Annotated in this window: 50 protein-coding genes (1 of these 50 running past the window's edge); 30 read left to right on the plus strand and 20 right to left on the minus strand. The window is 70.9% G+C overall.

What is annotated here, in order from left to right:
* The first annotated feature begins 17 nt into the window (after window positions 1-17).
* Genes E1286_RS08520 through E1286_RS08530 form a run of 3 tightly spaced genes read left to right on the plus strand, consistent with a single transcriptional unit; the run spans window position 18 to window position 3,363 of the window.
* Window positions 18-701 (plus strand): DUF998 domain-containing protein, encoded by a 684-nt coding sequence (locus tag E1286_RS08520; protein WP_132610448.1) that lies wholly within the window; start codon window positions 18-20, stop codon window positions 699-701.
* A gap of 56 nt (window positions 702-757) precedes the next feature.
* Window positions 758-2,992, plus strand: coding sequence for a sensor histidine kinase (locus tag E1286_RS08525; RefSeq protein ID WP_132610450.1), 2,235 nt, complete (start codon window positions 758-760; stop codon window positions 2,990-2,992).
* Window positions 2,989-3,363, plus strand: a complete 375-nt coding sequence (locus tag E1286_RS08530; RefSeq protein ID WP_132610452.1) for a DUF742 domain-containing protein — start codon at window positions 2,989-2,991, stop codon at window positions 3,361-3,363. Before E1286_RS08525 ends, E1286_RS08530 begins: the two co-directional genes overlap by 4 nt.
* On the opposite strand, the gene E1286_RS08535 is transcribed toward E1286_RS08530, so the two are convergent.
* The 6 genes from E1286_RS08535 to E1286_RS08560 form a co-directional block, all read right to left on the minus strand.
* The gene (locus E1286_RS08535; protein WP_132610454.1) at window positions 3,360-3,932 is read right to left on the minus strand and encodes a GTP-binding protein; all 573 of its coding nucleotides are present in this window, start codon (window positions 3,930-3,932) and stop codon (window positions 3,360-3,362) included. The genes E1286_RS08530 and E1286_RS08535 overlap by 4 nt on opposite strands.
* Window positions 3,913-4,275 (minus strand): DUF742 domain-containing protein, encoded by a 363-nt coding sequence (locus E1286_RS08540; RefSeq protein WP_132610456.1) that lies wholly within the window; start codon window positions 4,273-4,275, stop codon window positions 3,913-3,915. The genes E1286_RS08535 and E1286_RS08540 overlap by 20 nt, the downstream gene beginning before the upstream one ends.
* Window positions 4,272-4,679, minus strand: coding sequence for a roadblock/LC7 domain-containing protein (locus E1286_RS08545; RefSeq protein WP_132610458.1), 408 nt, complete (start codon window positions 4,677-4,679; stop codon window positions 4,272-4,274). Before E1286_RS08545 ends, E1286_RS08540 begins: the two co-directional genes overlap by 4 nt.
* Complete coding sequence (locus tag E1286_RS08550) at window positions 4,676-6,829, minus strand: sensor histidine kinase (protein WP_165969643.1); 2,154 nt, start codon at window positions 6,827-6,829, stop codon at window positions 4,676-4,678. Before E1286_RS08550 ends, E1286_RS08545 begins: the two co-directional genes overlap by 4 nt.
* Window positions 6,830-6,993: 164 nt before the next feature.
* Window positions 6,994-7,863: a PrsW family intramembrane metalloprotease gene (locus E1286_RS08555; protein WP_132610462.1), complete on the minus strand. Its 870-nt coding sequence runs from the start codon at window positions 7,861-7,863 to the stop codon at window positions 6,994-6,996.
* A gap of 32 nt (window positions 7,864-7,895) precedes the next feature.
* Window positions 7,896-9,422, minus strand: a complete 1,527-nt coding sequence (locus E1286_RS08560) for a hypothetical protein (protein ID WP_132610464.1) — start codon at window positions 9,420-9,422, stop codon at window positions 7,896-7,898.
* Between the two features lie 369 nt (window positions 9,423-9,791).
* Between E1286_RS08560 and E1286_RS08565 the strand changes: the two genes are divergently transcribed.
* Window positions 9,792-10,466, plus strand: a complete 675-nt coding sequence (locus tag E1286_RS08565) for a hypothetical protein (RefSeq protein WP_132610466.1) — start codon at window positions 9,792-9,794, stop codon at window positions 10,464-10,466.
* 6 nt (window positions 10,467-10,472) lie between these two features.
* Here the strand turns inward: E1286_RS08565 and E1286_RS08570 are convergent, their stop codons facing one another.
* Window positions 10,473-12,509: a glycosyltransferase family protein gene (locus E1286_RS08570; protein WP_132610468.1), complete on the minus strand. Its 2,037-nt coding sequence runs from the start codon at window positions 12,507-12,509 to the stop codon at window positions 10,473-10,475.
* A gap of 176 nt (window positions 12,510-12,685) precedes the next feature.
* Between E1286_RS08570 and E1286_RS08575 the strand changes: the two genes are divergently transcribed.
* A complete protein-coding gene (locus tag E1286_RS08575; protein ID WP_281282640.1) occupies window positions 12,686-13,870 on the plus strand; it encodes an RNA-guided endonuclease InsQ/TnpB family protein in 1,185 nt (394 codons plus the stop codon).
* 93 nt (window positions 13,871-13,963) lie between these two features.
* On the opposite strand, the gene wecB is transcribed toward E1286_RS08575, so the two are convergent.
* On the minus strand, window positions 13,964-15,094 hold the full coding sequence (wecB, locus tag E1286_RS08580) for a non-hydrolyzing UDP-N-acetylglucosamine 2-epimerase (RefSeq protein WP_132610472.1): 1,131 nt from the start codon (window positions 15,092-15,094) through the stop codon (window positions 13,964-13,966).
* Between the two features lie 56 nt (window positions 15,095-15,150).
* Between wecB and E1286_RS08585 the strand changes: the two genes are divergently transcribed.
* From E1286_RS08585 to E1286_RS08615, 7 genes are all read left to right on the plus strand, one after another.
* Window positions 15,151-16,836, plus strand: coding sequence for a glycosyltransferase family 4 protein (locus tag E1286_RS08585; protein ID WP_132610474.1), 1,686 nt, complete (start codon window positions 15,151-15,153; stop codon window positions 16,834-16,836).
* A gap of 130 nt (window positions 16,837-16,966) precedes the next feature.
* A complete protein-coding gene (locus tag E1286_RS08590; RefSeq protein ID WP_281282641.1) occupies window positions 16,967-18,217 on the plus strand; it encodes a nucleotide sugar dehydrogenase in 1,251 nt (416 codons plus the stop codon).
* Between the two features lie 19 nt (window positions 18,218-18,236).
* Entirely contained in the window at window positions 18,237-19,325 is a 1,089-nt protein-coding gene (locus E1286_RS08595; protein WP_132610478.1) for a glycosyltransferase, read from the plus strand.
* Window positions 19,326-19,340: 15 nt separating this feature from the next.
* Window positions 19,341-21,155, plus strand: coding sequence for a DUF4434 domain-containing protein (locus E1286_RS08600; RefSeq protein WP_246074596.1), 1,815 nt, complete (start codon window positions 19,341-19,343; stop codon window positions 21,153-21,155).
* Between the two features lie 54 nt (window positions 21,156-21,209).
* Window positions 21,210-21,875, plus strand: a complete 666-nt coding sequence (locus tag E1286_RS08605) for an NUDIX hydrolase (RefSeq protein WP_132610480.1) — start codon at window positions 21,210-21,212, stop codon at window positions 21,873-21,875.
* Window positions 21,876-21,936: 61 nt separating this feature from the next.
* Window positions 21,937-23,007 (plus strand): histidinol-phosphate transaminase, encoded by a 1,071-nt coding sequence (gene hisC, locus E1286_RS08610; RefSeq protein ID WP_187368139.1) that lies wholly within the window; start codon window positions 21,937-21,939, stop codon window positions 23,005-23,007.
* Window positions 23,008-23,029: 22 nt separating this feature from the next.
* A complete protein-coding gene (locus tag E1286_RS08615; RefSeq protein ID WP_132610482.1) occupies window positions 23,030-24,343 on the plus strand; it encodes a transcriptional regulator in 1,314 nt (437 codons plus the stop codon).
* 19 nt (window positions 24,344-24,362) lie between these two features.
* On the opposite strand, the gene E1286_RS08620 is transcribed toward E1286_RS08615, so the two are convergent.
* Genes E1286_RS08620 through E1286_RS08630 form a run of 3 tightly spaced genes read right to left on the minus strand, consistent with a single transcriptional unit; the run spans window position 24,363 to window position 27,606 of the window.
* Window positions 24,363-25,874, minus strand: coding sequence for a hypothetical protein (locus tag E1286_RS08620; RefSeq protein WP_132610484.1), 1,512 nt, complete (start codon window positions 25,872-25,874; stop codon window positions 24,363-24,365).
* A gap of 26 nt (window positions 25,875-25,900) precedes the next feature.
* Complete coding sequence (locus E1286_RS08625) at window positions 25,901-26,716, minus strand: carbohydrate ABC transporter permease (RefSeq protein WP_132610486.1); 816 nt, start codon at window positions 26,714-26,716, stop codon at window positions 25,901-25,903.
* Window positions 26,713-27,606, minus strand: a complete 894-nt coding sequence (locus E1286_RS08630) for a carbohydrate ABC transporter permease (RefSeq protein WP_132610488.1) — start codon at window positions 27,604-27,606, stop codon at window positions 26,713-26,715. Before E1286_RS08630 ends, E1286_RS08625 begins: the two co-directional genes overlap by 4 nt.
* A 230-nt stretch (window positions 27,607-27,836) precedes the next feature.
* Here E1286_RS08630 and E1286_RS08635 point away from each other — a divergent pair, with 230 nt between their 5' ends.
* Genes E1286_RS08635 through E1286_RS08660 form a run of 6 tightly spaced genes read left to right on the plus strand, consistent with a single transcriptional unit; the run spans window position 27,837 to window position 34,572 of the window.
* Window positions 27,837-29,066, plus strand: coding sequence for an extracellular solute-binding protein (locus tag E1286_RS08635; RefSeq protein WP_165969645.1), 1,230 nt, complete (start codon window positions 27,837-27,839; stop codon window positions 29,064-29,066).
* A complete protein-coding gene (locus E1286_RS08640) occupies window positions 29,056-30,039 on the plus strand; it encodes a Gfo/Idh/MocA family protein (protein WP_246074597.1) in 984 nt (327 codons plus the stop codon). Before E1286_RS08635 ends, E1286_RS08640 begins: the two co-directional genes overlap by 11 nt.
* On the plus strand, window positions 30,036-31,718 hold the full coding sequence (locus E1286_RS08645) for a heparinase II/III family protein (protein ID WP_132610494.1): 1,683 nt from the start codon (window positions 30,036-30,038) through the stop codon (window positions 31,716-31,718). Before E1286_RS08640 ends, E1286_RS08645 begins: the two co-directional genes overlap by 4 nt.
* Window positions 31,711-32,466 carry an amidohydrolase family protein gene (locus E1286_RS08650; RefSeq protein WP_132610496.1) on the plus strand — a complete coding sequence of 252 codons (756 nt, stop codon included), beginning with the start codon at window positions 31,711-31,713 and terminating at the stop codon, window positions 32,464-32,466. Before E1286_RS08645 ends, E1286_RS08650 begins: the two co-directional genes overlap by 8 nt.
* On the plus strand, window positions 32,463-33,263 hold the full coding sequence (locus E1286_RS08655; RefSeq protein ID WP_132610498.1) for an amidohydrolase family protein: 801 nt from the start codon (window positions 32,463-32,465) through the stop codon (window positions 33,261-33,263). The genes E1286_RS08650 and E1286_RS08655 overlap by 4 nt, the downstream gene beginning before the upstream one ends.
* A 1-nt stretch (window position 33,264) precedes the next feature.
* Entirely contained in the window at window positions 33,265-34,572 is a 1,308-nt protein-coding gene (locus tag E1286_RS08660) for a GTP cyclohydrolase IIa (protein WP_132610500.1), read from the plus strand.
* Window positions 34,573-34,590: 18 nt separating this feature from the next.
* Here the strand turns inward: E1286_RS08660 and E1286_RS08665 are convergent, their stop codons facing one another.
* The gene (locus E1286_RS08665) at window positions 34,591-35,208 is read right to left on the minus strand and encodes a GNAT family N-acetyltransferase (protein ID WP_246074598.1); all 618 of its coding nucleotides are present in this window, start codon (window positions 35,206-35,208) and stop codon (window positions 34,591-34,593) included.
* Between the two features lie 139 nt (window positions 35,209-35,347).
* Between E1286_RS08665 and E1286_RS08670 the strand changes: the two genes are divergently transcribed.
* A complete protein-coding gene (locus E1286_RS08670; protein WP_132610502.1) occupies window positions 35,348-36,253 on the plus strand; it encodes a glycerophosphodiester phosphodiesterase family protein in 906 nt (301 codons plus the stop codon).
* A gap of 3 nt (window positions 36,254-36,256) precedes the next feature.
* On the opposite strand, the gene corA is transcribed toward E1286_RS08670, so the two are convergent.
* Window positions 36,257-37,318: a magnesium/cobalt transporter CorA gene (corA, locus tag E1286_RS08675; RefSeq protein WP_342776174.1), complete on the minus strand. Its 1,062-nt coding sequence runs from the start codon at window positions 37,316-37,318 to the stop codon at window positions 36,257-36,259.
* Window positions 37,319-37,723: 405 nt separating this feature from the next.
* Between corA and purD the strand changes: the two genes are divergently transcribed.
* The 5 genes from purD (at window position 37,724) to E1286_RS08700 (ending at window position 43,982) form a co-directional block, all read left to right on the plus strand.
* Entirely contained in the window at window positions 37,724-38,938 is a 1,215-nt protein-coding gene (gene purD / locus E1286_RS08680; protein ID WP_132610506.1) for a phosphoribosylamine--glycine ligase, read from the plus strand.
* Window positions 38,935-39,771, plus strand: coding sequence for a phosphoribosylaminoimidazolesuccinocarboxamide synthase (locus tag E1286_RS08685; protein WP_132610508.1), 837 nt, complete (start codon window positions 38,935-38,937; stop codon window positions 39,769-39,771). Before purD ends, E1286_RS08685 begins: the two co-directional genes overlap by 4 nt.
* 79 nt (window positions 39,772-39,850) lie before the next feature.
* Window positions 39,851-41,116, plus strand: coding sequence for a UDP-N-acetylglucosamine 1-carboxyvinyltransferase (gene murA, locus E1286_RS08690; protein ID WP_132610510.1), 1,266 nt, complete (start codon window positions 39,851-39,853; stop codon window positions 41,114-41,116).
* Window positions 41,117-41,317: 201 nt separating this feature from the next.
* Window positions 41,318-42,607: a GTP cyclohydrolase IIa gene (locus E1286_RS08695; protein WP_132610512.1), complete on the plus strand. Its 1,290-nt coding sequence runs from the start codon at window positions 41,318-41,320 to the stop codon at window positions 42,605-42,607.
* 364 nt (window positions 42,608-42,971) lie between these two features.
* The gene (locus E1286_RS08700) at window positions 42,972-43,982 is read left to right on the plus strand and encodes an EamA family transporter (RefSeq protein ID WP_132610514.1); all 1,011 of its coding nucleotides are present in this window, start codon (window positions 42,972-42,974) and stop codon (window positions 43,980-43,982) included.
* Here the strand turns inward: E1286_RS08700 and E1286_RS08705 are convergent.
* Window positions 43,863-45,164: an aspartate aminotransferase family protein gene (locus tag E1286_RS08705; RefSeq protein WP_165969646.1), complete on the minus strand. Its 1,302-nt coding sequence runs from the start codon at window positions 45,162-45,164 to the stop codon at window positions 43,863-43,865. The two genes, E1286_RS08700 and E1286_RS08705, sit on opposite strands and share 120 nt — an antisense overlap.
* Window positions 45,165-45,291: 127 nt before the next feature.
* Here E1286_RS08705 and E1286_RS08710 point away from each other — a divergent pair, with 127 nt between their 5' ends.
* Complete coding sequence (locus tag E1286_RS08710; protein ID WP_246074601.1) at window positions 45,292-46,152, plus strand: fumarylacetoacetate hydrolase family protein; 861 nt, start codon at window positions 45,292-45,294, stop codon at window positions 46,150-46,152.
* A gap of 21 nt (window positions 46,153-46,173) precedes the next feature.
* Entirely contained in the window at window positions 46,174-47,244 is a 1,071-nt protein-coding gene (locus E1286_RS08715) for a helix-turn-helix domain-containing protein (RefSeq protein ID WP_132610517.1), read from the plus strand.
* Here E1286_RS08715 and E1286_RS08720 read toward each other — a convergent pair.
* The 3 genes from E1286_RS08720 to fbaA all read right to left on the minus strand — a co-directional run bounded on the left by E1286_RS08720 (window position 47,214) and on the right by fbaA (window position 50,058).
* Window positions 47,214-48,497, minus strand: a complete 1,284-nt coding sequence (locus E1286_RS08720) for an adenylosuccinate synthase (protein WP_132610519.1) — start codon at window positions 48,495-48,497, stop codon at window positions 47,214-47,216. The genes E1286_RS08715 and E1286_RS08720 overlap by 31 nt on opposite strands.
* 93 nt (window positions 48,498-48,590) lie before the next feature.
* On the minus strand, window positions 48,591-49,001 hold the full coding sequence (locus E1286_RS08725) for a DUF3151 domain-containing protein (protein WP_223189723.1): 411 nt from the start codon (window positions 48,999-49,001) through the stop codon (window positions 48,591-48,593).
* Window positions 49,002-49,035: 34 nt separating this feature from the next.
* Window positions 49,036-50,058 (minus strand): class II fructose-bisphosphate aldolase, encoded by a 1,023-nt coding sequence (gene fbaA, locus E1286_RS08730; RefSeq protein ID WP_132610523.1) that lies wholly within the window; start codon window positions 50,056-50,058, stop codon window positions 49,036-49,038.
* 129 nt (window positions 50,059-50,187) lie between these two features.
* On the opposite strand from fbaA, the gene E1286_RS08735 reads away from it, so the two are divergent.
* The gene (locus E1286_RS08735) at window positions 50,188-50,877 is read left to right on the plus strand and encodes a DedA family protein (RefSeq protein WP_246074602.1); all 690 of its coding nucleotides are present in this window, start codon (window positions 50,188-50,190) and stop codon (window positions 50,875-50,877) included.
* Window positions 50,878-50,974: 97 nt separating this feature from the next.
* Window positions 50,975-51,358: a hypothetical protein gene (locus tag E1286_RS08740; protein ID WP_132610525.1), complete on the plus strand. Its 384-nt coding sequence runs from the start codon at window positions 50,975-50,977 to the stop codon at window positions 51,356-51,358.
* A gap of 8 nt (window positions 51,359-51,366) precedes the next feature.
* Here E1286_RS08740 and E1286_RS08745 read toward each other — a convergent pair whose 3' ends face one another.
* The gene (locus tag E1286_RS08745; RefSeq protein WP_132610527.1) at window positions 51,367-51,900 is read right to left on the minus strand and encodes an orotate phosphoribosyltransferase; all 534 of its coding nucleotides are present in this window, start codon (window positions 51,898-51,900) and stop codon (window positions 51,367-51,369) included.
* Window positions 51,901-52,022: 122 nt separating this feature from the next.
* Between E1286_RS08745 and E1286_RS08750 the strand changes: the two genes are divergently transcribed.
* Together E1286_RS08750 and E1286_RS08755 are read left to right on the plus strand one after the other, a co-directional pair.
* A complete protein-coding gene (locus E1286_RS08750; protein WP_132610529.1) occupies window positions 52,023-54,368 on the plus strand; it encodes a sigma-70 family RNA polymerase sigma factor in 2,346 nt (781 codons plus the stop codon).
* Between the two features lie 187 nt (window positions 54,369-54,555).
* Window positions 54,556-56,127 carry an NYN domain-containing protein gene (locus E1286_RS08755; RefSeq protein WP_132610531.1) on the plus strand — a complete coding sequence of 524 codons (1,572 nt, stop codon included), beginning with the start codon at window positions 54,556-54,558 and terminating at the stop codon, window positions 56,125-56,127.
* Window positions 56,128-56,432: 305 nt separating this feature from the next.
* Here the strand turns inward: E1286_RS08755 and E1286_RS08760 are convergent, their stop codons facing one another.
* The gene (locus E1286_RS08760; RefSeq protein ID WP_132610533.1) at window positions 56,433-57,062 is read right to left on the minus strand and encodes a response regulator; all 630 of its coding nucleotides are present in this window, start codon (window positions 57,060-57,062) and stop codon (window positions 56,433-56,435) included.
* A gap of 3 nt (window positions 57,063-57,065) precedes the next feature.
* Window positions 57,066-57,671, minus strand: partial view of a HAMP domain-containing protein gene (locus E1286_RS08765; protein ID WP_132610535.1) — the 3' end only. Its footprint extends 3,579 nt past the window's final position; only the last 606 of its 4,185 coding nucleotides appear in the window; its start codon lies off the right edge, out of view; the stop codon is at window positions 57,066-57,068.

The raw sequence follows: 57,671 nt of genomic DNA on the forward strand, positions 1-57,671 counted from the left end.
GGGGACAGAGTGGGCGCATGACCGCAGTGAAGAGGCTCTTCCCCCTGATCGCCTGCGCCTCGATCCTGTTCTCGGTGGTCGGCGTGCTGGTCGGGCAGTTCGATCCCGACCCCTACCTCGACCCCATGAACGTCACCATCAGCGAGTACGCCGTGGCCGACCGCGGGGGCGTCACGGAGGTGGCGATGGCGGTGCTCGGGATCGGGTCGCTGGTGTTGCTGGCGGGGCTGCGGGCCGCGGGGGCGCCCGTACGGGGGATGCCGGAGCGGTTGCTGATGGTGTGGTCGGGCGCCCTGGTGGTGGCCGCGGTGGTCCCGACCACACCCATCGGCCACGATCTCGACCTGGCCGCGCAGATCCACCGGTACGTCTCCGTCGCCGCCTTCGTGAGCCTGCCGGCCGCCGGCGCGCTGCTGGTGCCGAGGCTGGGCGCGGACGCCGTGTGGAAGCCGGTGGCGCGGGTCGTGGAGTGGGTGGCGCTGGCGGGCGGGTTCGGCCTGCTGGCGATCACGTACGTGGCCCTGCCGGGCGACCGGGTGCTGATCGGGCTGGTCGAGCGGCTGCTCCTCGGCGCCGAGGTGGCCCTGCTCGTCGTGCTGGCCGCGTGGCTGGTCAGAGTCACGTGGCGACAGAGCATCGCAAGCACCACGACAACCGCAAATTTCCCGACATATCACGGATTTATCGCTAGTCGATCTTAAAACCAGTAGTTTGGGTGCTATTCTCTCCCGCGATCTTCTATCCGGGAGCAGGTGTCATGGCATCGGGCAGATCCATCAGATTCAAGATCTCGACGCTGCTCGTCATCCCTTTGGTCTCCCTGATCGGTCTCTGGGGCTTCGCCGCGAGCACCACGTTGGGGGACGCGCTCAACCTGTTCAAGGTGGACGCGATCTGGACCGGTGTGATCGACCCCTCGGAAGACCTCGTCACCAACCTGCAGGCCGAGCGCCTGGCCTCGGCCGAACAGATCGCCGGCGCCCCGGACGAAGCCGAGACGCTCGCCCGGACCAGGGCCTCGGTGGACGCCACCGGCAAGACGCTGCGGCAGCACGCGGAGTCGGAGGACACCCGTGCGGCCCTCACCCCCGACATGCGGAAACAGCTCCAGACCGTGCTGGAGGCGGTCGACCGGCTGCCCGACATCAGGGCCAAGGTGGACGACCGGGAGTTCACCCCCGGCGACCTGGTCACCGAGTACGCCAAGATCACCGATGAGATCCACCTGCTGTACTCCCGGCTGACCATGAGCACCGACCTGGAGCTGTCGCTGCAGGCGCAGGGCCTGATCGCCGCCGACGAGGTACGCGAGCTGCTCGCCCGCGAGCACGCCCTGGTCATCGCCTCCAACGGCCGGGCCGGCATGCGCGACGTCCACCTGCTGGCCGGCATCGACGGCACCAGGACGTACCTCTTCCCCAAGGCCCTGGCCAACCTCGACGCCGAGCTGCGCACCCCCTTCGAGAAGCTGTACTACTCCCCCCGCTACGTCACCATGGAGAACCTCCTGGAGGGCTACATCGGCGGCCGGCCGATGGACGTCGACCTGTGGCGGGGCATCGCCGATCAGGTGCAGACGGAGCTGCGCGAAGCCGTCCACGGCACCGGCGACAAGCTGCTGGCCAGGATGGAGCCGGCCGGCACGGGCATCGTGGTGCGGGCCGTCCTGGCAGGGGTGATCGGCCTGTTCGCGGTGACGTTCTCTGTCGTCGTCTCCATCCGCGTCGGCCGGCGGCTCGCCGAGGAGCTGGCGGCGCTGCGGCGCAGCGCGCTGGAGCTGGCGGAGGTCCGGCTGCCGGACGTCGTGACGAAGCTGCGCCAGGGCGAGACCGTGGACATCGCGGCCGAGGCCCCGCCCATCCAGGTCGGCGAGAAGCCGACCAGCGAGGTCGCGGACCTGGCGGCGGCGTTCGACAGCGTGCAGAGCACGGCCGTGGACGCGGCCGTCGAGCAGGCCAGGCTCCGCGAGGGCGTCTCCGAGGCGCTGCGCAACCTGGCCCGGCGCAGCCAGTCGCTGCTGCAGCGCCAGCTCAGGCTGCTGGACGAGATGCAGCACCAGACGGAGGAGCCTGAGGCGCTGGAGCGGCTGTTCAAGCTCGACCACCTGACCACGCGCATGCGCCGCCACGCCGAGGGGCTGGTGCTGCTGTCGGGCGGCTCCGCGGGCCGCAGATGGCGCGGCGTCATCCCCGTCGAGGACGTGCTCAGCGGCGCCGCCGCCCAGGTGGAGGAGTACACCCGGGTCAGGGTCTACCCGATGCCCGAGGTCGGCGTGCCCGGCAGCGCGGTGGCCGACCTCATGCACCTGTTCGCCGAGCTGATCGAGAACGCCGCGTCGTTCTCGTCCCCGGAGAACGAGGTCTCCGTGCGCGGCGAGATGGTCGGCAGGGGCTTCGCGGTCGAGATCGAGGACCGCGGCCTGGGCATGGACGAGGCCACGTTCAAGGCCGTCAACGCCCGCCTGGCCAGCCCGCCGGAGTTCGACCCGGCGCAGACCGAGCGGCTGGGCTTCGCGGTGGTCGGCATGCTGGCCGCCCGGCACGGCGTCAAGGTGACGCTCAAGCCGTCCCCGTACGCGGGCACCACGGCGATCGTGCTCGTCCCGGCCGAGCTGGTGGAGCTGATGGCGCCGCCGACGCAGCCGATGGACCTGACGCCCATCTCCGTGTCGGTCGTCCACGCCGAGACCACCGGACCGGGCGACCTGCCCCGCCGCATCCGTACCAGCAGGCGGGCCGCCGCGCAGGTCCAGAACCTCGTGGACAACGAGGCCCAGTACGAGGCTCAGGGACAGGCCGTGCCGCAGCAGGCCGGCCTGCCCCGCCGCGAACGGCAGACGGGGCTGTCGCAGCGGCTCAAGCAGGCGCCGACGCCCGCGGTGCCGGCCGAGGAACGTACGCCCGAGGAGGCCAGGGCACTGCTCTCCTCGCTCCAATCAGGCTGGCAACGCGGGCGGCAGGACAGCGACCAGGATGGGGGATCTGAACAGTGAGCCGCGAGCACGAGTGGGTTGACGAGGAGGCGGGGCCCGTCGTGCGGCCGTACGCGGTCGCACGCGGGCGTACGAGGTCCGCCTCCGCCGAGGTCGACCTGCTGGCGACCGTCGTCTCGACGGGCTGGCCCGTCTCCGCCAAGGCCGAGCTGAGCGTTCAGCACCGCCGGCTGCTGAACCTGGTCGCGGGCAAGGCCAGGCCCGTGGTCGAGGTCGCCTCGGATCTGGCCCTGCCCGTCGGCGTCGTACGGGTGTTGCTGGGGGACGTGCTGGAGCACGGCCTGGTGACGGTGCGCCCGCCGCGGGACAAGGCCGCCGCCCCGTCGGAGAGCCTGCTCCGCGAGGTCATCAACGGCCTGCGCGCGCTCTAGTTGGCCGAGGTCAGCGTCCGCAGGGAGTGCTCCACCAGCGCGATCATGACCTCCTTGGCCGAGGTCCGCCGGCGCACGTCGCAGAGCATGACCGGGACGTCGTCGTCGAGGTCGAGCGCGATGCGGACGTCCTCGACGCTGTGCTGGTCGGCGCCGTCGAAGCAGTTGACGGCCACGACGAACGGCGTGCCGCGCTGCTCGAAGTAGTCGACCGACGGGAAGCAGTCGGTGAGCCGCCGGGTGTCGGCGATCACGACCGCGCCGAGCGCGCCGTAGGACAGCTCGTCCCACATGAACCAGAACCGCTCCTGGCCGGGCGTGCCGAACAGGTAGACGACCAGCCCGTCGCGGATGGTGATGCGGCCGAAGTCCATCGCCACGGTCGTCGTGGTCTTGGACTCCACGCCGTCGAGGTCGTCGATCCCGATCCCGCGGTCGGAGAGCACCTCCTCCGTGCGCAGCGGCCTGATCTCGCTGATCGATCCGACCAGGGTGGTCTTGCCGACGCCGAACCCGCCCGCGATCAGGATCTTGAGCGCGACGGGGTCCTCAGAGAGCACGGAGTCCATTGATCACTTCCTTGAGAATGCGCTCATTCGACCGCGCCCCTCCTGCCGTGGGCGACGTCACCGAGATGAGACCGTGGTCACGCATGTCGCCGAGCAGCACCCGGACGACGCCGACGGGCAGGTCGAGCTCGACGGCCAGGTCGGCCAGCGAGATCGGGCTCTGGGCTGCCCGCAGGATGTGTCGTTGTTCGGGACCGAGGTCGTCCGGCGGGTCGCCGATCGCGCGCACGGTCGCCACGAGGTCGAACGCGTCTCCGGAAGAGCGCGTGCGTCCGCGGATGAGAGCATAGGGCCGGACGACCGGTCCCGCCTCCTCATCGAACCACTGCGGGCGATCGCTCATGACGCCCCGGCGCGTGGATTGGTGGTGATGTGCTGGCCCACGCGCTTGACCAGCATCGCCATCTCGTACGCGATGTGGCCGACGTCCACGGTGGCGTCGGCGACCACGGCCAGACAGGTGCCCTGGCCGGCCGCGGTGACGAACAGGAACGCCGACTCCATCTCCACGATGGTCTGGCGCACGTCGCCGCCGCCGAAATGGCGGCCGGTGCCGCGGGCCAGGCTCTGGAAACCGGCCGCCACCGCTGACAGGTGCTCGGCGTCCTCGCGGGACAGTCCTTTCGAATATCCGACGGCCAGGCCGTCGGTCGACAGGATGGCCGCTTGGCGCACGGCGGCGACCCGGGTGACCAGGTCGTCCAGCAGCCAGTTCAGCTCGCCGCTGTTCGTGGTCGGCACACTCATGCGTCCCCCTTACTCATGGGCCCCTCCTCGGAGGCTTCTTCTCTGGCGCGTTGGGTTCCCCGCTGGAACGCGGAGAACAGGTCGCGTACCTCGTCAGGAGAGCGTTCGGCCTGCTCCTGCTCCGGCTCGGGCTGCTGTTCCCTGAGCTGAGGCGCCAGGTGGGCCTGTCGCACCCGTTTGGGCAGCCCGGCATGGGTGCCCGAGGTCACGACCGCGAGCGCCTTCTTCCGCGTACGGCTCGGCAGCACCGCCTTGCCGTCGCCGTTCTGGGTCGTCCTGCCCGGCTCGCGGGTCTGCGCGGGCTCTCCGGGCTCGGCGGTTTCTGTGGTCTCGGCCATGAGGGCGCGCGGCACCAGCACGATGGCCAGCGTCCCGCCGAAGGGCGAGCGGCGCAGCTGCACCTTGACGCCGTGCCGCCCGGCCAGCGTGGCGACCACGAACAGGCCGAGCCGGTCGCTGTCGGCCAGGTCGAACTCGGGCGGGGCGGCCAGCAGCGCGTTGACCTGGCCGTATTCGGCGGCCGACAGGCCGAGGCCCTTGTCCTCGACCTCGATGGCGTAGCCGTTGCTCACCCGGTCGCCGCGCACCTGCACCATGGTGTCGGGCGGCGAGTAGATGGTGGCGTTCTCGACCAGCTCGGCCACCAGGTGGGTCACGTCGGCCGCGGCGGCGCCGTCGATCGCGCCGTCCGGCATGGACGTGACGGCGATCCTGGTGTAGTCCTCCACCTCGGCGACCGCGGCCCGGACGACGTCGATCATGGGCACCGGCCGGCGCCAGGCCCGCCCCGGCGCGGCGCCCGACAACACGATCAGGCTCTCGGCGTGCCGCCGCATGCGGGTGGTCAGGTGGTCCAGGCGGAAGAGCTCTTCCAGCCGGTCGGGGTCGTGGGTGCGCCGCTGCATGCGGTCGAGCAGCCCGAGCTGGCGGTGCAGCAGGCCCTGCTTGCGCCGGGCGAGGTTGAGGAAGACCTGGCCGACCCCGCGGCGCAGCGCGGCCTGGCCGACCGCCGCCTTCACGGCGGTGCGCTGCACGGAGCCGAAGGCCCTGGCCACGTCGGTGATCTCAGCGGAACCGCGCACCTTGATCGCCTTGGCCTCCTTCCGCACGTCGACGTCCTCGCCCCTGCGCAGCCGCGCCACGATGTCGGGCAGCCGCCGCTGCGCCAGCTCCACCGCCGCGGAACGCAGCCCGGCCAGCTCTCCGGCCAGGCGTCGACCGAAGCGTACCGAGATGATGATCGACGCGAGAACCGCGATCAAACCGAGGCCGCCGGCGACGGCGATCTTGACCATGGTGCCGGTGGCGGCCTCCGACGTACGGTCGGCCAGGGTCCCGGCGGTGTCGGCGCCGAGGTCGTCGAGGCGGGAGGTGAGGTCGTCGAGGGTCTGCTGCCAGGCGTCGGCGGCGGGCGTCGTGCCGGTCCTGACGATGCGCGTCTCCATGGCGGTGAACACGATGAACGGCTCGCTCGCGAAGACCTCCTCGTACGGCCTGCGCAGCGGCACGTCGAGCCCGGCCAGGCCGCGGGCGTGCAGGAACTTCCTGGAGGCGGCGTACTCGGCGAAGGCGGTGGTCTCGGCCTCGCTCAGTCGCCGGTCGGCCAGCGCGCCGACGACGAGGGCGTGCTCCCTGGCGATGTACTCCCTGGCCAGGCCCATGGTGTGCAGTGACGACGCCTGCTGGAAGATCGCCAGGTCGGAGACGGGGACCAGGTCGTCGGACAGGAGGAACAGCGCGTCGAGGAGGCGGTTGTAGGCGTGCAGGCCGGACAGGCGCGAGCCGCCGCCCGTGTCGATGTCGTCCCTGATCGACGCGAGGCGGTCGAGGGAGGTGCGGAGGTTGTCCAGCGGGGCGCGCAGGTCGTCGCCGACGGCGTCGCCGGCCGCGGAGACGGCGTGCTCGAACTCGGCGACGGACTGGTCGGTGCGGGCGCGCTGGCTGCCGAGCACCTCGGTGAGCTCACGCGTGGCGAGCGTCTCGGCGGAGCGGACCCTTTCCGCCTGCAGCTGCAATCCCAGGTCGGTGGAGGCGACACCGAGTGTCTCGTAGAGGGTGTTCGCGCGGAGCAGGGACCGGGCGTCGTCCATGGTGAGGTTCAGGACGAAACCCCACAGCGCGCTCAGAGACAGGAGGGGTAGCAGCAGCAATAAGAAGATCTTGAACCGAATTGACCGGTTTCGCGAGCCCATGTCCCAACCTCGAGTCGGGGGCATTTCCACACCTTGTGTAAATACACCTCCGGAAGATCGCACAGGAGACTAGCACCGATTAAGTGTCCGGCGCAGTGGGAGCAAGGCGTTCATTACCGTGATTATTGGGACGACATCTGCCGTCGGCGGCGATCCCGGACAAGGGTCCCCCAGAGCCATGCCAGCGCGACCAGCGAGATCACCACGAACCCCGACCAGGTCACCACGGTGTAGACGTGCACCTGCCAGGCGGTCACGTCCGGCACCCGGCCGATCCGCAGCTGCGCGAACTGCCACGGCCGCCCGGTCAGCACCAGCGTGATCGCGATCGCGATGGCGCTCATCGAGTCCCACAGCGCGTGCAGCACCGAGACGCCGAGGTAGGCGAGCAGCACGGGCCCGGTGAGCCGTCCGCCCGCGGCGAACAGCGCGCCGCCCGCGATCGCCGTCCACAGGCCGTGCCCCACCGGCGTCAGGATGCCGCGCAGCACCTCGGTCTCGACGAGCTGGCCCAGCGACAGGCCGTGGGAGGTGAACAGGGCGTTGAAGGCGTACCCGGCGCTCTCGAAGGCGGCGAAGCCGAAGCCGACGGTGGCGCCGAGCACCACGCCGTCGCGGATCGAGCGCTTGACCGCGTGCCGGGTGACGACCATCAGCGCGGCCAGCTTGGCGGCCTCCTCGATGAGGCCGACCAGCAGGAACATCACGATCGACGGCCGCACCAGCCAGCTCTCCAGCAGCGAGGCGCCGAGCACGCCCAGCACGCCGCCCACCACGAACGCGACGAACATCCGCTCCACCGTCACGGTGGGGGAGCGGCCCTGCCCGTACGCCCAGGCCACGAACGTCACGGGGACCAGGAAGCTGCCGAGCAGCACCACGGTCGGCACCAGGTTCGGGTTGAGCGTCCAGGACGTGACGACCACGCTGGCCACCCACAGGACGAGCCCGGTCAGGAAGATCCGCAACCACGGCCGTCGCACGGTGCGCACGGTGCCCTCCGTGCTTCCCGGGCTCCCCGTGCTCACCGGGCGAGCTCCGCGACCGCCCTGTGCGCGGCCAGCACGGCGGCGTCGGCGCGGGCCGCCGGCACCGAGTCCGAGCCGCCGATGGCGATCCTGCCGAACGGCCCGCGCGCCGCGTCCGCCGGGAACGGCCCGTCGGGGTGGTAGGCGTGCCAGGGCCGGCAGTGCTCGGGCGGGTACGCGTGCCCCCGCCGGTTCACGGTGATCTCCAGGATGTCCCCGGCCGGGTCGAAGCCGACCGGCCCGAGCAGCCGGGCCAGCTGGTCGCGGATCGTCCGCTCCAGCACGTCGTACGGCGTCCTGATCAGTTCCCGCCGGCCGGCCGCGGAGCCCGCGTCGGGCCCCAGCTCCGACCTGCACGGCGTGGCCACCAGCCGTACGGAGTCGGGCGGCGCGAACTCCGTGGCGCACCAGTACGCGCCCGTCCAGCGCACCCGCTCGACGCCGAGCCGCCGCCAGGCCCCCGGGTCGCGCAGCCGTACGGTGGCGTGCAGCGCCGGCACCCTGACGACCTGCCGCAGCGCCCGCCGCCGCTCCTCGGGCAGCTCCGGCACGAGGTACGGCACGACCGCGCTCCAGCACGCCAGGATCACCGCCCCGGCCTCGACGGTGCCGACCCGGTCGCCGTCGAAGTAGCCGACGGTGGCGGCGCTGACGCCGTCGCGTACCGAGACGACCGGGCTCGACAGGCGCAGGAGCGCCCGGCCGTCGAGGGCGGGAGCGGCGGCGGGAGCGGCGCCGTGCCAGTCGCGCCGCACGGTGGGCGAGTTGTAGCGGGACGGCTTGTCCCGGTCGAGCCCCAGCCCGGCGAACCCCGGGTAACCGGTGCCCCAGGCGTCGATCGCCCCGAACGCCCGGGCGTCGTAGGCCCAGTCGCGGCTCGGCATGGTCCGGCAGAACCGCTCCACGTCGGGGTGCGCCCCGCACACCTCCCGCAGGAACCGCGAGTACGTCAGCTCCGCCAGCCGCTCCTGCTTGGCCTCCGCGCTCAGCCCGGGGAACCAGTCGGGCGGTTCGTCGTGCAGCCTGAGCAGGTCCCGCCGGGCGGCCTCGGCGATCGGCAGCCTGCCGATCCAGCCGGGCGAGGCCGTCGTGACCAGGGTGTCGGCGCCGAAGCTCTCCGCGTCGCACATCACGGCGTCGGGCCCCGCGGCCCGCACCGGCGGGCGCGGATCACCCAGCTCGTCGTGGTTGTCGAGCACGAGCACGCGCGCCGACGGGTGGCGCAGCAGCCACCCGTTGGCCGCGCTCACCCCGGCGCGCCCGCCGCCCACCACCACGAGGTCGTAGCGTTCCCCGGTGGGCTCGGGCGCGCCCGCGTGCTCCCAGAAACGGCCGTCCCGCAGCGCGTGCGGCACGCTGAGCGCCTCGGCGGTGTCCCCTCGTACGGCGAACGGCGTGGACGCGGCCCTCGCCGCCGGCACGGGCCCAAGGGCGCTCCCCAGGGAGGCCAGGGCGATCCCGTCGAAGAGATCCCGGCGAGAAATGGGGCGATCCAGCCCGAGATCGCGCGGAGTCAAGCTCATGGCGCGATCATCAGCAGCCCGGGCGAAAAGCCGCGCATGGACGCGCAGCGGTTCGACGACATTTTGCGTGACCTGTTACGAGGAATGCCCTGTCGTTTCTGACATCCGCCTTTACAGTCCGCCGCGCAGAACGCCCCGACAAGCCGTTCTGTCGCACGGGGTGGAGGGAGAGCGGCAGGAGAGCGGGGACGGCTTCGAGCAGGCGAGTCGCCGCGTGGAGTGCGGCAATAAGCACGCCAAAACGGAAATCGTTCGTGAAGCCGTTGAATTACGCGAATAGCGGCGTTGTCCAGCCCGTTACTCGGCGTGTCCTCTAGCGTTTTCCACAATGCCGCAAGAGTGAGCCGCCAGAGTCGAATTGGAGAAGCCATGCGCAAGGCTGTTTCCGGCGTGTTTCTGACCACCCTCGTCCTCGCCGGATGCTCCTCGGGAGAAGCTCCCGAACCCGCCGCCTCGGCCACCCCGGCCCAGCCGTCGGCCGCCGAGACCGCGAAGCTGCGCGCCGCCCTGCTGCCGGTGCCCAAGGGCATGAGCATCGCGTACGGCCCCGAGGTGGGCGCGTTCGGCACGCTCAAGTCGACGCAGCAGGGCATGGAGGCGCTGCGCCACGCCAAGGCCGAGCGCCCGGAGTGCGCCGGCGCCGCCCAGCTCGACGCCGCCAGGCCCGAGGTCGCGAAGTCGCCCGCCGCGGTGGTCGCGTTCTCCGCCGACCGGGGCTCGATCACGCAGGCCGTGGTGTCGCTCCCGGCGCCGGCCTTCCCCGCGCCGCTGCCGAAGCAGTGCGCCAGCTACACCGCCGACGTCGGCGGCACGAAGGTCACCTACCGGACGCGCACCCTGAAGATGCCGGTCAAGGGCGACGAGTCGCAGGCCTACCTCACGACGGCCGCGGGCGAGAAGAACAACGCCCAGATCGGCTCGGTCATGATCAGGCGCGGCGCGGTGGTCATGAGCATGCTCGTGGTCGGACAGCAGGTCAAGCCGCAGGGCCTGTACGAGCTGGCCCGCCTCGCCGACCAGAGCCTGGCGAAGGCGACCGCCTAGCGCTCGTCAGATGAGCACGTGGTCGTCGGGGCGGCCGACGAAGGCGAACTGAGCGTTCCTGGTCAGCTTGATGTGGTCGGCCTGCCAGGTGTGCATCGAGGCGTCGGCGCTGCGCCAGTAGACGAAGTTGAAGCGGTCCGCCGAGTAGATCTTGACGCGGTCCTCCTTCAGCCGCCGTACGAGGTGGGTGTCCTCGCCCCGGGTGATGTCGGCGAAGCGGTACGAGCGGAACAGGTCGGCCTTGCCGAGGAACGTGCCGCCCTGCACGAGCCAGGAGTAGCGGTGCTCCAGGCCGGGCAGGCGCAGCATCGTGGTGTTGCTGCCCTCGAAGTACGCGTAGTGCGCGCCCTTGCCGGCCAGCTCGGCGTCGGAGTAGTCGAACGCCCTGACCAGGTCCGACAGGTAGTGCTCGCCGTAGAGGTTGTCGTCGTCCATCTTGGCGATCAGCTCGCCCTCGGCGGCGGCGATGCCCAGGTTCATGCAGGCGCCCAGCGACAGCGAGGCGTCGGCGGGCAGCACGACGACGTCGGTGATGCCCGCCATGCGGGCCTTGTCGGCGACCACGACCGGGTCGATGTCGAGGCCGTGCAGCACCATGACGAGCTGGAGCGGGCGGTGGAGCTGCTTGGCCACCGAGGAGATCGCGTGCTCGATCTGCGCGGCCCGGTTGGTGGGCAGCACGACCGAGATCGACCGTGAGCGCGGCTCGACCCGGTGGCCGAGGTCCTGCAGGATCTGGTCCACCCGGTGGGAGAACAGGTGCTTGTCGAACACCTCGCGCATCGCCAGGTGGCCCATCCTGGCCCGCAGCTCGGGGCTGTTGAGCAGGTGCAGCACCTGGTTGTACGACTCGATCGGCTCGCGCGCGATCGGGAGCAGCTCGCCGAACGTCTCCTCGATGGCCCGCGACCACCCCGACACGACGGGGGTCGCGCAGGCCGACAGCTCGAAGACGCGCCGCGCGCACATGGTCGGCGAGTCGAGCACGGAGTTGACGTTCAGGAAGACCTTGTACATCCGGTACGCGGCCAGCATCTGGTCGTAGGGCAACTCGCCCACGATGTGCGGCCGGTACTTCTCCGGCCAGGCGTACTTCTCGTCGACCTCGCCGTTGCGGGCGAAGATGTGCAGGCCGAGCTCCCTGACGGGGTCGAGCACGGTCTCCATCTGCTCGCGGCGCTCGGGGTGCTTGTCGCGGAAGTACATTCCGGCGAAGACCACGTCGTGCAGGCGGCCCTTGTTCTGCTGGATCGGGTTGTGCACGCGGGGCTGGGCGGCGAACTGCAACACGTCCACCCGGTCGTGTCCCAAAATTTCCCGATATTTCGGCAGCATGTCACCGTCGCAGGTGAACACGTAGTCGAACAGCTTGGCCGTGTCGATGAAGAAGTCGAAGTTCGGCGGGTCCTCCTTGTTCCAGAAGACCGTCGGGATGCCCTCCTGCCTGCACCAGGCCACCAGGTCGCGCAGCGGCTCCTTCGGGGCGTTGGTGCCGGTCATCTGGTAGCGCCAGCGGCCCTGGTTGCCGTGCCAGGCCGACTCGCAGAACAGCAGGTCGGGACGCTTCTCCGCGAAGATCTCCGGCCAGTCCTTCAGCCCGAACTCGATCTGGTCCCACTCGTAGCGGAAGGCCATCCTGGAGAAGTCGTCCAGGATCACCGCGACCTTCAGGTCGGGCCGGTTGACCGGCCCCGCCGGCCACTTCACCGGCGGCACCTCGACCAGCGGCGGCCGGTTGTTCGCCAGCTCGGTCGCCTCGCTGACCGGCATGGGCGGCTTGGGCGCCTTCTGCTTCGACCGGACCGCCTCGACGATCTTCCCCGGACTCTTCGAGCCGAGGGCCTCGCCCAGCTTGTACGTCCGCTTGGCCTGCGTGGCCTCCAGCTTCCAGCTCGCGTACGCGGCCTTGGCCTCGGCGATCTCCAGCCGCCGCCGCAGCTCCCGCAGCTCCGCCTCGTACCGCTCGACGAGCTTGCGATCCTCGGGCAGCCAGTTGACGGGGCCGAGCCGCTGGAAAGTGGGCTCTTCGGGGGTTTCGGCCATCAGAACCTCCCGAGGGGACCGGCGGCTTTAGCCGTCAGGGGAATCGGGAGCGGGAAGGCCGTCAAGGCCCGAGCGTGCCGTGACCTGCCAGGTCCACGCATCACAGATGTCCTTCCGGGTTTTGTCGGTGCCAGCCGGTGCCGTGGTCGTCTCGTTACCGAACGTGGGAGGTGGGTGTGCGTAGGTCGTTCAAATTCCTGTTGCGCCCCACCAGCAAGCAGGCGGCCGCGCTCACGCAGTGCCTGGAGGATCACCGGCAGTTGTACAACGCGGCCCTCGAACACCGCCGCATCGCCTACCGCAAAGCCGGGGTGACCGTCCGGTACGGCGACCAGGCGGGCGAGTTGAAGCACATCCGCGCCGACGATCCCGAAGGTCAGAGCCGGTGGTCGTTCTCTTCCCAGCAGGCCACCCTGCGACGCCTGGACAAGGCGTTCGCCGCGTTCTTCGCACGCGTCAAGGCCGGGCGCACTCCGGGCTTCCCGAGGTTCAAGGGGCGGGGCTGGTTCGACACGGTGGAGTGGCCCAAGGACGGCGACGGCTGTCGGTGGGACTCCCAGCCCCAGCACCCGACCGCGACCTACGTGCGGTTGCAGGGCGTCGGGCATGTGCGGGTGCACCAGCACCGGCCCGTGCTCGGCACGGTGAAGACGGTCAGCGTGAAGCGGGAAGGCTCCCGCTGGTACGTCGTGCTGTCGTGCGACGACGTACCAGCCGAGCCGCTCCCGGCGACCGGCGCGGTCGTTGGGATCGACATGGGTGTTGCTTCGCTGGTCACCACCTCCGACAACGTCCACCGGGAAAACCCGCGCTACCTGGCCGTGGCCGCTGACCGCCTCGCCGCCGCGCAACGCGACCTCGCCCGGAAGAAGCCCGGCTCCAAGCGCCGCCGCAAAGAGGTGGCACGTATCGCCGCGCTGCATGGCAAGGTCCGTCGGCAGCGGCTCGACTACGCACACAAGGCCGCGAACGCCCTCGTTCGCGACTACGACGTGATCGTGCACGAAGACCTGCGGATCAGCAACATGACCCGCTCGGCGTCCGGCACGATCGAAGCTCCCGGCCGGAACGTCGCCCAGAAATCCGGGCTCAACCGAAGCATCTTGGACGCGGGGTGGGGGGTGTTCCTGCAGATTCTCGCGCACAAGGCTGAAAGCGCCGGTCGAGAGCTGATCGCAGTGAACCCCGCCAGCACCTCCCGCACGTGCTCGTGCTGCGGGCACTGCGCCAAGGAGAACCGCGCCACCCAGGCCGAGTTCCGATGCACGGCGTGCGGGCATGCTGCGCACGCCGACGTGAACGCGGCGATCAACATTTTGAGGGCAGGGCTTGCCCTTCGCCGGGCTGCGGAAGCGGCTTAGCGAGAAGCCGTTCCCTTCAGGGAGCGGAGGAGTCACGGTGATACGCCTATCGCTCGCGCGCGGAGGTTTGTCATAGTACGGCGGTTTGAGCCGCTATTCCTGGCGTTCGGCCTGAGAGGCAGGGGCGAGGTTGTCGCCCTCCAGCCAGGCGGAGATCACCTTGGCGATGCGCGGCCCGGCCTTGCCGTCCCAGAGCACCGGCAGCTCGCCGGCCGGCGTGACGGCTCCGTCGGCCAGCGCCTTGTCCGCCGCTGCGGGCAGCAGGGCGGGCGTGACCAGGCGGTTGGTGCCGTGCGTGACCGTGATCGGCCGCTCGGTGTTGGGCCGGACGGTCAGGCACGGGACGCCCAGCATGGTCGTCTCCTCCTGCACGCCGCCGGAGTCGGTGACCACCAGGGCGGCGCCGCGCACGAGGGAGAGGAAGTCCACATAGCCGAGCGGGTCGACGACCTTGACCGTCTCGCCGTCGACGAGCCCGGCCGCGGCCAGCCGCGCCTTGCCGCGCGGGTGGATCGGCACGACGACGGGGACCTTGCGCGAGACCTCCAGCACCGCCTCCACCAGTTCCTTGGCGGCCTCGGCGGTGTCGACGTTGGCGGGGCGGTGCAGCGTCGCGACGGCGTAGCGGGCCGGCAGGCCGAGCCGCTCGACCACGGGCGCCGGGTCGAGCGACGGCAGCGCCGCGAAGAGGCTGTCGATCATGGGGTTTCCCACGAGGTGCATCTTGGAGGCGGGCACGCCCTCTGCGGCCAGGTACGCGAGGGCCTCCGGTGAGGTCGCGAACAGCAGGTCGGCCAGGGCGTCGGTGACGACCCGGTTGACCTCCTCCGGCATCCCCCGGTCGTACGAGCGCAGACCGGCCTCGACGTGCGCGGTCGGGACGCCGAGCTTGGCGCAGACGAGGATGGCGGCCAGCGTGGAGTTGACGTCGCCGTAGACCACGACGAGGTCGGGCTCGTGCTCCTGGACGACCTCCTCCAGGCCGACGAGGAGGGCCGCGGTCTGCTTGGCGTGGCTGCCGGAGCCGACGCCGAGGTTCGCGATCGGCTCGGGCAGGCCGAGGTCGGCGAAGAACACGTCGGACATCAGCGCGTCGTAGTGCTGACCGGTGTGGATGATGCCCTGCCGCACGCCGAGTTCACCGAGTGCTCGCACCACCGGGGCCGCTTTCACGAAATTGGGACGAGCTCCCAGAACGTGCAGGACCAGGGGGTTCTCCCTCATTGACCTCGCCTTTCATAGCGGAAGGGGAAAAACGTTGCCTATGGTACGGTCACGGCGTGGCATCCGACGCCAGTCGTCAAGACTCCCCCCGCGCCGCCGGCAGGGTTTCCGCGAAGTCCGCCCGCGCCGGTGTCGCCGGGCTCCTCAAGGGCTTCGCCCGGCACCCGATCATCGTCTCCCGCGTGGTCGCGACGAAGGTGAAGTCCGACCCGGTCCGCGTGGCCCAGGCAGCGGCCGAGGCGCTCCCGCCCCGGCTGCGTCCCGTCGTGGGCAGCGTCGCCTGGCCGACCGCCCGCCGGGCGCGGCGCATTGTCCGCAAGCTCGGCATGCGCGTGGTCAAGGGCCCGTGGAACGACGCCAAGACCGCCTGGGACGCCGGTCGCGTCAGCGAGGCCGCCGAGCTGTTGGAGGCGCACACCAAATACCCGTTCGTCAAGCGCAGGGCGGCCTACTACCGCGGTGAGCTGGCCGCGATCAGCCCTGACCCGATCCCGCCCGCGCCCAAGGTCGCCATCCTCAGCCGGGTCAAGGACCGCGTCCTGCACGTGGTCACGAACGCGCTGCCGTACACGCAGGCCGGCTACACCGTGCGCACCCACCGCATCGTCACCTCGCAGAAGGCCGCGGGCATCGACCCGCACGTGGTGACCAGCTGGGGCTGGCCGATGCTGCAGGGGCACGCCGACGCGGCGCCGTACGAGGAGATCGACGGCATCCCCTACCACCGGCTGCTGCCGGACGGGCACGGCGAGATGCCGTTCGAGACCCAGGGGCGCATCATCAGGGGCGCCGACGCGGTCACCAGGATCGTGACCGAGCTGCGCCCGCAGATCCTGCACGCCGCCACCGACCACCGCAACGGCTCCATCGCCCACGCCGTGCGCGACCGCACGGGCACCCCGTTCGTCTACGAGGTGCGCGGCTTCCTGGAGGAGACCTGGGCCTCGCGTGACCCGATCAGGGTCGGCAGCCAGCGTCATCTGCTCCAGCGCGAGCGCGAGGCGTTCCTGATGCGCGAGGCCGACGCGGTCGTCACGCTGGCAGAGACCATGGCGACCGAGATCGTCGAGCGCGGCGTGCCCAGGGAGAAGATCCACCTGGCGCCCAACGCCGTCGACGACTCCCTGCTCACGGCCGACTACGACGGAGCGTCGTTCCGGCGCGCGTACGGGATCGGCGACGACGAGCTCGTGGTCGGGTCGGTGTCGAGCATCGTGGCCTACGAGGGGTTCGCCACCCTGCTGCGGGCGGCGGCGCTGCTGCGCGACGACCACACGCCTGTGCGGGTGCTCATCGTGGGCGACGGCACCGAGCGCGAGAACCTGCTGGAGCTGGTCGACGAGCTGGGCCTGCGCGATGCGATCCTGCCCGGCCGGGTCGGCCCCGACGAGGCCCTGCAGGCCCAGGACGCGATCGACGTCTTCGCCTGCCCGCGCGAGGATCTGCGCGTATGCCGACTCGTTACGCCATTGAAACCCGTCGAGGCGATGGCGCTCGGCAAGCCCGTCGTGCTCAGCGATCTGCCCGCCCTGTCCGAGCTCGTCGGCTCGGACGGCGCCGGTCTGCTGGTGCCGCCGGGCGATCCGGCCGCGCTCGCCAAGGCGCTCGCCGGACTCCGGGAGGACCCCGCCAGGCGCGCTGAGATGGGCGAGGCCGGGCGCGCGGAGGTCGCGGCGAAGCGCACGTGGAGCCGCGTCGCCGAAACCTACCAAGCTCTCTACCGATCGCTTACGGATCGTTGACCTCCATGTTGTCTGTCTCTCATGACGGGTTCGGTCGCATTAGGCGTGAGCTAGGTGGACTTGAGATAACCTTTGCGACCATGAAGTGTTGTTTCCGGCTCCCAAAGGCACAGCTGTGACAGAAATCGACTTGGCTGTCATCGGCTTGGGCTACGTCGGCATGCCGCTCGCCAAGGAGGCGGTGGCTGCCGGTCTGCGGGTCGTCGGCGTGGAGGTCGACCCCGTCAAGGTCGAGGCACTCAACGCCGGGCAGTCCTACATCGATGACCTGACCGACGCCGACCTCGATCACATGCTGGCCAACGGGTTCAGCGCCACGCTCGACGAGTCCGTGCTGAGCAGGAGCAACACGATCGTCATCTGCGTGCCCACCCCGCTCGACGAGGACCACCGTCCCGATCTGTCGGCCGTGGAGGGCGCCACCCGCACCGTGGCGCGCAACCTCACCAAGGGCACGCTCGTCGTGCTGGAGTCGACCACCTGGCCCGGCACCACCGACGAGGTGGTCAGGCCGGCGCTGGAGAGCGACTCGGGTCTCGTCGCCGGCGAGGACTTCCACCTGGCCTTCTCGCCCGAGCGCATCGACCCGGGCAACCCCAAGTTCGGCCTGAGCAACACGCCCAAGGTCGTCGGCGGCTACACCGCGACCTGCCGCGACCGCGCGAAGGCGTTCTACGGGCAGTTCATCGAGCAGGTGGTGCCGGTCAGCGGCACCCGCGAGGCCGAGATGGCCAAGCTGCTGGAGAACACCTACCGGCACGTCAACATCGCCCTCGTCAACGAGATGGCGATCTTCTGCGACGAGCTCGGCATAGACCTGTGGGAGTCGATCGAGGCCGCGGCGACCAAGCCGTTCGGCTTCCAGAAGTTCCTGCCGGGGCCGGGCGTCGGAGGCCACTGCATCCCCGTCGACCCGTCGTACCTGTCGTACACGGTGCGCAAGCTGGGCTACCCGTTCCGGTTCGTGGAGCTGGCCCAGGAGATCAACGAGCGGATGCCCTCGTACGTGGTCAACCGAGTGCAGCGGCTGCTGAACCGGCATAAGAAGCCCGTGAACGGCGCAAAGGTCGTTATGCTCGGCGTCACTTACAAACCGGACATCGCCGACGAGCGTGAGACCCCGGCGCTTCCCGTGGCGCGTGCGCTGCTGGAGCTGGGCGCCGAGCTCTCGTTCGCGGATCCGTACGTCAAGGAGTGGTCGGTGGACGGCACCCCGGTGCCGCGTGAGGAGGATCTGGCCGAGGCCGTGATCAACGCGGACGTGACGCTGCTCCTGCAGCAGCACGCCGCTTTCGACCTCGACATGGTCGAGGCGAAGGCCAGGCTCGTGCTCGACACCCGCGGCGTCCTCGCCGAGGGTGAACGCGTCGAGCGGCTGTAGCGACGGAGGGCTGCGCGCAGTGCACGTGCTCGTCATGACGGTGGTGCATAACCCCGAGGACGCGAGGATTCTGCACAGGCAGATCCGTGCCCTCGTGGATGCCGGTCATGAGGTCACGTACGCCGCGTCCTACACGGCTCACGGCGTCGTCCCCCGGCCGTGGGTGACCGGGGTCGATCTCCCGCGGGCCGCCCAGCGTAAGCGGATCGCCGCGGTGTGGGCCGCGCGCCGGCTGTTCAAGCGCATGCGCGACAAGGTGGACCTCGTCCTCATCCACGACCCCGAGCTGCTGTTCGCGGTGTGGGGCGTGCGTAACAGGCCGCCCGTGGTGTGGGACGTCCACGAGGACACCCCGGCCACGCTGTCGCTGAAGCCGTGGCTGCCGGCGCCGCTGCGGCCGCCCGTGCGCTTCCTCGCCCGGCTGCTGGAGGGCACCGCCGAGCGCCACATGCACCTGCTGCTGGCCGAGACCGCGTACGCGGGCCGGTTCAAGCACGCCCACCTCATCGTGCCGAACGAGACCTGGGTGCCCGACTCGGTGACGCCCCCGGGCGACGACCGCGTGGTCTACCTGGGCTGGCTGTCGAGGGCCAGGGGCGTGTACGAGGCGGTCGAGGTGGCCCGGCTGCTGCAGCCGTACCGCGTGACGGTGGAGCTGATCGGCTACGCCGACCAGCAGAGCCGTCCGATGCTCAACCAGGCCGTGCACGACGGCCTGCTGGAGTGGCGCGACTTCATGCCCAACGACGAGGCGCTCAAGCGGCTCGACGGGGCGCTGGCGGGGCTGTCGCTGCTGCACGACGAGCCGAACTACCGGCACTCCATGCCCACGAAGATCGTGGAGTACATGGCTCACGGCATCCCCGTCATCACCACGCCGTCGCCCCGCGCGGTCGAGCTGATCGAGCGCTACGAGAGCGGCGTCGTGGTGCCCTGGCAGGACCCGAAGGCGGTGGCGCAGGCCGTGCTGACGCTCCGCGACGACGTACGCGAGCGGCAGGCCCAGGGCGCGCGCGGCTACGCGGCCGCCCGCGCCAACCATCACTGGCCCAACTCCGCGAAGCGGTTCGTCTCCCAGCTGGAGGCCTGGGCCGGGGTCAAGCACTGAATCACACGAGGGCGGTTGGGTTTCCTGAACGTGCGCTGGCTCTTCCTGGTCGTGGGCGCGGTCGTGGCGGCCGTGGTGGCCGCCGTGATGATCGTGCTGCCGGACTCGTCCGACGAGCCCGCGAAGGAGGCCGGCTCCAAGGCGGCGCCGACGCCGTCGAGGACGTTCCCGACCCCTCGGGTGAGCGAGTTCACCGACCCCTGTGGAACGTTCGACACCGGTGAGGCCGCCCCCTACGCCGTCACCGGCTACTGGATCACCCCGACGTCCAACCCGTGCACCTGGCGCAAGCAGCTCCAGGAGATCCACCGCGTCGGCGGCGACACGATCATCCGGATCGGCTGGGGCCTGCAGTACCGCACGGTCTCCGACGACGGGGAGGTGCTGGCCAAGGACGGCACCGTCGACCCCCTCTACGAGGCGTGCGAGGAGGACGGCCTGACCTGCCACGACGCCGCCATGCGTGATCTGAAGGAGGCCAATCCGAAGAACCGGATCGGCCGCATGTACGTCTACAGGACCGACGAGTCGTTCGGCCCCGAGGTGTTCCGCTGCCCCGAGATGGAGCACGCCATCCCGATCGGCAAGCGGATCTACTACCGCCTGCTCACCCAGCCCGACGGCTCCGACGACGCCACCTGCGACTTCACCGGCAAGCCCGACTCGTACGACATGATCCTCATAGCGGGCTCGCCCAACGACAGCCTGGGCGAACTGCTCGACCTGGGCGACCAGTTCGGGATGCGGGTCTTCCCCGCGCTGCCGCTGGCCCCCCGCGACTCCAGGACGCCGACCAAGGCCGAGCCGCGCCACCTCGGCACGCTGACCACGCTGACGCGGCGCATCCTGCAGGACTACGGCGTGCGCTTCGCCGACCGCCCCTCGCTCGGCGGGGTCTACCAGCCGTTCGAGGTGCAGATGTCGGAGACGCTGGCGGACAATCCGACGCTGGACGTCTACTCCGACCAGCACACGATCGTCGAGCAGGAGCTGCCCGGCAAGCCCATCCTGATCAGCCCCTACCTCGACGCGCGCAAACGGGTGGCCTTCGGCCGGACGCCCCGGCAGGTCGCCGAGGGGTTCAAGGCCCTGGTGAAGACCGGGGTCGGCATCATCGCGCCGCAGGACAGCCGGGGCACCGGCAAGGTCGGCCTGTTCTGGCCCGACGAGCGCGACCAGGAGGTGGACGAGCGGCTGCGGCCGGTGGTGGGCGAGGCGACGTACGACACCGCCTACCACGGGTCCACGCGCGACTACTACCGCGAGATGGCCGCGGCCCGGCTGGAGCTGCTCGACGCCGGATACCAGGTGCAGCTGTGGGCGAACGTGGAGGCGTTCGAGCCGTCCGGCGACCGGCCGTGCGCCCCGACGGGCACGCGCGGCAAGACCGACAAGAAGCGCCTGGACCAGGCGGTGACGATGGCCGGGCGATACGTCCAGAAGATCGTCTCCTACATGTGGAGCGACTTCATGACCTGCGGCGAGCCGTCGCTGGAGACGGAGATCCTCCGGGACTGGCAGCGGCCGATCGCCGTCGACGCCATCCGCACGCCGCGCGACGTCCAGGACGGCGTCGAGGTGCGCGGCTACAACCTCAAGGACAGCACCGTCACCCTGCAGTGGTCGGGCGGCACGAAGGAGCTGGTGGTCTCGTCCGTCGGCTGGCTGGACGAGAACCCGATCGAGGGCGAGCTGCCCGAGGGCATGGCGACCGCGTGGGTGCCGTTCGACTGGAGTCAGGTGCAGACCGGGGAGTGGGTGCGGATCAGCGTGCGCCTGCCGTCCGGCCAGGAGAGCACCGAGCCGTTACACGTCCGCATCCTCACCTGAGCCGCCTGATCGCGCGGTTCGCCGGTGGTGGGAGGTCCGTGTAACGTGCCGTCCATGGTCCCGAGCGTCCCGGTCAGCGTCGACCTGGTCGTGCTCACCGTCCGTAACCAGGCACTGAGCGCCCTGGTGTGGCGGCGCGACAGCCCGCCGTTCCTGCGCCGCTGGTCGTTGCCCGGCGGCTTCATCCAGCTCGACGAGGACCTCCCGGCCGCCGCCCACCGCATCCTCGCCGAGCGCGCCGGCCTCCCGGGCGCGCCGGTGCACCTGGAGCAGCTCCAGACGTACGGCTACCCCGACCGCGACCCCCGCCAGCGCGTGCTCAGCGTCGCCTACCTCGGTCTCGCCCCCGACCTGCCGGCCTCGGAGAAGGCCCACATGAGCTGGCAGCCGGTCGACGCCCTGACCGTCATGGCCTTCGACCACCGCCGCATCATGCTCGACGGCGTCGAACGCGCCCGGGCCAAGCTGGAGTACACCTCGCTGGGGGCGGCGTTCTGCCCGCCCGAGTTCACGGTGGCCGATTTGCGCCGGGTCTACGAGATCGTCTGGGGCCGCCGGCTCGACCCGCGCAACTTCCACCGCAAGGTCACCAAGGCCGAGGGCTTCCTGGTGGAGACCGGCGAGACGACGACCCGCGACGGCGGCCGGCCCGCCAAGCTCTACCGCCGCGGCCCCGCCGAGCTGCTCCACCCGCCGATGCTGCGCAGCCTCAGAGACTGACCCGGTCCCCGCGGCCCACCTGGGTGATGCCGCACCGAGCCGCTCCTTTTATGGTTAGGCCATGCCTCGTTTCCGCAAGATCCTCGACACCGTGGCCCCTTACAAGCCGGGCAAGTCCGTGGCCGCGCCGGCCGGCGGGCGGTCGTACAAGCTGTCCTCCAACGAGTCGCCCTACGAGCCCCTGCCCTCCGTGGTCGAGGTGATCGCCAAAGCGGCGCGCGAGGTCAACCGCTATCCCGACCCCACGAGCATGCGGCTGATGGAGGCCATCGCGGAGCGCCACGACGTCCCGACCGGCCACGTCACGCTCGGCCCCGGGTCCGTCACGATCGTGCAGCAGCTGCTCACGTCGGTCGCCGATCCCGGCACCGAGTCGGTGTACGCCTGGCGGTCGTTCGAGTCCTACCCGCTGCTGTCGGACCTGGCGGGCATGACGTCGGTCAGGGTGCCGCTGGCGGGCGAGGAGCACGACCTCGGCGCGATGGCCGAGGCGATCACCGACCGCACCCGCATCGTGTTCGTCTGCACCCCGAACAACCCCACCGGCGTCGCCGCGCGCCGGTCGCAGCTGGAGGAGTTCCTCGACCGGGTGCCCGAGCACGCGCTGGTGGTGCTCGACGAGGCCTACCACGAGTACGTGCGCGACGCCGACGTCCCCGACGGCCTGACCCTCTACCGCGACCGGCCCAACGTGGTCGTGCTGCGCACCTTCTCCAAGGCGTACGGGCTGGCCGGGCTGCGCGTCGGCTACATGATCGCGCAGGAGCCGGTGGCGGCGGCCGTCCGCAAGACGATCGTGCCGTTCGCCGTCAACCACCTCGCCCAGGCCGCCGCCATCGCCTCGCTGAAGGCGGAGGACGAGCTGCTGGAGCGGGTCGAGCAGGTGGTCAAGGAGCGCACGCGGGTGCGCGAGGCGCTGGTCGAGCAGGGCTGGACGGTCCCGCCGACCGAGGCGAACTTCGTCTGGCTGCGCTTCGACGACGAGCAGCGCACGCTCGCCTTCACCGACGCGTGCGCCGCCGCGGGCGTCGCCGTGCGGCCGTACCCGCCCGACGGTGTCCGCGTCTCGATCGGCACCCCGGAGGCGAACGACGTCCTGCTCCGGGCGGCGGACGCGTTCCGCAACGGCTGAGGAACGGTCTCGGGGGCGTGCCGTGGAGCGGCTGCGATCGAGGATCGCCATCGGGGTGGTCGGCCCGCACGATCTGGTGGAGCGGATCGTGCACGTCGGTGCGGGCCTGCCGACGGCGGCGACGTTCCGGCTGGTGAGCGCCTCCCAGGACGAGAAACTCAGCAAGATCACCGGCAGCGTCGACGCGGTGCTGTTCACCGGCCCGCTCCAGTACGACCTGGCCACGCAGGCGGGTGAGCTCGACGTCCCGGCCACGTACGTGCCGGTGAGCGGGGCCGGGCTCTACGCGGCGCTGCTGCGCGGCGCGCTGGGGCAGGGCGTCGACCCGGCCCGGGTCAGCATCGACTCCATCGCGCCCGCCGAGGTCGCCGAGGCGTACGACGAGATCGGCCTGCCCACGGCGGGCGTGCACGTCCGCGAATACCTGGGGCCCGACTCGGTGCGCGGCTTCGCCGGCTTTCACGAGCGTCTCCACCGCGAGGGCGCCACCACGGCGGCCCTCACCACCGTCCGCACCGTCGCCACCAGACTGACGGCCGACGGGGTGCCGGTGCTGCGCATGACCCCCGCCGCGAGCACGGTGCGCCGGGCCATCGACACCGCCGCGCTGCTCGGTGCGGGCAACCGGGCGCAGGAGTCGCAGATCGCGATCGCGCTGGTGTCGCCCGTGGCCAGGCCGGGCACCGCCGATCCCGGCGACTACCGGCAGCAGGAGCTCAGGCTGCTGCTGCACCGGTCGCTGCTGGCCGACGCGCGGCTGATGGGCGCCACGGTCGTGCCGCGCGAGGAGCACGCCTACGCGCTGATCACCACTGCGGGGGCGCTGTCGCGGGTCACCGACGGCTTCCGGACGGCGCCGTTCGTCGACCGGGTGCGCGCCGACGTGGGTCTCGACGTGGTGTGCGGCCTCGGTCTCGGCGGCACGGCCAGGGACGCCGACGCCCACGCCGCGACCGCGCTCGACCGGGCCCGCGCCGTGGGGGCGGCGGCGTTCCTGGTGGACGGCGACGGCGTGGCGCTGCCGCTGCCCGCGCACGGGCGCGCCGGCACCCGCACGGGCGGCAGCCCCGGCACGGTCACGGAGCCGGGCTCCCGGGCGGTCACGGAGCCCGGCTCGCGGGCGGTGAGGATCCGCGACCGGCTGGTCGAGCGGCTCGGCCCCGGCTGCGTGGTGGTCGACGCCGAGACCGTCGCCGAGATCCTCGGCCTCGCGCCCAGGAGCGCCAGGAGGGTGCTGCAACACCTGGTGGAGGAGGGCCTGGCCTGGGCACTGCCCCCGGTACGGCCGACGCAGGCGGGTCGCCCCCGTCAGCCGTACCGCCTCATCACGCGCTGAACGCCCGGGCCCGCCGGCGTCAGCGGCGCGCGCCCCAGTTGAGATAGGCCACGCCCAGCAGGTGGGAGCCCTGGTCGACCTGCAGCTCACGGCCGACGTAGACGGACAGGGCGTGCGGGTGCAGCGCCTCGTCCCAGGGAGTCAGGGCCATCCAGCGGGGCGCCTGCAGATACTGGCCGGCCGCCGCGAAGCCGCCGGTGCCGTCCACGCGCAGCGTCGTGGTCGGCACCCCCTGCGGGTCGGTGGTGGCCATGTTCCTGGTGTAGGCGCGGGCGAGCCGGACCATGTCGGCGCCGTTGAAGCCGAGCTGGTTGCGGAAGGCCAGGACGGCGAACTCCACGTCGATGGCGCCGTGGCTGAGGTCCTCGATCTGCCGGGCGCCGTTGCCCGACGGGGTGAACTCGGAGATCTCCTGGCTCTTGGTGAAGCCGCGGTAGGTGTGGCCGAACGTCGGCCAGTACGACCAGGTGGAGGCGTCGTTCGGGCCGGGCTTGAGCTCGCGGGCGAACGTGCGCGCCAGCGCCCGCACCCGGTCGCCGTAGAAGCGGTCGCCGGTCGCGGCGTAGATCTCGGCGTAGGTCTGGCCGAGCGCGAGGAACTGGTTGGTCGGCTGCTCGGTGCCGTCGTAGGCGAGGGGGGTGCCCTTGTTCCAGACGAAGTAGCCGTACCCGTCGTCGGTCTGGCGCCACTCGTCGTCGTGCGCGGCGGCGGCGTCGCGCACCGCCTGAAGGTATTCCTCCGCTTTCGCACGATATTTCGGGACAGAATGCAGCGTCGGCGTGCCGAGCACCACCCGCGCGAACGACGCCATGCCCCACGTGATCATCCCGGTGTGCACCGTGAAGACCACCGGCTGGGAGACCAGCGGCGTGCTGCCCGCGGCCGGCACCCCGTCCCCCAGCGCCTTGGCCGTGACCAGCATGGACGACGGATACGCGGCCAGGATGCGGTCGGGGGCGAAGTCGGGCGAGGCCGGGTCCATGGTCAGGTCGGCGAAGGTCGACGTGGTGCCGGTCCTGCCGCGTACCTCCAGCGTGAACCGCCCCTCGGACGTGCCCGAGCGCACGGTCACGGTGGTCAGGTCGGCGTAACTCACCGCGCTGCGCACCTCCAACGCCGGCCGCCCGTCGGCGTCGTTCAGCGTGACCTTGCCCAGCGTGTACGGATGCATGGCGCGCCAGGCCGGCAGCGATCGCCCCTTGTAGTCGGTGACGCCGCGCTCGGAGTCGCGGTTGGCCAGCATCTGGTCGACGGTCTCGATCACCCGGTCCAGGTAGTGGGTGTCCTTGTAGGTCTCGTACATCCTGACGAAACCGGCCAGGGCGTAGGACTGGCCCCACGCCAGCCCGCCGTGCTCGTTGGTGCCCGCCGCCTGCTCCCCGCCGGTGCCGGCGTACCAGGTGCGGTCGAAATGGTCGAAGGTCTCGCGGGAGGTGTAGTCGTATCCGTCGGCGAGGGCCCGGGTGGCCGGCGCCAGGGCGAGCGCGCCGGCGGCGAGCGCTCCTAAGCCGAACTGCCTGCGTGTCAACATCGGGTGCTTCTCCTTCCGCGCGGGCGTCAGCCCTTCACCGCGCCGCGCATTCCTTCGAGAACGTGCCGTTGCATGAGCATGAAGACGACCACGACCGGGACGATCGACAGGATCGTGCCGGCCGCGAGGGAGCGGACGTCGGTGCCGGTGATGCCGGCGAGGTAGGCGACGCCCAGGGCGATCGGATACTTGGCGGAGTCCTTCAGCACCACCAGCGGCCACAGGAAGCTGTTCCAGACCGAGATGAAGCCGAAGATGGCGAGGATGGCCAGGGTCGGCCTGGCCGCCGGCAGCATGACGTGCCAGAAGATGCGCAGCTCGTGGCAGCCGTCCGTGCGGGCGGCGTCCACGATCTCGCGCGGCACCCCGGCGAACGTCTGGCGGAGCAGGAAGATCCCGAACGCCGACAGGATGCCGGGCAGGATCACCCCCGCGAAGGTGTCGGCCATGCTGAGCTGCGAGACCACCATGAAGCGCGGGATCAGCATGACCTCGCTGGGCAGGAACATCGTGGACAGGATGGCGAAGAAGATCAGGTTGCGTCCCCTGAACCGCATCTGCGCCAGCGGGTACGCGCACAACGCCGACACGATGAGGTACGCCGGCACGGTGATCGCGACGTAGATCACCGAGTTCCACATGTACTGCGGGAACGGGATGGACGTCCACGCCTCGATCACCCAGTCCAGCACGGGCGGCCTGGGGATGACGTCGGGCGGGAACGAGAAGACGGCCTGGTGGGAGGGCTTGAGCCCGGCCGACAGCAGGATGAGGAACGGCCCGACGAAAGCGAGGGCGATCGCCGTCAGCAGGATGTACGTCCCGGCTCTGCGCAGGATCACGCGACCACCGCCTGTCCCTTGTTGACCCGGTGGTTGAGCACGGCCATGCCGATCATCAGCACCCAGAGCACCAGGCCCATGGCGCTGGCGTAGCCCATCTCGTAGTGCTCGAAGGCGGCGGACCAGATGTAGTAGCCGAGCGTGAGGGTGGCGTCCTGCGGGCCGCCCCTGGTCATGACGTAGATCGAGGTGAAGGCCTGCATGGAGTCGAGCATCTCCATGGTGAAGGCCACCGCGATGTAGGGCGCCATGAGCGGGACGGTGATGCGGCGCAGCCGTACCCAGGCGCCGGCGCCGTCGACCTTCGCGGCCTCGTACAGGCTGGTGGGGATCGTCTGCAGGCCGGCGAGATAGATCATCATGTAGAACCCCATGCTCTTCCAGCCCTCGACCAGCACCAGCGCGGGCAGGGCCCAGAAGGGGTCGAGCAAGTACTGGATCGGCTGGTCGAGCAGCCCGAAGGCGGTGAGCATCCAGTTGAGCACGCCCTGCTGGTGGAAGACGTACTCCCAGGCCACGCCGACGGCGACCATCGAGGTCACGACCGGCAGGTAGTAGAGCATCCGGAACGTCCTGATGCCCGGCACTTTCTGGTTGACCAGGACGGCGAGCAGCAGCGGCAGCACGACGAGCAGCGGGAACATCCCGATGAGGAAGAGCACCGAGTTGAGCAGCGACTTCCAGAAGCGCTCGTCGCCGAGCATGCGGGTGAAGTTGTCCATCCCGGCGAACGTGGGCGGCGAGACCACGTCGTAGTGGAGAACCGACAGCTGGATGGCAGTGACGGCCGGCCAGGCGAAGAACACCCCGAACAGGACGAGGGCGGGCAGCGCAAACAGATAGGGGGTGTACCACCGCTGTCCGGGCATCCGGGTGGCGGCCACAGGCATCACATCCTTAGTGCCATCCTAAGCAGTGATAAGGGACGGCCATAATTTGGAGGGAGCGTATAATCGGTGCCCAGTCAGGTCAAGAGTGCCCGGCTATTGACGAATACTGCGAAAGACTGTCACGCTGCCGAAAGTGAGATAAAGGACGGCCATATTAAGAGGAGGTTTCGTCCATGTCTCGTCGAGCCTTACTGGCATGTGCGCTCGCGCTAACCCTCGCCACCGGGTGCGTGCCGGGCACCACCACGAGCAGCGCCCCCCAAACCGCCTCGGCCGGCCAGCCCTTCGAGGGCGAGGTGGAGTTCTGGACGATCAACCTGAAGAAGAACTACAGCGACTACATCACCGGCCTCATCGCCGAGTACCAGCGGCAACACCCCAAGGTGAAGGTCAACTGGGTCGACGTGCCCGGCGCCGAGAGCGCGACCAAGCTGCTCGCCGCCGTGGCCAGCGGCGACGTGCCCGACGCCGTCAACGTCAACTCCGTCGAGCTGGGCCGCTTCACGCCCTCGCTCGAACCCCTCGACGCCTACTTCGACCAGGCCGCGCTCGCGGACTTCCAGCCCAACCTGGTCGAGCCGCTGCGCTTCGACGGCAAGCTGTACGCGGTGCCGTGGTACAACGGTGGCGCCCCCGTCGCGATGTACCGCAAGTCCGTCGTCGAGAAGGCCGGCTTCGACGAGAAGGCCCCGCCCGCGAGCTTCGACGAGGCCCTCGCGCTGGCCGACAAGGTCTACCAGGAGACCGAGGTCCACGGCATGAACAGCATCCCCGACGTCAACGTGCTGCGTTACTACGGGATCGAGCCGCTGTCGGCCGACAGGAAGACGGCCACCTTCAACACGCCCGAGGCCGTGACGCTGCTGGAGAAGTTCAAGAAGAGCTACGACGGCAAGGGCATCGCGCCCGGCGCCATCTCCAAGGACGTCCGCGCGCTGCCGCAGTCGCTCGACAACGGCCAGGTCGCCTTCAAGCCCATGGCCAACGCCGCCGAGCTGCTCAACACGCAGAAGAACGCCCCCGACGTCTACGACGACCTGGCCGTCACCGAGCCGGTGAAGATGAACACCGGCGGCTTCCTGCTGCTGGCGCAGCAGGCGTTCTCCATCCCGAAGGCGTCGACGAACAAGAAGGCCGCCGCCGAGTTCATCAAGTTCTTCACCAACGGCGTCAACCAGCTCGCCTTCTGCAAGATCGTGCCGATCTACCCCTCGACGATCTCCTCGACCAAGGACCCGTTCTTCACCGAGGCCGCCGGCGGCGACCCGATGGCCACCGCCCGCCAGGTGATCGTGAAGGGCCTGCCCCAGTTGCAGTACAAGCCGCTCGGCACCGACAAGGACGCCGAGCTGGGCGAGTACTTCCTGGAGGAGGTCAGGGGTTTCCTGCAGGGAAGCCAGAGCGCACAGGATGCGCTCGACGCAGCCGAAGAGAAATGGAACCAAGCCCTTGCTGCCTAAGTTGAGGGTCGGCATCGTCGGCACCGGCATCATGGGGCGCGGCCACGCGGAAGTGCTGGCCGCGCACCCGGACGCCGAGGTCACCGCGGTCTCGCGCAGGCCGCTCGGCGACGCCGCCGTCTACCCCGACCACCACGCGCTCATCGCCTCCGGCACGGTCGACGCCGTGTCGGTCACCACGCCCGACCACCTGCACGCCGACGTGATGGTGGCCGCGGCGGAGGCCGGCCTGCACATCCTGGTGGAGAAGCCGTTCACCACCACCGTGGCGGACGCCGACAGGGCCGTCGCCGCGATCCGGGCGGCGGGCGTGGTGGCGATGTGCCTGTTCAACCACCGCTGGGTGCCGGCGTACGCGCAGGCGAAGGAGCAGATGGCGCTGATCGGCGAGCCCGTCGTCGGCTACGCGCGCAAGAACGACACCATCTACGTCCCCACCGAGATGATCGGCTGGGCGGACCGGACGACGTGCGCGTGGTTCCTGTCCAGCCACGACATCGACCTGGTCACCTGGCTGTACGACGACGTGGCGGTGGAGGTGTTCGCCACCGCGCGCCACGGGAAACTGCGCGGCATGGGCATCGACACCCCCGACGCGATGCAGATCCAGGTGCGCTACAGCCGCGGCGCCGTCGCCACCTTCGAGTCGGCCTGGATCTACCCCAACACCTTCCCCACCACGGTGGACAGCTACGTCACCGTCGCCGGCGAGGACGGCGTGATCCAGCTCGACCGCCAGAAGGAGAACATCCAGGTGGCCACCGACAAGGCCTACACCTACCCGCGCAACATGCTGCAGCGCGTGGTGCACGGTCAGCCCGCCGGCGCCTACCGCGACGCCATCCACCACTTCGTGGACTGCGCCCGCACCGGCGCCGAGCCGCTCATCTCGGTGGAGAGCTCCCGTCAGGTGACCGCCGTGCTCGCCGCCGCGCACGAGTCGGCCAGGACCGGGCGGCCGGTGAAGCTGTGACGTACGTGGAGAAGCCGCCGCACGTCCACGAGACGCGCATGCGGCGCATCAGCGACGAGGACCTGCTGGCCGCGCTCGGCGCCGCCGGCGTCGCGGAGACCCGCCACTGGCGCCGGCCCAAGCCGCTGTGGGACCTCGGCAGGGACGAGGTCGAGGCGGCGGACGCCCTGATCGGCCAGGAGGTCGACTTCCTCGACAAGAGCCGCGGCCGCTCCCGCCTGTACGGCTTCCACTACCTGCGCTGGATGATGCCCCTGGTGTCCGCCTACGCCCGCACGGGCGACCCGGTGTACGCCAAGGAGTGGGACCGCCTCTTCACCCGCTGGTACGACACCAGGGACCAGGTCGAGGGCGACTGGCCTGGGCTCGACGTCGTTTGGTACTCCCTCGGCGTCTGGGCCCGTTCGATGCACGTCAACGCGGCGCTCGCGGTGTTCGCCGAGGAGCCCGCGCTCAGTGACGGGTGCTGGGCGCGCATGCTCAAGACCGTCATCGGCGGCGCCCGCTGGGCGGCGGAGGAGCACGACGAGTTCCGGCACGGCAACTGGCAGTTCGTCTGCGCCTGCGAGCTGCTGCACGCCGCCACCCTCTATCCGGAGCTCCCGGAGGCCGCCTCGTGGGCGCGGGTCGCGCGGGCGCGCATCCTCGACCACCTCGAACGCGACGTGCGCGCCGACGGCGGCCACCACGAGCGCTCGCCGGGCTACCACGTCATGGTCCTGGAGTCGTTGCAGCGCGCGGTGGCGCTGGACCCGGAGATCGCGGAGCATCCCAAGGTCGCGGCCATGCACGCGTGGCTGGCCGCGCTGGAGGCGCCCGGCGGCTGGGTCCCGCACCTGCAGGACAGCGGCGTGGTGTGGCCGGCGGAGCTGCTCGCCAAGGGCCCGAAAGTCGCCGTGCCGGATGGCTCCCACCTGCTGGCCGCCAGCGCGTACGCGGTCATGCGGAACGCCGGCCTGTACGCGGTCGTCAACTACGGCCCGTACGTCGGCCACGAGCTGGAGCCGCACAGCCACCACGCCGCGCTCGACTTCGTGCTGGCCGACCGGGACGGGCCGCTGGCCTGGGAGGCCGGCGGGCCGCCGTCGTACGACGACCCCGGCTACTACGACTGGTACCAGGCCACCCGCGGCCACAACACGCTCCTGGTGCCCGGCCAGGACTACACCGAGGACCGGCGGGCCGAGCTCGACCTGTTCGTGACGGGCGAGCACGCCGACGTCTTCGCGGGCCACCACCACGGCTACGCGCGGCGGCACGACCGCAGGATCGTCTTCGTCCGCGACGAGCCGTCGTACTGGCTGGTCACCGACACGATCGACGCCGAGGCGATCTGGCAGCTGCACGGCCTGGAGCCGTGGCGTCCGCACGGCTCCGGCTACGTCAGCGGGCGCGTCCTCGTCGTCCCGGCCGGCCCGCCCGACGAGGTCGTCCACGGGAACGGTCCCGCCCGCATCCCCGACCAGCGGACCCGCACCGCGGAGTACGGCGAGATCCACTCGCTGGGACTGCGCAGACGCGACGGCAGGTTCACCGTCGCCATCGTCCCCTTCCACGGTGAACCGCCCGAGGTCACCGTGACCGAGTCCGGCGTCACGATCGACGGCACCACCGACACGTTCAGCGCGTACGGCTGGAGCCGGGGGGAGAGCTCCCAGCACTGGGGCGGCGATGAGTGAGGACCTGCCGGTCCTGATCGACGCGGACGCCATGCTGGGCCGCCACCCGCGACGCGACGTGGGCGGCGGAACAGCGGCCGAGCTGCTGGCCGCCATGGACCGCGTCGGCGTCTCGGGGGCACTCGTCACGAACATGACCTCCTGGCTGCACGACCCCGCGCGCGGCAACCGCGGGCTGCTCGGCCTCGTCGCCGGGGAGCCCAGGCTGAGCCCGTGCTGGGTGCTGCTGCCCGACACCTGCGGCGAGATCGGCGCCGGCTTCGCCGAGGCCGCCGTGGCCGCCGGGGTCCGCGCCGTGCGCGCCTTCCCCGCCGACCACGGCTACGACCTCGCGGGCCCCGACGTCGCCCCCGTGCTGGACGCCCTGTCGTCCGTACGGCTGCCGCTGCTCGTGGACGCGGGGCAGGCGGGCTGGCCGGTCGTGGAGGCCGTCGCGCGGGCGCATCCGCGGCTGCGCATCGTCGTCGGAGGCGCGGGATACCGGATGTTGCGGCAGATCGCCGGGGTGCTCGACCGCGCCCAGAACGTGTACGTCGGACTGGCCGACCTGTCCTCCCACCGAGGGCTCGAATGGCTGGTCGAACGGTTCGGAGCGGGCCGGTTCGTCTTCGGCACAGGGGCGCCGTACCGCGATCCGGCGGAGGCGGTCACCCGGCTGCTCTGGTCGGAGCTGGACGACGCCCAGGTGGCGGCGATCGGCGGGGGCAACCTCCGCCGGCTGATCGGGCAGGAGGTCAGAGCGGCATGAACCGGCTGGCACAGGCCGTGTGGGAACGGCGGCCGCAGACCGTGACGCGCATCGTGGACGCGCACGCCCACGCGGGGCCGTACAGCGTGTTCTTCATCCCCGACCCGGACCCGGCGGGGATGCTGCGGGTCATGGACCGGTGCGGGGTGGCGCACGCGGTGCTCTCCAGTCACCTCGCGATCCAGCTCGACGCCGCGGCCGGGAACGCCGCCACGGCGGCGATCGTCGACCAGGCCCCCGACCGCTTCAGCGGCTACCTCACGGTCAACCCCTGGCAGGACCCGGAGGGGGAGCTGGCCCGCTGGGGGGACGATCCCCGGTTCGCCGGGATCAAGATCCATCCGGACCTGCACGACTACCCGCTCACCGGCGCCCGCTACGCGCCGGTGTGGGAGTTCGCCGCGGCGTCGCGGTTCCCGGTGCTCACGCACACCTACAGCGGCTCGCCGTACAACGACCTGCACCACGTGGACGAGGTGGCCGCGCGCCATCCCGGCGTGACCGTGCTCGCCGGGCACTCCGGGGTGACGCCGCTCGGCATCGACCAGGCCATCGAGGTGGCCAAGCGGCACGAACGCGTCATCCTGGAGGTGTGCGGCTCGTACAACTCGGGGGCGGATATCGTACGGATGGTGCGTGAGGTGGGCCAGGACCGCGTGGTGTACGGCTCCGACTTCCCCTTCATCGATCTTCGGATGTCGCTGGGCCGCATACTGTTCTCTCAACTCACGGAAGAGGAAAGAGCAGCGGTGCTCGGGGGGACCGTCACCGGGTTGCTCGGCGGACGAGGGGCGTGACGTGGAGCGGCTTCGATCCAAGATCGCGATCGGTGTGGTCGGTCCTCATGATCTGGTCGAGCAGATCGTGCACATCGGGGCGACCCTGCCGACGGCCGGCACCCTGCGGCTCGTCGGCGCGCCGCACGCGGGCGAGAACGAGACGCACGAGAAGCTCAGCAAGATCATGGGCAGCATCGACGCCGTGCTGTTCACCGGACCGCTCCAATACGACCTCGCCCGGCAGTCGGGCGAGATCAGCGTCCCGGCCACGTTCGTCCCGGTGAGCGGGTCGGGCCTGTACGCCACGCTGCTGCGCGGCGTGCTCGCCCACGGCGTCGACCCGGCCAGGGTGAGCATCGACTCCATCGCCCCCGACGAGGTCGCCGAGGCGTACGACGAGATCGGCGTGCCCATGTCGGCGGTGCACGTGTCCGAATACCTCCAGCCCGACTCCGTGCGCGACTTCATCGGTTTCCACGAGCGCCTGCACCGCGAGGGCGCCACCACCGCCGCGCTCACCACGGTCCGCACGGTCGCCACCCGGCTGGAGGCCGACGGGGTGCCGGTGCTGCGCATGATGCCGTCCACGAGCACGTTGCGGCAGGCCATCAACACCGCGGCGCTGCTCGGCGCCGGCAACCGGTTGGAGGAGGCGCAGCTCGCGATCGTGCTGGTGTCGCTGGCGGCCTCCGTCCGGCCCGGCCACTCCGGTCCGGGCAACTACTGGCAGCAGGAGCTCAAGCTGCGGCTGCACCGGGCGCTGCTGGCCGAGGCGCGGCTGATGGGCGCCACGGTGGTGCCGCGCGAGGAGAACACCTACGTGGTGACCACCACGGTGGGTGCGCTGTCGCAGGCCACCGACGGGTTCAGGGTGGCGCCGTTCATGGACCGGGTGCGGGCCGACGTCGGCTTGGAGGTGGAGGTCGGTCTGGGGCTCGGCCACACCGCCAGAGACGCCGACGCGAACGCCGTGACGGCGCTCGAACGCGCCCGCGCGGCGGAGGCGGCGGCCGCGTTCATGATCGACAGTGATGGGAACGCGGTGTCCCTGCCCATGCGCCGGCGGGGGCCGGCGGACGTCGTGCGCGAGCCCGCCGACTCCAAGGCGGTCAAGATCAGGGACCGGCTCGTCCAGACGCTCGGCGAGGATCCCGAGGCCATGGTCGTGGACGCGGAGATCGTCGCGGAGATCCTGGGTGTGGCGCCGCGGAGCGCGCGACGGGTGCTGCAGAACCTGGTGGAAGAGGGCCTGGCCTGGGCGCTGCCCCCGGTGAAGTCCGCCCAGGCGGGCCGCCCCCGCCAGCCGTACCGCCTCATCGCGGGCTGACCTGCGACGGGCCGCGGGTCAGGCGAGGAAGGCGGGGGTCACCAGGGAGTGGAGGGTCCAGCCGAGGGTGGCGTAGAGGGCCTGGCCCTGGTCCGTGGCGACCAGCACGCCGCTGCGGGCGCCCCGGGAGACCGCGGCGGCCTCGAGGCTCTTCATGATCACGCTGCCGAGGCCGCGGCGGCGGTGCCCGGCCGCCGTCTCCACCTGGTCGACGATCGCAGTCGTGCCCGCCAGCGCGATCTGGCCCCGCGCGGCGACCTCGCCGCCCGCCGTCAGCAACCGCGCGACCGTGACGCCGGCCCGCGTGGTGACCGCCGGGACGTAACCGGCGGGAGTGCGCGGCAGGGCGCGCGACAACGAACGCGTGACCATCATGTACTCCTGCTCCTTCACGGACCAGGCCGGCGGCAGGTGGGGAGCGACCGCCTCGGCGGGCCCGCAGAGCTTGAGCCAGGTGCCGGGGGCGGTGACGGCCCGGGTCAGGCGGGCCAGCAGCTCGGGTGTCGGACAGGGCACGATGTGCCGGGCCACGTGCCCCGGCAGTCCCACGTCCACGCGCAGCCCCCACGGCTCGCGTACGGCCCTGGGGGTGTGGCGGGAGACGACCCAGCCATCGACCCATGCCTGGACTGTCATTGAATGGGCGGTTTTGAGAACCTCCGTCACGGAGGACAGCCTATGGTCTGCCCTAAATTCGCCGACGGGGCATACCAGGATAAAAAGGATTCGGCGTGGCACTGCCTTGACGCGCCCCCCGCCCGGTAGGGTCCTCGGTGTGCGCGTTGAGATTCATGGTCACCGAGGAGCTCGCGGCCTGTGGCCCGAGAACACTCTGCCGGGGATGAGCCGCACGATGGAGCTGGGCGTGCATGCGCTCGAGCTCGACGTCGCGCTCACCGCCGACCGCCGTCTCGTGCTCACGCACGACCTCACCGTCTCGGCCGTCACCAGCGCCGATCGCGGGCCGGTCCACGCCGGCGACCCGCTCTACCCCTACGTCGGCAAGCCGATCAACGCCCTCACCCTGGCGCAGCTGCGCACGCTCGACGTCGGCGTACGCCTGCCGCGCCACCCCGACGACCCCTTCGCGCTGACGCAGGTGCCGATGCCCGAGACCCGCATGCCGACGCTCGGCGCGGTGCTCGGCCTGGTCGACGCCTACGAGGCCGAGGGCGTGCGCCTGCATGTCGAGCTCAAGTCCGACCCCACCCGACCGCAGCTGACGGCCGACCCGGCGATGTTCACCGAGATGGTGGTCGAGGAGCTCGACAAGCACGGCCGGCTCGGCAACGCCGCGATTCTCAGCTTCGACTGGCGCGTCATCGGCCACGCGGCCCGGCTCGCCCCCGGCACCCGTCGCTTCGCCCTGATCGAGCCCGACACCCTCCACTGGAACGACGGCGTGGGCGACGACGTGCCCGCCGCGGCGCGCGAGGCCGGGGCCACCACGCTCTCGCCCGAGCACGTCATGGTCGACGAGCGGTTCATGGCGCGGGCGTCCGCCGCCGGGCTCGACGTGGCGGTCTGGACGGTCAACGACGCCGCGCTCGCGGGCCGGATGCTCGGCCTCGGAGTGGCCGGCGTCGTCACCGACTACCCCGACCGGATGCGCGAGCTCTGGCGCGAGCGGGGCCTGGAGCTCCCCGAGCCCGTCGCCCCGCTGCGCCCCGTGGGCGTCTGACCTTCAGAGCCAGCCGTTGCGGCGGAAGCCGCGGTGCAGCAGTACGCAGGCCGTCACCATGACGGCCAGCACCGCCGGGTAGCCCCACACCTGCTTGGTCTCCGGCATGAAGTCGAAGTTCATCCCGTAGATGCCGGCGATCATCGTGGGCACCGCCAGTATGGCCACCCACGACGAGATCTTGCGCATGTCCTCGTTGGCGAGGGCGTTGGAGCGGGCGAGCGCGGCCTGCAGGATCGAGCTGCACAGCTCATTCGACGACTCCACCTGCTCGCACACCCGCGACAGGTGGTCGCCGACGTCGCGGAAGTATTCGCGCATCTCCGACGGGATGACGCGGCGCTGGGGGAGCGCCGAAAGCGGCGACAACAGCGGCGTGACGGCCCGCTTCATCTCCAGCATCTCGCGCTTGAGCTGGTAGATGCGGTTGATGTCGCGGGAGCTGACGTCGGCGAACACGGTCGCCTCGACCTCTTCGAGCTCCAGCTGCATCAGGTCGGCCACCTGCAGGTACTGGTCGACCACGTGGTCGGCGATGGCGTGCAGGACGCCCGCCGGACCGCGCCTCAGCAGCTTGGGGTCGCCTTCGAGGCGCTCGCGGACGATGGTGAGCGGGCAGTGTTCGCCGTGGCGCACGGTCACCACGAAGTCGACGCCGAGGAAGACCATGATCTCGCCGGTGGCGATGATCTCGCCGTCGGACGGGCCGTGGTCGAGGTAGGCGAGGGTCTTCAGCACCATGAACAGCGAGTCGCCGTACCGCTCGACCTTGGGGCGCTGGTGGGCCTTGACGGCGTCCTCGACGGACAGCGGGTGCAGGCCGAACACCCCGGACAGCCACTCCACCTCGGGAGCGGCCGGCTCGTGCAGACCCACCCAGACGAACGCGTTGGGGCCCTCGGCGTCCCTGTTGTGCTCGCGTACGAGGCGCAGGGCCTCCGCGATGCCGGGGGTGCTCACCTTCCTGCCCTCGACGTAGGCGCCGAACTCGACGACCGAGTCGACGGGGGGCAGCCGGACATCTCGCAACGGCTTGGTCAGCTGGTGAGCGGCACGCGACGGCACGGGGTGACGGTTGATGCGACGGAAAAGCGTGGACGAGCGCATGGCAGTCCCTTTCCGCCCGACCTGGCACGCTCCACGCGCGATGAAAAAATCACCTCAATCGAACAAACATGCGTGGAGGCACGATCAGGCTGCCGGATTGGAGTGGTCGGGGGTAACTGGGGTGTACGTGACGGACCACGTACTGCTGGGATCACCAGGTTTCATCCCGGACCACCTCCAATCGCTAAGAGACGCCGCAAAGCCGCCCAAACTTACCACGGGCGGGTGAACGGATCCGACGATACTCGTCGGGAGAGGTGCGCTCAGGTAGAACTCCACAAAGGTTGTCGCTTATTCCGGCATCCCGTGCTGTACGGGCGGCCTGGGCGGGTGGCGTGCGGCGGGCCTGCGAGAATGGAGCGCGTGCGCGTTCTAGTCATTGGTTCCGGAGGGCGTGAGCACGCCCTGTGCCGTTCACTCAAGCTCGATCCCCAGGTCAGCGAGCTCCACTGCGCCCCAGGCAATCCGGGCATCGAAGAGGTCGCCACCGTGCACCCCGTCGATCCCCTCGACCCCGGGCAGGTGGCCGCGCTGGCCGCCCGCTTGCACATCGACCTCGTCGTGGTGGGGCCGGAGGCGCCGCTCGTCGCGGGGGTGTCCGACGCGGTGCGCGAGGCGGGCATCGCCTGCTTCGGGCCGTCCAGCGGGGCCGCCATGATCGAGGGCTCCAAGGCGTTCGCCAAGGAGGTCATGCAGGCGGCCGACGTGCCGACCGCCCGGTCCATGACGTGCACCACCGAGGCGGAGGCCGCGGCGGCGCTCGACGAGTTCGGCGCCCCCTACGTCGTCAAGGACGACGGGCTGGCCGCCGGCAAGGGCGTGGTCGTCACCACCGACCGGGCCGAGGCGCTGGCGCACGCGCGGGCGTGCGACCGGGTGGTGATCGAGGAGTTCCTCGACGGGCCCGAGGTGTCGCTGTTCGCGCTCTGCGACGGCAGCACGGCAGTGCCGCTCCAGCTCGCTCAGGACTTCAAGCGCGCCCTCGACGGCGACGAGGGCCCCAACACCGGCGGCATGGGCGCCTACACGCCGTTGCCGTGGGCGCCCGAAGGCCTGACCGAGCAGGTCATGCGCGAGGTCGTGCACCCGACGATCGCCGAGCTGGGGCGGCGCGGGCTGCCGTACCAGGGGGTGCTCTACGTGGGGCTGGCGCTGACCGCGAAGGGGCCGAAGGTGGTTGAGTTCAACGCCCGCTTCGGCGATCCCGAGACGCAGGTGCTGCTCGACCGGCTGGAGACGCCGCTCGGTGGGCTGCTGATGGCCTGCGCGACCGGCGAGCTGGGCCTCGACCCGGTGTTCAAGCCGGGCTCGGCCGTGACCGTGGTGATCGCGTCGGAGGGCTATCCCGCCGCCCCGGTCAAGGGCGACGTGATCAGGGGGCCGCGGGCGGCGGACAACGCGTACGTCCTGCACGCCGGCACGAGGAGGAAGGACGGCGAGGTGGTCTCCGACGGTGGGCGGGTGCTCAGCGTGGTCGGCCACGGGCCCGACCAGGAGAGCGCGCGCCAGGCCGCCTACGATCTCGCCGCCCGCATCGAGTTGCGCGGCTCCCACCACAGGACGGACATCGCCCGATGAGACACGTGCACTCCGGCAAGGTGCGAGACCTCTACGAGACCGACGACGGCCTGCTGCTGATGGTCGCCTCCGACCGTCTGTCGGCCTTCGACTACGTGATGGAGCCCGACATCCCCGACAAGGGGGCGATCCTCACGCAGATGTCGTTGTGGTGGTTCGACCAGCTCAAGGACGTCGTGCCCAACCACGTCGTGGCCCCCGGCGACGACCTGCGCAGCGTGCTGTGCCGGCCGCTGCGGATGGTGCAGGTCGAGTGCGTGGCCCGGGGCTACCTCACGGGCGGCGGGCTCAACGAGTACCGCGAGACGGGCGCGGTCTCCGGCGTGCCGCTGCCGCCGGGGCTGGAGGACGGCTCCCGGCTGCCCGAGCCGATCTTCACGCCGTCGACCAAGGCGCCGATGGGCGAGCACGACGAGCCGATCGCGTACGAACGGGTCGTCGCGGAGGTCGGCGCGGAGACGGCCGAGGCGCTGCGGCAGATCACGCTGGCCGTCTACACGCGCGGGGCGGAGATCGCCGGTGAGCGGGGCATCATCGTGGCCGACACCAAGATCGAGCTGGGCTGGGACGCGGACGGCGTGCTGACGCTGGGTGACGAGGTTCTCACTCCCGACTCGTCGCGGTTCTGGCCGGCAGACGAATGGAGTCCGGGCCGCACCCAGCATTCCTTTGATAAGCAATTTGTGCGCGATTGGCTACTTTCGCCCGAATCTGGATGGGACAAATCCTCTGGAAACCCCCCACCTCGCCTTCCCGATGACGTGGTAGAGCGCACGCGGCAGCGATACCTGGAAGCGTATGAACGCATCACGGGGGCTCCCTTTAGCGGATGATTCGGCTGGGCCAGGTGGTGTGAGCGGCTACTGTTGGCCCGATCGAGCCTCACCGTTGATTTCCAAGGAGCCGCACGAAATGGTCCGTTACCGCGTGCGCGGTGGCAACGCACTGCGTGGAACCGCGTTCATCCAGGGCGCGAAGAACGCCGTGCTTCCCATGATCGGTGCGGCTCTGCTCGCCCCCAAGGGCCGCACCGTTCTGCGCAACGTGCCGATCATCGAAGATGTATGCCGCGCGATCGAGCTGGCCGAGGCCGTCGGCGCGTACGTCGAGCTGCACGAGTCAGAGCGCACGCTGGTCATCGACGCCTCCCGGGTGAGCAGCCCCGTGCTGCCCGCCGAGATCGCCCGCCGCTTCCGCGGCTCGGTGCTGTTCACCCCGGCGCTGCTGCACCGCCTCGGCGAGGCGATCGTCGAAGGCGTCGGCGGCTGCAACCTCGGCAGCCGCAACCTCGACTTCCACTACCTCGGCTACAAGCGCCTCGGCGCGATCGTCGACGAGGGTGAGACCGTCATCCACGTCAAGGCCTCCGGCCTGACCGGCGCCACCCTCTATCTCGACACCCCGTCCCACACCGGCACGGAAAACCTCATCATGGCCGCCGCCCTGGCCAAGGGCACCACCGTGATCGAGAACGCCGCGCTGGAGCCCGAGGTGCTCGACGTCATCGACATGCTCACCAAGATGGGCGCGCGCATCAGCGGCGGCGGCACCGGGTTCATCACCGTCGAGGGCGTCGACGAGCTGCACGCGGTCGAGCACACCGTCATGCCCGACCGGCTCGACGCGGGCGTCTTCGCGATGGCCGCGGCGATCACCGGCGGCGAGCTCAGCCTCGTCGGCACCGGCCTCGACCTCGGCGTCGTGCGCTACAAGCTGGAGCAGATGGGCGTCGAGTTCCAGAGCCAGGGCGCGGTGCTGCACGTCCGGTGCGAGGGCCCGCTGCGGCCGATCAACATCATCACCGACACCTACCCCGGCTTCGCCACCGACCTGCAGTCGCCGATGATGACCGTCGCGGCGCTCGCCGACGGCACCAGCTACATCCACGAGCGCATCTTCGACGGCAGGTTCGCCCTGGCCGGCGAGCTCAACAAGATGGGCGCCAACGTCGAGGTCGACGGCAGCCGGGCGATCGTCCGCGGCTGCACGCCGTTGACCGGCACCGAGGTGACCGCCCACGACCTTCGCTCGGGCATCGCTCTCGTGCTCGCCGCTCTGGCGGCCGAAGGCGAGACCGTGATCGACTCCGGATACCTCATCGACCGCGGCCACGCACATCTCGCAGCGCGAATGCGTGCACTCGGCGCGGACATTACACGAGAGATTTCCGAGCACTAAAAAAGGCGAGAAAAACCGCGTTGAGCTGCTAGGACATCTTCTCGGGCGGTCAACTAGAACGACTTTCCGGAAAAGTCAGGCGTGACATTACGGCCCCCGCGAGCGATCGTTCCAAAAGAGAGCACTGCAACGGACGGCAGGATGGGACGAACATTGGTCGAGAGGGCCGAAGAAACTCCCCGAGTGTCACGCCCGGGCGCCATGACACCGGACCTCACCATTGGCGTGGTGGGACCCCACGACCTGGTCGAGCGGGTGATGCTGATGGGTCATGCCGCGGCGCCGCTGCCGTGTCGCCTTGTTGCGGCCGCCTATCGCGATGAGCAGGAGGCCCCCGACAAGGTGACGCGGCTCGGTCCCGGCGTCGACGCGTGCCTGTTCGCCAGCCCGGTCCCCTACGACCTGGCCCGGCGATCAGGTGTGCTGACGATGCCCGCGACGTACGTGCAACTCGGCGGAGCAGCACTGGTGGCGGCGCTGGCCAAGGCCGCGATCGACACTCGCATCGACCCCCAGCGGGTCAGCATCGACGTGGTGAGCCGGGCGGACGTGGAGGAGGCGTACACCGATCTCGGTATCCCGGCTTCCGACGTGCACAGCCGCGACGAGCCGGGCGCCACCGGCACGATCGCGGCCTACCACGAACGGCTGGTGCGGCAGGGCGCCACGACAGGAGCCCTGACGTGCCTGCCCGCGGTGGCCGAACGCCTGCACGCATCCGGCGTGCCGGCGATCAGGATCAGGCCGACGTCGGCGGCGGTCCGTACGGCGCTGCACACCGCGGCGCTGCTCGGGGCGCACCACCGGCTGGAGGAGTCGCAGCTCACCGTGGTCCTCGTGGAGGTCCCGACGCTGCGCGAACCCGTACGCCGGGCCGCGCCGCGTTACTGGCGCGACGAGCTGCGGCTGTCGCTGCACCGGCTCCTGGTCCAGGAGGCCAACCGGATCAACGCGACGGTCTGGCCCATCGACGATCACAGCTACCTGGTCACGGCCACGCGGGGATCCATCGCGGCGGCCACCGACGGGTTCAGGGTGCTGCCGTTCGCGGGCCGGATCAGGGACGAACTCGGCCTCGCGGTCGAGGTCGGCGTCGGGATGGGTCGCACCACCCACGACGCCGAGTCGCACGCCCGCGCCGCGCTGGCCCGCACCCAGGCGGGCAAGCAGGCGCAGGGCTTCGCGGTCGACAGGGAGGGCCGGGCGCTCATCCCGGCGCCCCGCATGCCACCCACGGGCGCGACGGCGCTCAAGCCCAAGGGGGTCGAGGTGCTGGCCCGGCTGGCGGCCAAGCTGGAGGGCGGCGACACGGTCGTCGACGCCGAAGGCGCGGGCAAGATGCTGGGCGTCACGCCGCGTACGGCACGGCGGTTGCTGCGCACGCTGGTTGACGAGGGGCTCGCGTGGCCGCTACCGCCCAACCGCACGCCTCAGCCGGGGCGGCCCCGGCAGCTCTACCGGCTGATCGTGGAGAAGCTCGGTCCACGCTGACGAGCCGCCGCCCCGTTCCGGGTCCGCCGTCCTGTCTTCCCCCTTCCGAAGGACGGCGGGCCCTCGGGGAGCTATCGCACTGACTTTTGTCAACGTGTTGGTTGACGCGGGCGGAGAGGGGTATGTTCTCCGCTGCCCCCGATCGACGCGATTCGGACGGGGGCACCAAATCCGTTCCGGTGCCCGCTTCCCGGACACGTCTTCCGCGCCCCTGGAATGCCCCTGTGGCCGTGCTCGGCGGCCCGGTCGGGCACGGGTGAGGGTCCCTCTCGCCGAGGCTCGTACGCCGCGTATGCCGCCTCGTCATCTCAAGGTCTGAAATCGACCGGCGAACTGTCACCCCGCGGCGCTACTGTCACGAGTCATGACCGTTAACGCCCCTGACGCCAAGGTGACTCCTGCCGTCTGGGGAGCTCTCGCCATCGTCTACGTGGTCTGGGGCTCCACCTACCTCGCCATCGCGCTCGCCGTCGAGACGATCCCGCCGATGTTCTCCGGCGCCATGCGCTTCTTCACCGCGGCCGCGCTGCTCGGCGGGTTCCTCCTGGTGCGCTCCGGCCGGGAGGCGTTCCGGATGACGCGCCGGCAGTTCTTCGGGGCCGCGCTGGTCGGGCTGCTGCTGCTGACCTTGGGCAACGGCATGGTGGCCGTGGCCGAGCAGCACATCTCGACGGGCCTGGCCGCGCTGCTCGTCGCCTCCGTGCCGCTGTGGCTGGTGGTGTTCAGGTTCGCCGTACGCGACCGGCCGCAGCCGCTGACGCTGGCCGGCGTCCTCGTCGGCCTGGTGGGAGTCGCCGCACTGTCGCTGACCGGAGGTGAGGCGGGCAGCACGGTCGGCATCGTGATCATCCTGTTCGGCTCGCTGACGTGGGCCGTCGGCTCGTTCCTGTCGGCCCGCATCGCGATGCCGGCCAACGCCTTCGCGACGAGCGCCGTGGAGATGCTCGCCGGCGGCCTCGGCCTGCTGCTGCTCGGCTTCGTCACGGGCGAGCGGCTCGACCTGACGGCGATCAGCGGCCGCTCGTGGGCGGGCCTGGTCTACCTCATCCTGGTCGGCTCGCTGATCGGCTTCACGTCGTTCGCGTGGCTGCTCGGCCACGCCCCCATCTCGCTCGTCTCCACCTACGCCTACGTCAACCCGGCCGTCGCGGTAGCCCTCGGCGCGCTGGTGTTGTCGGAGCCCGTCACGATCCAGGTCGTCGCGGGCGGCCTGATCATCCTCGTCGGCGTAGCGCTGGTGATCTCCACCGAGCGGTCAAAGCGTGCCGAGCGCGTCGGCGAACGCGTCGACGGTGAAGGCGACGTCGGCCTCGGTGTGGGCGGCCGACATGAACCACAACCCGCGCGGCACCATGTTGACGCCCCTGTCGAGTAGCGCCGCGTGCAGCCGGGTCATCGCGGCCCGGTCGGTGGCCGCGAAGTCCCGGTAGTTCCGCACCGACGACGCCTCGGTGAGGTACGTCTGGAACACCGGGCCAGGGCCGTCCACCAGCATCGGGACGCCCGCCTTCGCGGCGGCGGAACGCAGGCCCTCCATGAGCTCGGCGCCGCGGGCGTACAGGGTGCCGTAGACCTCGTCGCGGCGTTCGTCGAGGACGCGCAGCGTGGCCTCGGCGGCGGCGATGCCCACGGGGTGGGAGTTGAACGTCCCGGCGTGCGCGACCTTGCCGGTCGAGATGTGGTCCATGACGTCGGCGCGTCCCACGAGCGCGGAGACCTGCATGCCTCCCGCCATCGCCTTGCCGAACACCGACAGGTCCGGCGTGACGCCCAGGTGCTCCTGCGCGCCGCCCGGGGCCAGCCGGAACCCGGTGATGATCTCGTCGAAGATCAGCAGCGTCCCGTGCTCGCGGCACAGGCGCTGGACCTCCTCCAGGTAGCCGGGGTCGGGCTCGATGGCGCCCGTGTTGCACAACACCGGCTCCATGATCACCGCGGCGAGCCGCCCGGCGTGCTGCTCCATGAGCCTGCTCAGCGCGGGCACGTCGTTCCAGGGGCAGACGACGAGGTCGTCGGAGTGACCGCGCTGTTGTCCCGCAGTGCCGGGGACGGTCGCCGGCGCGTCGGCCGGGCCGGCCGCGTCGAGCGCGGGATGCACGCTGAACAGCACCGGGTCGAGCCAGCCGTGGTAGTGGCCCTCGAACTTGAGTACCGCCTCGCGCCCGGTGCACCCCCTGGCGAGCCGGAGCGCGGCGTGCACGGCCTCGGAGCCGACGGTGTTGAACCGGACCCGCCCGGCCGACGGCACCAGCGCGCACAGGCGCTCGGCGACCCGCACCTCGGCGGCGTGCTGGGCGGAGTAGGCCATCCCGCGCGCGGCCTGCGCGGCCACCGCCTCCACGACCTCGGGCGGGCAGTGCCCCAGCACCGAGGGGCCCTGGCCGAGGACGTAGTCGACGTATTCGTTGCCGTCGACGTCCCACAGGCGCGAGCCCTTCGCGTGGTCGACGAAGAGCGGCACTCCGTCGACCCGGCGGGCGTCGCTGGAGACGCCCCCGGCGAGGTAGCGCCGCGCGTCCGCGTACATTTTGCTGCTGGCGTCCAAGGTCCGCGTCATGGCGCCCATCCAAGCGGCGCGCGCGGCCCGCCCACAAGCGACCGGCGAGCAAGTGCGCAAGGACGGGGTCGGCATCGCAAGGAAGAGGCCTTGTGGCCGTACACCCGCCGCTGGTGGGCTTTGAGGCATGTTTCTCGGGCGTGTACGGCGGACGGCCGCCGATCCGGTGGAAGTGGTGGCCTGGCGGCCGGGCGGCGAACTGCTGCCCCTGATCGGTCTGGAGGGCGGCGACGACCCGGTGGCGATGCTCGGCCACTACGGGCTGGAGCGGCTGACCGAGGAGGCGGACCGGCGGTGGGCGGTGGCGGGTGAGCTGCTCCTGGAGGCCGAGGTGCTGTTCGAGCCGCCGGTGGCCACCTGCACGAAGGTCTGCTGCCTGGCGCTCAACTACGTGGCGCACGCCGAGGAGAGCGGCCTGGAGGTGCCGCCGGACCCGGTGCTGTTCTTCAAGCCGCCGTCCGCGCTGACCGGACACAACCGGCCGGTGATCGCGCCGGCCCGCACCCGCCACCTGGAGCACGAGGTGGAGCTGGCCGTGGTGATCGGCTCGGTCACCCGCGACCTGCCGGAGGAGCGCTGGCGCGAGGCCGTCGCCGGCTACACCGTGCTCAACGACATGACGGCCAGGGACCTGCAGCTCACGAACATCGCCCGCAACCAGCCGTGGGACCAGTCGAAGGGATTCGACACGTTCGCTCCGGCGGGGCCGTACCTGGCCACGGTGGACGAGGTGCCGGACCCGCACGACGTCGAGCTGACGCTGGAGGTGGACGGCGAGGTACGCCAGCGGGCGAACACCAAGCAGATGGTGTTCGGCGTGCCCAGGCTGATCGCGGACCTGTCGGACGGCATGACGCTGCTGCCCGGCGACCTCATCGCGACCGGCACCATCGCCGGGATCGCGCCGCTGAAGCACGGTGACGTCATGCGCGCGACCGTGGCCGGAGTCGGCACACTCGTCAACGAAGTGGTATTTCGGTCTGCCTAAACCAGCGTTACTCTTGGCCGTATGGAGTACGCGGTTGGTGTGCTCGTCGACATCGACGACTACATGGCGCTGTCCAGGGCCCGCGGATCCCAGTGGGCGCGCACGCAGCTGGAGCGGGCCGACCGCGCGATCCGCGAGGTCACCGGCTGCGTCGCGCTGCCGCCCGAGGAGTGGCTGGTCGTCCTGACCGGGCCCGACCCCCGCCGCCTCATGGACCGCGCGAGCACCCTCGCCGAGGACGTACGCGCCCGGATCGGGCGGGCCGGGGAGCTGACGGCCACGGTCAGCCTCGGACGCCCCGGGCTCCTGGCCGAGGCGGAGCGGGACGCGCGCCGTACCAACGCCTACAAGCTCGTGCTGGGCGGCGACCGGGTGATCACGGCGCCGGAGGGGGACCGCCCGGAGGGCGGGCCGCCGGTGCGGATCGAGCCGGAGCTGGCGCGCGCCGTGCACGCCGGCGACCGCCGGGCGGCGGCGGCCCTGCTGGCCGGCTGGGTCGACCGCTGCAGCCAGGAGCGCGACCTCGACCCGGCGACGCTGCACCGGTGGCTGGTCGGGGAGCTGCTGTTCGTGGTGGACCTGGTCAACCGGCGCAGGCTGGCGAGCGGCTGCACCGACTGGGTGGACGCCTGCGCCCGGCTGCCGATCTCGGAGCTGGTGGCGGTGAACTCCATCCACGAACGCTCATATTTACGGATCTGGGTGGAAGAGATCCTGACGCGGCTCATCCCCGCGGCCGCCCGCGACATCCTGACCATGGCCGAGAGCTACATGGCCGCCCACTACGCCGACCCTGGCCTGCGGCTGACCACCGTGGCCCAGGCCGTCTCGGCGAGCCCGTTCCACATCGCCCACCTGTTCGCCGCGGAACGCCGGACGACGTTCCTGCGCCAGCTCACCGGGCTGCGCATGCGGCACGCCCGGTCGCTGCTGACGTCGTCGGCGCTGCCGGTGGAGGCGGTGGCCACGCGCTCCGGCTACCAGAGCGCGAAGGCCTTCCGCGGGGTGTTCAAGCGGCACGTGGGCTGCTCACCCACCGAATACCGCAGAGCCCACCGGGCTCAGACCAGCGAGCGGATCACCAGGGTCTGATCGCGGCCCGGGCCCACGCCGATGGCGGAGATCGGCGCCCCGCTCATCTCCTCCAGCGCCCGCACGTACGCCTGCGCGTTGCGCGGCAGGTCCTCGAACGACTTGGCGCCGGTGATGTCGTCCTGCCAGCCGGGCAGCTCCTCGTAGATCGGCTTGGCGTGGTGGAAGTCGGTCTGCGTCATGGGGATCTCGTCGTGCCGCACCCCGTCGACCTCGTACGCCACGCACACCGGGATGCTCTCCAGCCCCGACAGCACGTCGAGCTTGGTGAGGAAGTAGTCGGTGACGCCGTTGATGCGGGTCGCGTACCGGGCGATCACCGCGTCGAACCAGCCGCAGCGGCGGTTGCGGCCCGTCGTGACGCCGTACTCGCCGCCGGTCTGGCGCAGCCATTCGCCCATCTCGTCGGTCAGCTCCGTCGGGAACGGCCCCGACCCGACGCGGGTGGTGTACGCCTTGAGGATGCCGATGATCTTCGTCAGCCGGTTCGGCGGGATGCCGGCCCCGGCGCACGCCCCGCCCGCCGTGGGCGAGGACGACGTGACGAACGGGTACGTGCCGTGGTCGATGTCGAGCAGCGTGCCCTGGCCGCCTTCCAACAGCACGAACTTGCCCTCGTCCAGCGCCTTCGACAGCACCAGCGAGGTGTCGGCGATGTGCGGCTTGAGCCGCTCGGCGTAGGCGAGGTACTCCTCCAGCACCGCGGCGGGCTCGATGCCGCGCCGGTTGTAGACCTTGGTCAGCACCTGGTTCTTCTCGGTCAGCGCGACCTCGATCTTCTTGGCCAGGATGCCCGGGTCGAGCAGGTCCTGCACCCGCACGCCCATCCGGGCGATCTTGTCGCCGTACGCCGGCCCGATGCCGCGCCCGGTCGTGCCGATCCTGGCCTTGCCCAGGTAACGCTCGGTCACCTTGTCGAGCGCCTTGTGGTGGGGCATGATCAGGTGCGCGTTGGAGGAGATCAGCAGCCGCTCGGCGGAGATGCCGCGGGCGGCCAGCCCGTCGATCTCGCTGAGCAGCACGCCAGGGTCGATCACCACTCCGTTGCCGATGACCGGTACCACCTCCGGCGACAGGATCCCCGTGGGGAGCAGGTGCAGCGCGTATTTCTGGTCACCGATGACCACGGTGTGACCCGCGTTGTTGCCCCCCTGATAGCGGACGACGTAGTCGACGTCGCCACCGAGCAGGTCGGTGGCCTTGCCCTTGCCCTCATCGCCCCACTGGGCACCCACGAGAACGGCAGCCGGCATGGTTCAGTCTCCCGAGCACAAAACGAAAACCCCTGACGCAAGTGCGACAGGGGCTCTTGCGTTGAGAGACTACCCGAACGTGGTCATTCAGGGCTAACCCTTGGTCAGCGCGTCGTAACCCGTTTCCGTGCTGTCCTTCAGGAACTGCAGACAGCGCTCGGCCTCGTCCTTCTCGCCGATGGCCTGCGCCGCGCGCGACAGGGCGTACAGGCAGCGCAGGAACCCGCGGTTGGGCGCGTGCTCCCACGGGATCGGGCCGTGGCCCTTCCAACCGCTACGGCGGAGCTGGTCGAGGCCGCGGTGGTAGCCGGTGCGGGCGAAGGCGTAGGAGGTCACGGCGTGGCCCTGGGCGAAGTACTCCTCCGCGAGCGCGGCCCAGGCCGCGGGGTAGGCGGGGAACCGGGCGGCCACGTCGGCGGCCTTGACTCCGGAGTCCAGCAACTCCCTGGCCTCAGGCAGCTCCGGCAGATGCGTCGGGGGCGGCCCGGCGAGAAGGTTTTCCATAGCACCAGTCATACCCGCCAGGCCGCCGAAGTGGCTATGAGATCTTCGTCCCAGCGCTCTTCAGGCTCTGGCACGCCTCGACGACGCGGGCGGCCATCCCGGCCTCCGCGGCCTTGCCGTACGAACGCGGGTCGTAGGTCTTCTTGTTGCCGACGTCGCCGTCGACCTTGAGCACGCCGTCGTAGTTCCTGAACATGTGGTCGGCGATCGGCCGGGTGAAGGCGTACTGGGTGTCGGTGTCGACGTTCATCTTGACGACGCCGTACGAGATGGCCTCGTGGATCTCCTCAAGCAGCGAGCCGGAGCCGCCGTGGAAGACCAGGTCGAAGGGCTTGTCCTTGCCGTACTTCGCGCCGACGGCCTCCTGGATGTCCTTCAGCACGCTCGGGCGCAGCTTGACGTGGCCCGGCTTGTACACGCCGTGCACGTTGCCGAACGTGGCGGCCAGCATGTAGCGGCCGTGCTCGCCCAGGCCCACGGCCTCGGCGGTGTCGATCGCGTCGCCGACCGTCGTGTAGAGCTTCTCGTTCATCTCGCCGACGACGCCGTCCTCCTCGCCGCCGACGACGCCGATCTCCATCTCCATGATGATGCGGGCCCGCGCGCACTTCTCCAGGAGTTCCCTGGCGATCTGCAGGTTCTCGTCCAGCGGGACGGCCGAGCCGTCCCACATGTGGGACTGGAACAGCGGGTCCAGGCCCTTGGAGACGCGTTCGAGCGAGATGTCGATCAGCGGCCGCATGTAGCCGTCGAGCTTGTCCTTCGGGCAGTGGTCGGTGTGCAGCGCCACGGTGACCGGATATTTCGCGGCGACCACGCGCGCGTACTCGGCGAGCGCCGTCGCGCCGGTGACCATGTCCTTGACCGTGGTGCCCGAGAGGAACTCCGCGCCGCCGGTGGAGATCTGCACGATGCCGTCGCTCTCGGCCTCCGCGAAGCCGCGCAGGGCGGCGTTCAGCGTCTGGGAGGACGTCACGTTGATCGCCGGGTAGGCGAATCCGCCGGCCTTGGCCCGGTCGAGCATCTCGGCGTAGACCTCTGGAGTCGCAATAGGCATGATCATCTCCCTGAGAAGTTACGGCTTGGGGCCAGGCCCAGTATTCCGAGTGTCTACCCCATGTGGTAGAGCCGACGCGCGCCGGGGCGGTCCCGGGCCTGCTCGCGGCCACGGGATAGTCTCTCGGCCGTGGACTGGCTGGTGAATCTCCTGGATCCGACCTGGTGGCTGACCCTTCTGGGGGCGTTCGCCACCGTCGGCGTTCTCGCGATCATCTTCGCCGAGACGGGGCTGCTGCTCGGGTTCTTCCTGCCGGGTGACTCGCTGCTCGTGGCCGCGGGGATCTTCAGCTCGTCGTCCGTCGCCCAGGGCATGGGCATCACGCCGCTGTCACTGCCCGTGCTGCTCATCGGCACGCCGCTGTGCGCGGTCGCCGGCGCGCAGCTGGGCCACTTCCTCGGCGCGCGCTTCGGCCGCAGGTTGTTCGACAAGCGCGACTCGCGGCTGTTCAAGCGGGAGCACGTGCTGCGGGCCGAGGAGTTCTTCGAGAGGTTCGGGCCGGCCAAGGCGGTGATCCTGGCCAGGTTCGTACCGATCGTCCGTACGTTCATGAACCCCGTCGCCGGCGTGCTGGAGATGAGGGCCAAGCGCTTCCTGCTCTGGAACGTCGTCGGCGGCGTCGTCTGGGTCGAGAGCCTGATCCTGGTCGGCAACCTCCTCGGTCACCAGGTCGACCCCAAGCAGATCGACACGTACATCCTGCCGGGCGTCTTCCTGATCGTCCTCGTCTCGCTGATCCCGATCTTCGTCGAGCTGGTCAAGAAGCGCCGGGCGGCGGTGTCGGCGCGGGTCCCGACCGGGACCGACACTCCGCTCTGACCCCCCGGGTCGATCTTCACCCGCTACGCTGCCCCCTGTGGGACGCCACAAGTCAGAACCGATGGGTCTTGCCCGATTAGCCCTCGCCGTCCTGGCGGTGGGGGCCGCGGTTACGCTGCTCGTCATCGGCGGCCGGGAGGTGCTCGGCAGGCTCGGCGAATCAGAGCCCGCACGCGAGCGCACCTCAGCTCCCGCCAGTGAACCGGCCACGGCGCCCGCCAGTGAGAAGAGCGCTCAGGAGCCCACCGTGCGCATCGAGTGCGTGGCCGAGACCTGCCCGCTCGTCACCGTACGCGTGCCCGGCGGCGACGTGCTGCAGCACCGTGACATGAGCAGGGGCGAAGAGGTCAGCTTCCACGAGCCCGAGCTCGACGTCGTGCTGACCGACGCGAGCACCGTCCACGTCACCGAGAACGGCACGCTCCGCGAGCCCGGCGAGGAGGGCGCCCGCGAGTCCTTCACCGTCCGGGCCCCCGACTGAGCTCCCTGTTACAGGCCGAGATCCTCCAGCGTGTACGCGCAGCGGTACTCGAGGCCCTCCGCCGTGATGCGCTCGCGTGCGCCCCGGTCGACGATCGTCGCCACGGCGACCACCTCGGCGCCCGCCTCGCGCAGCGCCTCCACGGCCGTCAGCGGCGAGGAGCCCGTCGTCGAGGTGTCCTCCACGGCCAGCACCCGGCGGCCCTTGACGTCGGGGCCCTCGATGCGGCGCTGCATGCCGTGCGCCTTCTGCGCCTTGCGCACCACGAACGCGTCGAGCGCCCGCCCGCGCGCGGCCGCCGCGTGCAACATCGCGCCCGCCACCGGATCGGCGCCCATCGTGAGCCCGCCCACCGCGTCGTAGTCGAGGTCGGCGGTCAGGTCGAGCATCACCCCGCCGACGAGCGGCGCCGCCACGCCGTCGAGCGTGATGCGCCGCAGGTCGAGATAGAAGTCGGCCTCCTGGCCCGAGGAGAGGGTGACCTTGCCGTGGACGATGGCCTTCTTCTTGATCTCGGCCAGCAGGTTGTCGCGATCCGTCATGGCATCAAGCTTAGAGTCCTGGTCACGGCCGCATCCCACAGGTAAAGACGCGCTCGCGGTTTAGCCATGGCGATGACTGCGGAATGATGACCCGGGTAACCCCGCGTCATCGTTAGGTCACTATGAGTGCCGAAACTCCGCAAAGCGACGCCGATCTGCTCCACGCGGTCCAGGCGGGCAACGCCGCTGCCTACGGCGAGCTCTATGAGCGCCACGTGGCCGCCGCGCGTGCCATGGCCAGGCAGCTCGTCAGCGGTGCCGAGGTGGAGGACGTCGTCGCCGAGTCGTTCACGAAGATCCTCGACCTGGTGTGCCGGGGCGGCGGCCCCGAGTCGGCGTTCCGCACGTACCTGCTGACGATCGTGCGGCGCACGGTGCACGACCGGTCCAGCATCGCCGCCCACCCCACGGGCGAGATCGAGCGGTACGACCCGACGGCGCCGTTCGTCGATCCCGCGCTGGCCGGGCTGGAGCACTCGCCGATCGCCCGGGCCTATCTGTCGCTGCCCGAGCGGTGGCGGGCGGTGCTGTGGCACGCCGAGGTCGAACGCGCCAGGCCGGCCCAGGCGGCGCCAATGCTCGGGCTGTCGGCCAACGGCGTGGCCGCGCTGGCCTACCGGGCGCGGGAAGGGCTGCGGCAGGCGTACGTACGGCTGTATCTGCGGCCGGATACGCCGCCGGAGTGCCGCACGGTGCTCGGCCGGATGAGCCACTACGTGCGCGGCGGGCTGGCCCGGCGCGAGGCCAAGGCGCTCGACGAGCACGTCGACGCCTGCGAGGAGTGCCACGGCGTGCTGCTGGAGGTGACCGACGTCGATCGCGGGCTGCGCGTCATCGTCGGGCCGCTGATCGCCGGTCCCCTGTTCAGCGGCTACGTGGCGGCGCTGGCCAGGGCGGTGGGCCCGGGCGGTGCGGCCGGTCGGCCGCTGCGGGCGCTGCGGCGGCTGTGGCGGGCGCCGCGGCGCTGGCAGGCGGTGCTGGCCGGCGGCACGGTGCTGGCGGTGGCCGTGGCCGGGGGCGTCCAGTTGTTGTCCGACGCGGAGCCGGTCGCCGAGCCGTCGGTCGGGCCGCCGATCGCGCTGCCGGCCCCGTCGGCCGTGCCGGTGCCGGTGCCCGTGCCGCTGCCGGCCGAGGAGCCCTCTCCGGTGCCGGCGCCCGGCGGCAAGGATCGGCAGGCGACGTCCGCCAGGCCGGTGGGTGCGCGGCTGCGCGTCACGATCGACCCGCTCGGCTCGCTCGTCCGCGCCCGGCCCGGCATCGTCGGCATCCGCGTGCGCAACCACGGCGAGGTGGCCAGCGCGAACGTCGCGGCCCACGTCGACCTGCCGCCGGGGGTGACGTTCGTCCCGTCCGTGCTGCGCGGGCCCGGCGCCGCCGTCTCCGGCGCGGTGGGCACGGTCGACGGCTGGCAGTGCCGTCCGTCCGGTCGCGGCGCCCGGTGTGCCAGGGAGCCGCTCGCCGCGGGGCGGGCCACGGCCGTGTACCTGCGGGTGCTCGTGTCCGGCGCGGCCCCGCAGACTGCGGGCCCCGTCGTCCGCGTCACCGCCGGTCCGCTGCGCGTGCGTGCCCGCGCCGAGCAGGGCGTACGCGCGACCGGCGCGCCCGCCAGGTTCGCCACCGAGGGCAGGGTGGCCGTCCGGGCGATCGGCAACACGCTGCTGAGCTGCCCCGACGAGCAGGCGGGCTGCCGCGAGGCGCGGCGGCGCGAGGGGGAGCAGCGCGACAACGACCTGTGGCCGATGCTCGCGCTCGACCGCGACGACCACCCCTTCACCGAGTCCTCCAGCTCGGCGGTGTTGTCCGTGCCCAAGGGCGGCGAGGTCGTGTGGGCCGGGCTCTACTGGTCGGCCACGGGCGCGCAGGCGGGGCCGATCAGGGTCCGGCCGCCGGGGCTGCGCACCTACCTGACCGTCCGGCCCAGCGAGGTGATGGTGCGCGAGCTGCCGGTCGGGCCGGTCTACCAGGCGTTCGCCGACGTGAGCGAGCTCGCCCGAGGCGTACGCGCCGACGGCACGTGGTGGGCGGGCGACGTGCCCATGGAGGAGGGGGTCGCACGCCATGCCGGGTGGAGCCTGGTGCTGGTGGTCACCGATCCGGCGGAGCCGTACAGCCAGGCGATGGTGCTCGACGGGGGCACGGTGGTCGGGCGGCGGGCGTACGTACCGCTGGGCGGGTTGCGGCCGGCCGCCTCGCCCGCGCGGGTCGAGCTGGTGACGTGGGAGGGCGACGCCGACCTCGGCGGCGACAAGGTCTCGCTGGGCTCCGGCCCGCTCACCCCGTCGGGCGGCGACCGCGAGGCGTCCAACGTCTTCGACGGCTCGGCGCGCGGCGCGAGGGAGCTCTCGTTCGGCGTCGACGTCGACACGGTGAGCGCCGAGCTGGGCGTCGATCCCGGCCTCACGATCGCCACGAACAAGGACGTCGTGCTGTTCGGCGCGGCCGCCGTGAGCGTGCGAGCCCGGCAGTGACCAATAACGGGACAAACTGGTACGGTCGGCCTGAATGGTCTGGCGGCTCGGTGCGTGAGGGTCGAATCGTCGGGATTAACCCTCGCACGATCACCCGCTTTCATTACCCTGAGAGAGGGCCGCCGAGTCCGGGTCTCTGACGGTGCAGAGCCAGCAAGGTCGGACCATCAGGAAAGGGGCGGTGTCAGTGGATCGCTGTGCGCTGTTCGTGGACGCTGGCTATCTGCTGGCTGACGGGGCGTTGGCCGTACACGGCACACGTCATCGCGAGGCGGTGTCCTGGGACTATCCGGGGCTGCTCCAGTTAATGACCAACCTGTCGCGTGAGCGTACCGCGCTGCCGCTGTTGCGCTGCTACTGGTACGAAGCGACGGTCGAGGGCCGCCGCACCCCCGAGCACGACGCGCTCGCCGACATTCCGGGCCTGAAGCTGCGGTTGTCGCGCATCCGCCCGGGGCGGCGCGAGGGCGTCGACGCCCAGGTGCACCGCGACCTCATGACGCTCGCCCGCAACAACGCCATCTGCGACGCGGTCGTCGTCAGTGGCGACGAGGACCTCGCCCAGGTCGTCTGCGACGCGCAGGACCTCGGCATCCGGGTGACCGTCATCAACATCGCGGCCGAGGGAAGCTGGGCGGTGTCGCGGTCCCTGCGGCAGGAGTGCGACGACCTCGTGGAGCTGGGGGCACCCCACCTGCGGCCGTACGTCAGCCTGGTCACCGGCATCTCCGAGGCGTCCAACGGGCACCACCAGCCGATCGGCAACGGCCAGGCCACCCACTCGCTGCCTGCGGCGCAGCCGTCCCTGCCGCCGGCGCCGTCGTCCACCGGCAGTCACGCGGCCGGCCCTTCCTCGGCGGCTCAGCCGCGCTCGGGCCCTGACTCGCCGTCGTACGGCGGGCCGAACACACCGTCCTCCGCCGGTTCCGGCACGTCTTCGTACGGCGGGTCGGGCTCGGCTTCGTACGGCGGGTCCGGCGCTGGATCATCCGACGGGTCGGGCTCGAACGTTCCTTCCTACGGCGGGTCCGGCGCGAACACACCGTCCTCCGCGCCTTCCTACGGCGGGTCCGGCGCGAACACACCGTCCTCCGCGCCTTCCTACGGCGGGTCCGGCGCGAACTCGGCGTCACCCGGCGGCAACGTGTCCTCCTATGGCGGGTCTCACGCGAACGGCCAGGTGTCGGGAGGGTCGGGAGCGAACGGCCAGTTGCCCGGCGGGTCCGACGCCGACGGGCCGATGCGCGGGCAGCCGTCCACGCCTCCGGCGCTGCCGCCGTACAGCGGTTACCAGGGTGAGCAGCAGCAGCCGCAGACCAACGCGCCGTCGTCGGCGCCGGTCACCGGGCCCGTGCAGGCTCAGTCGCCCAGCACCGGCCAGTTCTCCTCACCGTCCAGCGCGGGTTCGTACCAGCAGTCGAACAGCGCGGCCTACCAGCCGTCGCAGCCGGGGCCGTACACGGGGCCGCAGCCCGCCCCGGTCGTTCCTCCCTCCGCCGCCACGGCGGGGGCCACCACTCTGGCCGACGCCGTCAAGGCCGCCCACAGGGAGGGACACGACTTCGGCGAGTCCGTGGCCCGCGACGCCCCGGCGCTGTGGCTGGAGGCGGTGCTGGCGCGCAAACCCCGCATGCCGTCCGACCTGGAGGCACGCCTTCTTCAGGGCTCCTCGCTCCCGATCGACTTCCTCCTGCACGACGAGGTCCGCCACGCCCTCCGCCGCGGCTTCTGGGACGCCCTGGAACGCGCCCGCAACTGACCCTCACCCGCCGGACACCCGTCTGCCTCGCTGTCCGCGCTCTCTTGCGGCACGCCGCCCACCGCCTCGTGGTTCACCCACCGCGCCGCGCGTTTCCCTGTGCATGCCGCCGCACGCGGCTGTCAGCGCTCGGAGCGGTGCGTCCCGTGAAAGGGCAGTCGCGCTGCCGATGATGGGACGCGGTTGCCGATGGTGCGCGTACCGCTTCTGGGATGTGCGCCCGTGAGCGGGACCCCGGAAATCCGGAGAGGTGCCGCGCTCTGGGCGCCCCGCCGCCCCCTGAGGTGGGGCGGTGGGCGCACGCGTCAGGAGAGGGCGTCGAAGGCGGCGCGGAGGTGGTTGACGCGGTCCGTCAGGTCTCCAAGGGGGGCGGTCAGGGCGGGGTCCTGGGTCTTGCGGGCCAGTTCGCGGACGCGGGCCAGCTCGTCCTCCACGGCCGTCAGCCGGCGTGACAGCTCCGGCAGCACCGACGCGTGGTCTCCGGCGCCGGGCGGCAGCTCGCCGCTCACCCGGTCGCGCAGCAGCGCCGCCTGCTCGGCCAGGCGCTTGTTCATGTTGTACAGCTCGCTGAACACCGACACCTTCGCCCGCAGCACCCACGGGTCGAACGGCTTGGTGAGATAGTCGACCGCGCCCGCCGCGTAGCCGCGGAAGGCGTAGTCGGGGGCGCTGTCGACCACGGTCAGGAAGATGATCGGGATGTTCCTGGTGCGCTCGCGCCGCTTGATGTGCGCGGCCGTCTCGAAGCCGTCCATGCCCGGCATGCGCACGTCGAGCAGGATCAACGCGAACTCGGTGTTGAGCAGCGCCTTGAGCGCCTCCTCGCCCGACCGGGCGCGTACGGGCACCAGGTCGAGCGAGCTGAGGATGGCTTCGAGGGCGATCAGGTTTTCCTCGCGGTCATCGACCAGGAGGATCTTGGCACGATCCGACATAGATCACGACCCTTCGGCTGGTGATGCTGACGAGTCGGACGCGGGTCCGCGCCCACGGCTGAGCCAGCCGCGCAGGCGTTCGAGCAGACGGTCCACGTCGACCGGCTTGGGAACGTAGTCGGAGGCGCCCGAGGCGATGCTCTTCTCGCGATCACCCCGCATGACCTTGGCGGTCAGCGCGATGATCGGCAGGTCCGCGAACTGGGGCATGCGCCGGATGGCCGAGGTCGTGGCCCAGCCGTCCATCTCCGGCATCATGATGTCCATCAGCACGAGCGCGACGTCCTCGTTCCGTTCGAGCTGCTCGATCCCCTCCCGACCGTTTTCAGCGTAGACGACCGTGGAGCCGTGTCGTTCCAGCACGCTGGTCAGCGCGAAGACGTTGCGGATGTCGTCGTCGACGATGAGGATCTTGGCGCCGTTCAGCGGGTCGTCGCCCTGCCACTGGGCGGGCGTCTCGATCGGGGGCTCGACCAGCTCCGGCATCGGCATGTCCAGCGGCATCGGCGGCTCGGGCGCCGCCGCGGCGGGCTCGTCGCTCGGCGGTGTCATGAGCTGCCGGCGCGCCGCCCCGCCGTCGGTCGCGGTCAGCGGGCCGGTGTAGGAGGC

Source organism: Nonomuraea terrae, assembly GCF_004348995.1.
Lineage (GTDB): Bacteria > Actinomycetota > Actinomycetes > Streptosporangiales > Streptosporangiaceae > Nonomuraea > Nonomuraea terrae.

Coding starts and splice junctions, on each gene's coding strand:
- E1286_RS08520 (WP_132610448.1), top strand. CDS start 18: ATGACCGCAGTGAAGAGGCTCTTCCCCCTGATCGCCTGCGCCTCGATC.
- E1286_RS08525 (WP_132610450.1), top strand. CDS start 758: ATGGCATCGGGCAGATCCATCAGATTCAAGATCTCGACGCTGCTCGTC.
- E1286_RS08535 (WP_132610454.1), bottom strand. CDS start 3,932: ATGGACTCCGTGCTCTCTGAGGACCCCGTCGCGCTCAAGATCCTGATC.
- E1286_RS08540 (WP_132610456.1), bottom strand. CDS start 4,275: ATGAGCGATCGCCCGCAGTGGTTCGATGAGGAGGCGGGACCGGTCGTC.
- E1286_RS08545 (WP_132610458.1), bottom strand. CDS start 4,679: ATGAGTGTGCCGACCACGAACAGCGGCGAGCTGAACTGGCTGCTGGAC.
- E1286_RS08560 (WP_132610464.1), bottom strand. CDS start 9,422: ATGAGCTTGACTCCGCGCGATCTCGGGCTGGATCGCCCCATTTCTCGC.
- E1286_RS08565 (WP_132610466.1), top strand. CDS start 9,792: ATGCGCAAGGCTGTTTCCGGCGTGTTTCTGACCACCCTCGTCCTCGCC.
- E1286_RS08570 (WP_132610468.1), bottom strand. CDS start 12,509: ATGGCCGAAACCCCCGAAGAGCCCACTTTCCAGCGGCTCGGCCCCGTC.
- wecB (WP_132610472.1), bottom strand. CDS start 15,094: ATGAGGGAGAACCCCCTGGTCCTGCACGTTCTGGGAGCTCGTCCCAAT.
- E1286_RS08605 (WP_132610480.1), top strand. CDS start 21,210: ATGGTCCCGAGCGTCCCGGTCAGCGTCGACCTGGTCGTGCTCACCGTC.
- hisC (WP_187368139.1), top strand. CDS start 21,937: ATGCCTCGTTTCCGCAAGATCCTCGACACCGTGGCCCCTTACAAGCCG.
- E1286_RS08620 (WP_132610484.1), bottom strand. CDS start 25,874: ATGTTGACACGCAGGCAGTTCGGCTTAGGAGCGCTCGCCGCCGGCGCG.
- E1286_RS08630 (WP_132610488.1), bottom strand. CDS start 27,606: ATGCCTGTGGCCGCCACCCGGATGCCCGGACAGCGGTGGTACACCCCC.
- E1286_RS08650 (WP_132610496.1), top strand. CDS start 31,711: ATGAGTGAGGACCTGCCGGTCCTGATCGACGCGGACGCCATGCTGGGC.
- E1286_RS08655 (WP_132610498.1), top strand. CDS start 32,463: ATGAACCGGCTGGCACAGGCCGTGTGGGAACGGCGGCCGCAGACCGTG.
- E1286_RS08665 (WP_246074598.1), bottom strand. CDS start 35,208: ATGACAGTCCAGGCATGGGTCGATGGCTGGGTCGTCTCCCGCCACACC.
- E1286_RS08685 (WP_132610508.1), top strand. CDS start 38,935: ATGAGACACGTGCACTCCGGCAAGGTGCGAGACCTCTACGAGACCGAC.
- murA (WP_132610510.1), top strand. CDS start 39,851: ATGGTCCGTTACCGCGTGCGCGGTGGCAACGCACTGCGTGGAACCGCG.
- E1286_RS08695 (WP_132610512.1), top strand. CDS start 41,318: ATGACACCGGACCTCACCATTGGCGTGGTGGGACCCCACGACCTGGTC.
- E1286_RS08700 (WP_132610514.1), top strand. CDS start 42,972: ATGACCGTTAACGCCCCTGACGCCAAGGTGACTCCTGCCGTCTGGGGA.
- E1286_RS08705 (WP_165969646.1), bottom strand. CDS start 45,164: ATGACGCGGACCTTGGACGCCAGCAGCAAAATGTACGCGGACGCGCGG.
- E1286_RS08710 (WP_246074601.1), top strand. CDS start 45,292: ATGTTTCTCGGGCGTGTACGGCGGACGGCCGCCGATCCGGTGGAAGTG.
- E1286_RS08715 (WP_132610517.1), top strand. CDS start 46,174: ATGGAGTACGCGGTTGGTGTGCTCGTCGACATCGACGACTACATGGCG.
- E1286_RS08720 (WP_132610519.1), bottom strand. CDS start 48,497: ATGCCGGCTGCCGTTCTCGTGGGTGCCCAGTGGGGCGATGAGGGCAAG.
- E1286_RS08725 (WP_223189723.1), bottom strand. CDS start 49,001: ATGGAAAACCTTCTCGCCGGGCCGCCCCCGACGCATCTGCCGGAGCTG.
- fbaA (WP_132610523.1), bottom strand. CDS start 50,058: ATGCCTATTGCGACTCCAGAGGTCTACGCCGAGATGCTCGACCGGGCC.
- E1286_RS08745 (WP_132610527.1), bottom strand. CDS start 51,900: ATGACGGATCGCGACAACCTGCTGGCCGAGATCAAGAAGAAGGCCATC.
- E1286_RS08750 (WP_132610529.1), top strand. CDS start 52,023: ATGAGTGCCGAAACTCCGCAAAGCGACGCCGATCTGCTCCACGCGGTC.
- E1286_RS08760 (WP_132610533.1), bottom strand. CDS start 57,062: ATGTCGGATCGTGCCAAGATCCTCCTGGTCGATGACCGCGAGGAAAAC.